This window comes from Leifsonia sp. NPDC058230 (genome assembly GCF_042882245.1).
In the GTDB taxonomy this organism is placed as follows: domain Bacteria; phylum Actinomycetota; class Actinomycetes; order Actinomycetales; family Microbacteriaceae; genus Leifsonia.
This window is the reverse complement of the sequence record NZ_JBHVWM010000001.1, coordinates 413889-468841: the sequence shown is the minus strand read 5'-3', so window position 1 is coordinate 468841 and position 54953 is coordinate 413889. Positions and strand designations below refer to the sequence as shown.

Sequence of the window (54953 nt, the reverse complement as noted above, 5' to 3'; positions counted from 1 at the left end):
CGCTCAGCGCCGCGATCACGCGCTGGGCGACGTCATCGAGATCGGACGCACGCTCCCCCATGTAGCCGCCGAGGCCGGCCAGCATGTCGCGGAACACCGCGAAGCCTTCGAAGACGGCGCGCTCGGCGGTCTTGCCGCCGCCGATCCGGTCGAACACGTCGTCGAGCAGAGACGAGTCCTCTGCCATCATCGATTGCGCTTCGAGCACGTCCGCTGCCGTTCCGGTCACCTTCGCGGCGCGAGCGCGCAGATCGTCGGCGGCCGCGGCGACGGCGACCTTCACCCGCTCGCGCTCCTCCTCGGGGGTGCGGTCGCTGGGAACGTCGGCGGGCTCGGGAAGCGGGTCGGCCATCCGGAGCACGCGGCCGATGGCGACGCCCTGGCCGATGCCGGCGCCTGTGAGGACCTGAGTCGTGGTGTCGGCCATGATCAGGCGTCGTGGTCCGTGGAGAGGATGTCGGCCAGGTCGTCGAGCACCGAATCGGCGTTCTCCGCCTCGGTGACGAGGGTCACGTAGTCGCCGTGGTCGATGCCGAGGGAGATGACGCCGAGGATGCTGCCCGCGTTCACCGCCTTGCCCGAGTTCTTGGCGATCGTGACGGGTGCGCCCGACTCGGCGACCGCCTGCACGAAGAGTTTCGCCGGGCGCGCGTGCAGCCCGTGCGTCGATCCGACTCGGATGGTCCGCTCAGCCATTGTGATCTCCTTCAAGGTGGCGTGAAAAGGCAGTGGGTGCTCTCATAGTGCCGCCGCCCGCGCGTTCAATGCCAGGTCGAGTGCTTCATCCCCCGTGAGAGCGGCCGGCGAGATCGCCGGAAGAACCGCCACTGCAGCCCCGGCAGCACCCGCACGCTCGCGGAGTTCGTCCACCGTGCCCGCCAGGTGGGCGCCGACGAGAACGACGTCGACGGCCGCGAATTGCTCGAGCAGCTCCGCACTCGCCGCTTCCACCGTCACGTCGACTCCGCGCCGGCTCGCCGCCGTGCGCACCTTCAGCGCGACGAACGTGCTGGACGCACCGGCGCCGCACACGACGAGGATCTTCATCGATCAGCCTTTCGGGGTGGAACGGGGTGGAACGGGTGACTCCGGCGAAACGGATGGAACGCTGCCATGCTCGTCCCGCGGTCGGGTCGGCCGCCAGCACCGTTTCTTCCGCACCCCCGGAAGAAACGGCGGAAACCCCGGCCGGGTGCACCGGAAGTGGTTGACTCGTGTGCAACCGTGCGCGAAGCGGACGCGGAAAGGTGTGTGGTCTCGGTGGCGCTCCCGGCGAAGCAGGCGAGGATGCTGGACATCCTGTCGCGTCGCGGCGCCTGGGTCACCGCGAACGAGCTGGCGCACGAACTGGGCGTCACGACCCGCAGCATCCGCACCTACGTCGCCGAGCTGAAGGACGCCGCATCGCCACTCGAGGTCGTCGAGTCGGGTCCGAGCGGCTACCGGCTCGACCGGGAGGCGTACGGCACCTACCTCGCCGCATCCTCCGCCGCCCCGGATGCTGCAGCGCCCGCCGCAGCCGGCTCACCCCAGGCGCGTCTCGCCTACCTGGTGCGCCGTTTGCTCGACGAACCCGACGGCATCGATGTCTACGACACGGCCGAGAGCCTCTTCGTCAGCGACTCGACCGTCGAATCCGACCTCACCCGGATGCGCGGCCTCTTCGCCGGCACCGAGCTCGGCCTCGTGCGCCACGGCGCGACCGTTCAGCTGTCGGGACCGGAGATCGCGCGGCGCAAGCTTCTCAGCCGGCTCTTCCGCGACGAGATGCGACAGGGGATCGTGGATCTGGCGCGCATCCAGGAGGCGTTCGACTCCCGCGGTCTCGCCGACTTCAAGTCCGACCTGGTCGCGATGCTCGACGCCCGCGGCTTCTTCGTCAACGAGTACGGCATCAACGACGTGCTGCTGCACATGGCCGTCGCCCTCGACCGGGTCGCCAAGAACCGCGTGCTGCCCGCGACGGCCGACCCCGACGTGAGCGAGACCATCCGGCGGCTCGCCGACGACCTCGGACGCCTCGTCGCCCAGCACTTCGACGTCGCCCTCGACGGCACGGAGCTGCGGTACCTGGCGATCCTGCTGAGAACGCGGGTGATCGCGCCGGGCGCCGGAGCGAACCCGGTCTCCGAGTACGTGAGCGAGCACGACCTGGCGGTGGTGCGCAGCATCGTGGCGCGCGCATCCGCCGAGTACCTCGTCGACCTGCGCGACGAGGACTTCATCGTGCGGCTCACCCTGCACGTGCAGAACCTGGTGGCCCGCGCCCACGAGAACGAGTACTCGCGCAACCCCCTGACCCGCTCGATCAAGAGCTCGTACCCGATGATCTACGAGCTGGCCGTCTACATCGCGAGCCGCCTGCAGGCTGCCGAGGACATCGTGGTCAACGACGACGAGATCGCCTACATCGCCATGCACGTCGGCGCCTACCTCGAACAGCAGTCGCGGCGACGGGATGCGGTGACCTGCGCCGTCGTCTGCCCCAACTACTACGACATGCACATCCTGCTGCGCGAGCGACTGGAGAGCGCCCTCGGCGACGAGCTCGACGTGACCAGCGTGATCACCTCCACCGACGCCGACTGGGAGGCGATCGAGGCCGACCTCGTGCTCACCACGATCGACCCGCGCGGTCGTCGCGACAACGCTGTGGTCGTGCAGCCGTTCCTGACCGAGACCGACATCGAGCACACACGGCAGGCGATCGCGCGCATCCGCCGGCAGCGTCGCCGCGCCCGCATCAAGAACGACCTGCTCGAGTACTTCGACGAGTCGCTCTTCGTGCGCAACCTCTACGCGCGCGATCCGGACGCCATGATCCGAACCCTCGGCGACCGGATGATCGCAGCAGGTGCCATCGACCAGGAGTACGTCGATCGCTCCATCGAACGCGAGCACATGTCGTCGACCGCTTTCACCGACTCCCTCGCTGTCCCCCACGCGATGACCATGAGCGCCAAGCGCAGCGCCATTGCGATCGTCGTCAACGACGCGGCGATGGACTGGGGGGATGCGCGCGTCAACGTCATCGCGTTCGTCGCGTTCGACGCCGCCGGGCGCGCATCCTTTCAGACCGTGTTCGACCAGTTCGTGGAAGTCTTCTCGGACCGCGAGGCCGTGCTGCAGCTCATCCGCCGTGCCGACACCTTCACGACCTTCATCGACGAGCTCGTGCGCACCATCGACTCGTGACGACCTACTCGAAGACCGGCGAGAGGAAACGGCGCTCGTAACGACGGATGCACCCTGTCTCCTGCGCGAATCGCACGGCTTCGATGCACTCGGGGTCGACGGCAGCTGCAGCGCGGTACTTCTCGTATTCGGCGAACGAGGGGAAGGTGAACAGCGCGAACGCCTCGTCGCTGTCACCCTCGCTCGGCATGAAGTAGCCGTGATGCGCTCCGCCGAACTTGTCGACCAGCCGGATCCACCGCTGCCCGTAGTCGGTGAACTCGGCCAGTTTGGCGGGGTCGATCTCATATCGCAGATGAACGGTGATCACGCCCGAAGCCTACTTTCTCCCGAAGCTCGACACGGACGACGAGATGCCGAGGGGAGGAAGCCGGTCAGCGCTTGTCGAGCGTGCCGATCTGGGTGCCGTCCGTCCGGAAGACGGTGAGGGTGTTGTCCGCGACGGTGGCCGTGGCGGCGAGGTTGAGCCACGGGGTGACGCCCTCGCACGCCACGAGGGTGCTGGCGAACGGACCGAAGACGTACGTGTCGCCGTCGAGCTTGCCCGTTCCGGCTAGCGCGTTGCAGCCGTCCGTGCCATTGAAGTCGCCGTCGGAGGCGATGGTCAGCGACGGCTGACCCGGCTGCACCGTCCCCCAGGAGCCGGCGAAGTCCCCGACCGTACCGGGGGCGGCCGTCGACGGCGATGGGGTGGGGGTCGGCGCCACGCTCGATGCCGGAGCGCTGGATGAGCATCCGGCGAGCGTTGCGGACGCTGCGAGTGCAAGGACGATAGCTGCGATGCGCACGGTCTTCATGGGATCAACCTAGCGGCGGCACACGTCGAAGGAAATGATTGCGAATCGTGTTGACCGACCCGGTGCGCGCATTGCGCTCGCGGCGACCGCGCGTACCGTGACAGCAATGACGGATCAACCCGAAACCGCGTCCGACGACGAACTCAAGACCATCGCTGAACTCATCAAGGCCTCGAAAGTAGCCCTGCTCACGACTCAGACCAGCGACGGCGACCTGCACTCGCGGCCGCTCGCAACCCAGGAGGCCGAGTTCGACGGCGACCTGTGGTTCTTCACCCAGGATCCGAGCCCGAAGATCTCGGACATCCGGGCCCACTCGAACGTCAACGTGTCCTACGACACCGGCAAGGGCTACCTCTCGATCGCCGGCACCGCGGAGGTCGTCCACGACCGCGAGAAGGTGGACGAGCTGTGGTCGCCGACCGTGGAGCCCTGGTTCCCGGCCGGCAAGGACGACCCGAACGTCGCCCTGATCCTCGTCCACGCGGACAGCGCCGAGTACTGGGCGACCTTGGAGCCCGGCATCGTCACGGCGTTCAAGCTCGCCCGCTCGGTCGTCACCCGCCGCCCGCCCGACGTCGGGGAGAACCGTTCGGTCGAGCTCTGACGCCGGGTCGCCTGAGCTTCAGCGCACCACGCTGTTGATCTGCCGGGCGTCGAACAGTTCGTCGAGCACCACGCGGGCGGCGCCGAGGATGCCGGCGCGGTCCTTGGCGACGCTGACCGAGATGTCGAGGGTGTCGGTGATCATCGGGAGGCACTCGAAATAGATCCGTGAGCGCACACCGGCGACGAACGCCTCCGCCTCTCCGAGGATCCCGCCGAGCACGAGTCGCTGCGGGTTGAAGAAGTTCATGATGGTCGCCAGCACGCCGCCGACTCTGGTGCCCGCTTCGCGCAGCATCTGCGTGGCCAGCGGATGCGCATCCCGGGCCAGTGCGAGCACGTCGCCCGTGTCGGCGACCGCGACTCCCGCGTCGCGGAGGGCCTGCACGATGGCCGCTCCCCCGGCGACGGCGTCGAGGCATCCGGTGCGGCCGCAGGAGCAGAGCACCGGCGGCGCACCCGGAACGGTGACGTGGCTGATGTCGCCCGCCATCCCGTGGTGCCCGTGGTAGAGCTCACCGGAGGCGATCACCCCACAGCCGATGCTCGAACCGGCCTTGACGAACACGAAGTGCTGCACCTCGCCGTGCAGGCTGACGTGCTCGCCGAGGGCCATCAGGTTGGCGTCGTTGTCGATGGCGGCGGGGAGGCCGCTGATCCTGGTCATCATGGCGGCGACATCGACCCCGTTCCAGCCGGGCATCCGCGACGGCGAGACCATGAGTCCCGCGGAGTCGACCGGGCCGGGCAGTCCGAGGCCGAAGCCGCGGAGGCGCTGACCCGGCGAAGCGTGCTCGGCAACCATCTCGTCGGCCACTGCCGCGATCCAGGTGAGGATGCGCTGCGGCCCGTCCGCGATCTCCATGTTCTCGTTGCGAACCGCGACCAGCCGGCCGGAGAGGTCGACGAGGCCGAGGGTGGCGTGGTGCGAGCCGAGGTCGACGGCGCAGACCACCCCCGTCGTCGGATCCACCTCGAGGGTGCGGGGGCGGCGGCCGCCCTGGGAGACGCCCTCACCTGCCTCGCGCACGTAGCCCGCGTCGATCAGGGCGTCGATCCGCTGAGCGACGGTCGACGGCGACAGTCCGGTGGAGCGCGCGATCTCGGCGCGGGAGCGGGAGTGCCCCGACCGGATCAGGTCGAGGATGGCGCCGGCCGAGGAGCCGTGGCCCAGCAGGGCATCCGTGGTGCTGTTCATCGCGCCGGGCACTCCACTCTGAAGACGTTTGGGTCGAGAATACTGTATCAACTTTGTGTGAATTTGGATTAAGTAGCTCCAATATTGCGTAATACCGCATTCACTTAGTACGCTTTGCGAAACCCCGACGACGATGACACGAGGAACCCGATGACTTCAACGGATGCGCGCCCCATGGTGAGCCTGCACGCGGTCAACAAGCACTTCGGTGAGCTGCACGTGCTCAAGGACATCGAGCTGCAGGTCGGCGAGAAGGAAGTCGTCGTCGTGGTCGGGCCGTCCGGGTCGGGCAAGTCGACGCTGTGCCGCTCGATCAACCGGCTCGAAACCATCGACGAGGGTGAGATCCGGGTCGACGGCGAGCTGCTCCCCGTCGAAGGAGCCGCCCTCGCCCGCCTCCGGGCCGACGTCGGCATGGTCTTCCAGTCGTTCAATCTGTTCGCCCACCGCACGATCCTCGAGAACGTGACTCTCGCGCCCATCAAGGTGCGCGGCCTCAAGAAGGCCGCCGCCGAGAAGGAGGCGCTGGAGCTGCTCGACCGCGTCGGAATCGCCGACAAGGCGCAGAGCTACCCGGCGCAGCTCTCCGGTGGACAGCAGCAGCGCGCGGCCATCGCGCGGGCGCTCGCAATGCATCCGAAGGTCATGCTGTTCGACGAGCCGACCAGCGCCCTCGACCCCGAGATGGTCGGCGAGGTGCTGGAGGTCATGACCGCCCTCGCCAAGGAGGGCATGACGATGATCGTCGTCACGCACGAGATGGGCTTCGCCCGACGTGCCGCCGACCGTGTGGTCTTCATGGATCACGGTCAGATCGTCGAGGAGGCCGCACCCGCGGACTTCTTCGACAACCCGAGCTCCGAGCGCGCGCGCTCGTTCCTGGCTTCCGTCCTGTCGCACTGAGCGCTGAGCACCAGCGCCCGCTGCGCGGAAGGCACCACCAGCACCACCCTGCACCACACATCCCCTGAGGAAGGACGCAGTACATGACCCGCATCACCCGCAAGGCGACAGCCGCCGGCATCCTGCTGGCCGCCGTGACGCTCGCCATCTCCGCCTGCTCCGGCACCACGAGCCTGCCCGGCAGCGACTCGAGCGCCAGCGCAGGAGCAGACTCGGTCCTCACCGGCGCGCCCGTCGCGTCGGCAGACCTCATCCTGCCGAACTCCACCATGGAGGCCATCAAGAAGCGCGGCAAGCTCGTCGTCGCCGAGGCGCTCGACGCCCCGCTGCTCTCGCAGCAGGACCCGACCAACCCCGACCAGGTCACCGGATTCGACGCCGACCTGGCGAAGCTGCTCGCCATCTACATCCTCGGCAAGCCGAACGTGGAGATCGTGCCGCCCGCATCCGAGACCCGTGAGGCGATGCTGCAGAACGGCACGGTCGACGTGGTGTTCAACACCTACACGATCACCGAGGAGCGCGCCACGCAGGTCGACTTCGCCGGACCGTACTTCGAGTCCGGTCTCGCCGTGGCCGTCAAGAGCGACAACGACACGATCAAGAGCGTCAAGGACCTCGACGGCAAGCACGTCATCGTCGGCGCCAACACGCCCGCCGTCACGGCTGTCCCCGAGGTCGCTCCGACCGCGAAGGTGACCGCGTTCGCCACCGACCCGGCCGCTGTGCAGGCGCTCATCCAGGGACGCGGCGACGCCTACGTGCAGGACTACACCCTGCTCGCCAGCGACGCGGCCAGCGAGAAGCAGATCAAGGTCGTCGGCGCGCCGTTCACCAAGGAGCCGTACGGCATCGGCCTCAAGCACGGCGACTCCGACTTCAAGTCGTTCATCAACGAATGGCTGAAGACGATCCAGAAGGGCGGCCAGTGGGGCCAGGCGTGGAAGACCACGCTCGGCACCGTGACCGACTCCGCCATTCCCACGCCGCCGGAGATCGGTTCGGTCCCCGGTTCCTGACCGGCCGGGATGCGCGCGGAGTGTCCACACATCCTCCGCGCGCATCCCGACCTCACACCCTCCTTCTGACTTCGCTTGTGAGTGACGAATGAACCCCCTGATCGACAACCTCGGGCTGATCGCCCAGGCACTCGGCACGACCCTGATGATGGCCGTCATCGCCGGGGTCGGCTCGATCGTGCTCGGCGTGCTCGTCACGGTGGCGCGGGTCAGCCCCATCCCGATCCTGCGCGGCGCCGCGTTCCTCTACGTGCAGTTCTTCATCAACGTCCCGCTGCTCGCGCTGCTGCTCCTGGCCGTGTTCGCGTTGCCGGATGCGGGCATCCTGCTGCCCCTCACCCCCACGGCGATCATCGTGCTGATGGTCTACGAGGCCGCCTACGTGGCCGAGGCCGTGCGGAGCGGTGTCAACACCGTCTCGGTCGGGCAGGTCGAGGCCTCCCGCGCGCTCGGCCTCACGCTCGCGCAGTCGCTGCGGTTCGTGGTCATCCCCCAGGCGCTGCGCGCCGTCGTGCAGCCGATCGGCAACGTGATGATCGCGCTGGCGATGAACACCGCCCTCGCCGCGGCCGTCGGCGTCGTAGAACTCACCGCGACCGTCAACAAGATCAACCTGGTCGCCGCGCAGCCGATCATCATCTTCTCCGGCGCGGGCATCCTCTACATGGCCATCGCCCTCGCCATCGGCCTCGCCGCCGGATGGGTCGAACGAAAGGTGGCGATCGTCCGATGACCGCCCAGCTCATCCCCGACCGTCCCGCTCCGGCACGCCCTCGCAGGTCGAAGCGCCAGTACGGTGCCTCCTTCATCTACGACCAGCCCGGCCCCCGCGGAAAGCGCAACATCCTCCTCGGCTCCGTGATCAGCTGCGCCGTCTTCGCCGTGGTCATCGGACTCGGTCTGTGGCAGTTCGCTTCGCATGGCCAGCTCGACCCCGAGCGCTGGGCGCCGTTCACCGACTGGGCGATCTGGAACTACCTGCTCGTCGGACTGCTCGGCACCCTCGAGGCCGCGGCCATCGTCGCTGTGCTCGGTGGCGCGCTCGGCGTGCTGCTCGCCCTCGGCCGGATGAGCCACCAACGCTGGCTGCGCTGGCTCAGCTCCATCTACATCGAGATCGCCCGCACGGTTCCGGTGCTGCTGCTGATTTACCTCATGCTGTTCGGCCTGCCGCAGATCGGCATCAATCTGCCGACCCTGTGGAAGCTGGTCGTCCCGCTCACTATCGCCAACTCGGCCGTCTTCGCGGAGATCGTACGCGCGGGCGTCGCCAGTCTTCCGCGCGGGCAGCGCGAAGCGGCACTCAGCCTCGGGATGCGCTCCGCCCAGGCGATGCGCTTCGTCGTGTTCCCCCAGGCCGTCCGCAACGTCGCCCCGTCGCTCGTGACGCAGCTCGTCAGCCTGCTGAAGGACACGTCGCTCGGCTACATCGTCGCCTTCACCGAACTGCTCTACCGCGGCCAGGTGCTCGCCTCGTACCTGCACCTGCTGATCCCGACCTATATCGCCGTCACAGCGATCTACCTCGTGGTCAACGGCAGCCTCTCCTTCCTGGCGTCACGTCTGCAGCGCGGCTCACGCCGGCGCCCGATCAAGCAGCCTCCCCTGCCGGGACTCCCGGCCATCGATCACACGAAAGTCTCGAATGCCTGAGTCGCCCATCACATCCGTTCCCGCCCCTGCCGTCGCGTCGCTGGCCGAGCTGGCCGCCGTCACGAGGTCGGGTCTCGTCGAGAGCCGCCACTTCGGCTCGCTCGTCGCGGTCGACCCGTCGGGTGCGACGCTGCTCGAACTCGGCGCTCCGGATGCGGTGGTGCTGCCGCGCTCGACGGTGAAGCCGCTGCAGGCACTCGCCTGCCTCACGGCGGGAGCACCGCTCGCCGGCCCGGAACTGGCGATCGCCGCGGGAAGCCACACCGGTGAGGACGAGCACGTGCGCATCGTGCGCTCGATCCTCGACCGCGCGGGCCTCGACGAGAGCGCTCTCGGCTGCCCCGTCGACCGGCCCGAGGACGAGGACACGTTCGAACGGCTGGTGCGCGCGGGCGACCCGCGGTCGCGCATCCGGATGAACTGCTCCGGCAAGCACGCCGCCATGCTGCTCGCCTGCTCGGTCAACGGATGGTCGACGCACGACTACCTCGACACGAACCACCCGCTGCAGCAGCACGTACGCGCCACGATGGCGGAGGTCACGGGCGTTCCGGTCTCCCACGACGCGATCGACGGATGCGGCGCCCCCCTCTTCGGGACCACCGTCCGCGGCATCGCGCAGGCGTTCCGCGCGCTCGTGCAGGCGGACCCGGCCACGCCGGCGGGCCTGGTCGCGGCTGCAATGCGCGAGCATCCCTTCTACGTCGGCGGCTCCGGCCACCAGAACTCGACGCTCATGGAGACGGTGCCGGGCGCCCTCGCCAAGGGCGGAGCGGAGGGCGTCATCGGCGTCGCCGCAGCCGACGGCACCGCGGTGTCCATGAAGATCGTCGACGGCAGCCCGCGGGCGACGACGGTTCTCGCGCTCCGGGTTCTCGAGACGTTCGGCGTCGATGTCTCCGGTGCACGCGCGCTGACCTCGGTCGCGATCCTCGGCGGCGGTGTTCCCGTCGGCGAGATCCGGGTCGGCAGCGACCTCGCCGCCACGCTCGGGGCGGCCGCGTGACCGCGGTCGAGGTCTGCCTCGACGACCTGGACGGGATCTCGATCGCGGAGCGGGCCGGCGCGGACCGCGTCGAGCTCTGCGCCTCCCTCTCCGACGGCGGAGTCACCCCGAGTACGGGCACGGTGGCCGTGGCGCTGCGCACGGCCACGCGGATCGGCGTGTACGTGCTCATCCGGCAGCGGCCGGGCGACTTCGTCTTCAGTCGCGCCGAAGTCGACGCGATGGTCGAGGACATCCGCGCCATCCGTGCGCTGCCGAATCCCTCCGCCGTTCCGCTCGGCTTCGTGCTCGGAGCGCTGCACCCCGACGGAACGATCGACGTCGAGGCGACCCGCCGGATGGTCGACGCGTGCGAGGACTCGCCCGTCACCTTCCACAAGGCTTTCGACCAGACCCCCGACCTTCCCGCCGCCCTGGACGAGCTGATCGAGGTGGGCGTCGCCCGCATCCTGACCTCCGGCGGGGAAGCCACTGCACAAGAGGACGCGGCGAAGCTCGCCGAGCTGGTCGTGCGCGCCCGGGGGCGCGTGAGCATTCTCGCCGGCGGCGGGGTGCGGCCCGCGAACGTGGCGGCGCTCGTCGGCACCACGGGAGTGTCCGAGGTGCATCTGCGTGCCGGCGTGGCCGTGCCGAGTGCAGCGCGCGAAGCCGGCGCTGCTCCCACCGTCTACGACTCGGGGTTCCGGATGGTCACCTCCGAGACCGTCGTGCGGAACGTGCTCGCCGAGCTGGGCCGCCAGGGCCGGGTCGCCGCGTGAGCGCCGCTGTTCTCGCGGTCGATCTCGGCGGCACGGCGATGAAGGGGGCCGTGGTCACCGAACGCGGGGAGACTGTCGCGGAGCTCACTCGCGCGACGCCGCCGACCGAGGTGGTCGCCGCACTGATCGCGCTGTTCCACGACTTGCGCTCGCTCGCATCCGACCTCGGGATCGCCGTCGTCGGCGCCGGCGTCGCGACACCCGGCATGGTCGACGAGGAGCGCGGCGTGGTGCTCTACGCCTCCAACCTGGACTGGCGAGACGTGCCGTTGCTCGACGCTCTGCGCGACGCTCTCGACGTTCCCGTCGCCCTCGGCCACGATGTGCGCGCCGCCGGGCTCGCCGAACGACTCATCGGCGCCGCGCGCGGAACCGACGACTTCGTGCTCGTCCCGATCGGCACCGGGATCGCCGCGGCGCTCGTGACGGCGGGCGATACGGTGACCGGCGCGACCGGAGCGGCGGGCGAGTTCGGCCACATCCCGATCGTCATGGACGGCGAACTGTGCACCTGCGGCCAGCGCGGCTGCCTCGAGGTCTACGTCTCGGGCGCGGGCCTCGCCCGGCGCTATGCGGCGGCCGGCGGCGCTGGCTTGAGCTCCCGTGAGATCGTCGGCCGCCTCGGCGCCGACCCGATCGCCGACGGCGTGTGGACGGAGGCCGTCGACGCGCTGGCACAGGGCTTGAACATCCTCACGCTGCTGCTCGACCCCACCGTGATCGTTCTCGGCGGCGGCTTCTCCCGGGCCGGGGATGCGCTCTTCACCCCCCTCCGCGCACGCATGTCGGCCGGTCTGGCGTGGCGTTCGAGCCCGCAGGTCGTGCGCAGCGAGCTCGGCGGCGCAGCGGGCAGGATCGGCGCGGCCATTCTCGCCTTCCGTGCCGCCGGACGCGAGCACGTCGTTCAGGAGTGGACGGCCGTCGGCGTGGCGTGACGACGTGCCGCCGGGCGGTCTGCCCGGCGGCACGTACGTCGTCGTGACTACTTCAGGTGGTGGGTGCGGCGTAGCCGCTTCGCGGCGGTCCGGTTGCGCGTGCCGAACATCAGCACGACACCGATTAGCGCAAGCAGAGCTGCGATCGCGCCGACGCTGAGGTCGTCCGACCCCGTCTGCGCGAGTGTTGTCGCAGCGTCCGCTCCGAGGATCGTCGCCGCACCGCTAGCGGCTGTCATGGTCCCCGTCGCGAGTGCGACCGGAACCGTAGGCGTGCCACCACCCGGGGCGCCCGCGTCGCCGTCCGTCGTGGACCCAGCGGAAGTCGACGAACCCGCAGCGCTCGAGTCGCCGACGAGACTGATCGCGTTACCACCCGCCACTACCGGAACAGCAGCACTGATCGGCGCCTGAGTACCGGACGCAAGCCCATCCGAACCCGAGGTCGTCGAACCCGACGTGCTCGGGCGGGAGGCGGAGACCGGAGCCGACGACGTCGACCCCGACGACTCCGAGTCACCGAGCACGCTGATCGCATTACCCCCGACCGTCACCGGAACAGCAGCATCGACCGGCGCCTGAGTACCGGATGCGATACCGTCGCTCCCCGAGGTCGTCGGCGCGGACGCCTGCCCGGACGGGGCGGGAGCCGCGGCCGTCGTCGCGTCACTGCTCGAGGAGTCACCGAGAGCACTGACCGCGTTGCCGGACAGGGTGACCGGAACGCTCACGCCCGCGACCGCCTGGCTGCCCGAGAGCACCCCGTCGAGTCCCGAGGTCGTTACGGCCGGCGCCGAAGCGGGAGCCGCGGCGGGGACGGACGCGGTATCCGCCCCGCTGCTCGACGAGTCGCCGAGCACGCTGATCCCGTTGCCGCCCAGCGTGACCGGAGCGGTGAGGTCGACGACAGCTTGCTCGCCGGAGGCGGTACCGTCTGCGCCGCTGGTTTCGGCGGCGTTGGCCACACCGACTCCGGCAAGCGAGAGACCGCCGAGGAAGAGGGTGAACCACAGTCCCCTCGACACGTATTTATTCATGATGAATAGCCCTTCGATTGAGTGTTCTTCGCTCCCGGGAACGGGAGACGTGGTCGCGTTCCGCCATACGGGCGGAGCGGACCCACTCAGTCGGGGCTGGTGTCGTGGTCGGTGACAGCGGAGACCGGAAGTCGGTCGTCCGCAGGTGTGCCCGCCAAGCCGCGCGCCGCGGCGGGCAGGGCGGGGAGGTCGCTTGGCAGAGCGGCAGTGGGGCCGGCAGCGCCGGACCCCGATGAGGATGAGCCGCTCCCCGAGATCGCCGGCTCGCCGAGGGGTGTTGCATCACCAGGACCGGTCGGAGCCGCCGGCGCCGAGCCTGGCGAGGCGACGCCCGGATGCGCACCCAGCGCCCCGATCACCGCCGGGTGCGGCCCGGATGGTCGCGCCTCGACAGCGGGGACGGGGCTCGCCGCGACGACGAAGCCGGGTGCCACCGCGACGATCGCGTCGTCATCCGAAGCGGGTGCGGCGGACGGATCGACCGCATCCGTCGCCATAACCACGAGCGATCCGACGATGCCGTCGACCGCTTCTGCGACCGGCGCGGTGATCGTGACGGCGACATGCCGAACCGGGGTCGGCACGACGGTAGAGACCGGCCGCGCCGCTGCGACGGCCGTCTCACCGGTCTGGACGACCGGGTCCGACAGGGCGCCGCCGACCCCTGAGACGAGGGAGCCGACCGATCCGAGAACCGAGTGCGTCGACGGATCGGACGGCGCAGGCTCGGCGGCGGAAGCGGACGCTCCGCCGAAGAAGAATCCGAGGAGGGCGATGCCCGCGCCGCCGATCAGCGAACCGATCAGAAGCCGCGCAGGGCTGAGGGAGCGCCGCTCGTCGGCCTGCTCACCTGACATGCACGATCACCCCCTGATCACTCGTCAAGCCAGAACGTACTCCGCTGTCTACCCCACCGGAAGTGGCTGGTCAGAATGCTGCTCGACGGCACGGACGCGGCGCCGGCGGGCGGTGACGGCTGCGAACGCCATCACGACGACCGCGCCGACGGTGATCAGCGAGCCGGCCCAGAGGGGCGAGGTGTAGCCGAGACCGGCGGTGATCGTGAGTCCGCCGATCCACGCGCCCAGCGCGTTGCCGAGGTTGAAGGCGGCGATGTTCGCGCCGGAGGCGAGGGTCGGAGCGTGATCGGCATACATCATCACGCGCGTCTGCAGCCCGGCGACCGTGGCGAATCCGAAGAACCCCATCAGGAGGAGGGCGGCGATCGTCGCGATCGGGCTCGCGGCTACGAGGGCGAACGCGGCCAGCACGACGGCGAGGCCGGCGAGAATGATCACCAGGCTCTTGTCGAGGGCTCGGTCGGCGAACCGTCCGCCGAGGGCGTTGCCCACGAACATCCCGACACCGAAGACGATCAGGAGCCAGGGCACGGCCGCGGATGCGAATCCTGAGACATCCGTGAGGGTGTACGCGATGTAGGTGAATGCACCGAACATCCCGCCGAACCCGAGCACGGTGACCGCGATCGAGAGCCACACCTGGCCGGAGCGGAAGGCGGTCAGCTCGTGGCGGAGACCATTGCTCGTCGCTCCCTGCGTCGTGCGCGGAACGAGAACCGCCACGCCGATCAGCGCGATGACCCCGATCACAGTGATGGCCCAGAAGGTCGACCGCCAGCCGAGGGCCTGGCCGAGAAGCGTGCCGAACGGCACACCGAGCACGTTGGCCGCGGTGAGCCCGGTGAACATGATCGCGATGGCGCGCGCCTGCTTGTCGGGGGCGACCATGCCGGCCGCGACGACCGACCCGATTCCGAAGAAGGCTCCGTGGCAGAGGGCGGCGAGGATGCGCCCCGACAGCATGACCTCGTAGGTGGGCGCGAGCGCCGAGAGCGCGTTGCCCCCGATGAAGAGCACCATCAGGCCGAGGAGCACCGGTTTGCGGGGCAGCCGGGTGACAGCAGCTGTGAGGCCGAGCGCCCCCACGACGACCGCGAGCGCGTAGCCGGAGATGAGCCAGCCGGCGGCCGCCTCGTTCACATGGAAGTCTGCGGCGACCTCGGGCAGAAGCCCCGCAATGACGAACTCGGTGAGGCCGATGCCGAAGCCGCCGAGGGCCAGGGCGATGAGACCGATGGGCATGGAACTCCCTGAATGCATTTCGGATTGGTGGATGCGGCGCGTACTCTAATAGTTGCAGGCGCGTCATAAATAGTTGCACATGCAACTACTTGACGCAACCCCGCATCGACGTGAACGGAAAGGCCGCGAATGGGAATCGCCGACGACGCCCTCGAGGTGCGCGCGCATGGCTGGCGAACACTCGCCGCCCTCCACAACTTCATCGAGAACGAACTCGAACGCTCGCTCAGCAAAGAGGTCAACCTGTCGGTCGTCGAGTACACCGTGCTCGACGCCCTGAGCCGCCAGGACGGCTGGCACATGCGCATGCAGCAGCTCGCACGTGCGAGCGCGCTCAGTCCTAGCGCGACCACCCGGCTGGTCAACCGGCTCGAGGAGCGTGCCCTGCTCACGAGGGTGCTCTGCGACGACGATCGGCGCGGCATCTACACCGAGCTGACCGCTGCCGGCCACGACCTGCTCGACCGGGCCAGGCCCATCCACGACGCCGCCCTCGATCGGGCGCTCTCGGAGGCCAACGACGTGCCCGAGCTCGCCGGGCTCATCTCGGCTCTCCCCCAGCTCGCCCTCACCCACTGACCGCCGAAAGCAACACATGCTCAGAACCATGTTCAAGTCGAAGATCCACCGCGCGACGGTGACGCACTCCGACCTCCACTACGTCGGCTCCCTCACCGTCGACCAGGATCTGCTCGACGCCGCCGACCTGCTGCCCGGCGAGCAGGTGAGCGTCGTCGACATCGCGAACGGCAGCCGCTTCGAGACCTACCTCATCGCGGGCGAACGCGGCAGCGGCGTCATCGGCGTGAACGGTGCGGCCGCTCACCTGACCGAGGTCGGCCACCTGATCATCGTCATCTCCTACGCCCAGCTGACGGATGCGGAAGCCCGCGTCTTCGAGCCGACCGTCGTGCACGTCGACGCCGGCAACCGAATCGTCGCCGTGGGGACCGACCCCGCCGCGGCACTCACGCCCGGCGTCTCCGCCCCGCCGCTCGCCGTCCGCTAACGCCCCGTCTCCCGCGGCGTCGCGGGCGGTCAACGCAGGATCTCGACGAGCGCGACCCAGGAGAAGATGACCGCTCCGATGAGGGCGACGATCGTTGCCACCGCGACGACGACCAGGCCGGCAGGCAGGCCGAAGACGAGCAGCACACCGCCGACCGCGAAGATCACCAGGGGTCCCACGAACGACGCGATGTGCCCCGCGTCGTACTTGTGCAGGGTGCCCGGTGTCTGATCCTGCACGATGGCCCGCGCCGCGAGCACCGCGATCGCGCCGCATCCCGCCGTGCCGACCAGCACTTCGACACCGAACGCCCACAGCGGCTGACCGGGGATGAGCGCCAGGCATGCCAGCACCACGCCCAGGATGAGCGCGGCGACGGCAGCGCCCGCTCGCGCCGCGAGACCCCGCGACTCCGCGATCTGCTTGATGTTCACCGACAGGGCCACGATGAGCAGGCCGCCGAGAGCCGCGCCCGCCCCCGCGATGGCCACATTGAAGTCGGTCCACGACTCGAGGGCAACATCCATGCCTCACAGAGTAGTGAATCGGGATGCGGGCAATAGTGGTACGACTTCAGTACCCGATGGAAGACATCCCGTTCTATTTCCTGAGCCGATTGTCAATGAAGCCACCTAGCCCACCGGCAAGGGCGACGATCACGGCAACCCAGATGAACGGCATCCCGGCATCGACGCTCGAAGAGGTGAGCGGAGCAACCGTGACAATGCCAACTACCAAGAGAACGAGGGCAACAGCAGTCGCTGTCCCACTGATCCAGTTGATGCGCCAGGGATGCTTGGACATCACGAAACTCCATGTGGATCAGGGGCAGTGCTGACGTCGTTCCCACTCGGTGGACAGAACCGTACATACCCAGAGCGACGCACTCGCAGACCAACGTAGCAGCTTTTCCTGGCACTGACATGCCATATATCTCGACCCAGCACAGAAGATCGCTCGACGTCCGAGAATTGGCCACGCCCTGGTGCCCGCCCGGACGGATGGCGTATAACGGTGCCATGAGCGACGCGATCACGAACTGGATCGACCTCTACCGCCGTGCCTGGGAGAGCAACGACCCCGACGACATCCGCGCACTCTTCACGGAGGACGCTTCGTACCGCACCGAACCGTTCGCCGAGCCCTGGGACGGCCACCTCGAGATCGTCGAGGGCTGGCTCGACGCCCAGGACGACCCGGGCGCTGCCGTCTTCGAATGGCGGCTCGCCGGCCGCGACGACGCCGTCTACTTCGTCGAGGGCCTCACCGAATACCGGGAGGGCCCTACGTACAGCAATCTGTGGGTGGTCCGCCTCGCTCCCGACGGCCGCGCCGAGGAGTTCACCGAGTGGTGGATGGAACAGGGCGACAGCTCGGACTGAGCAGCGTCAGAGCGAGCCGAGCCACAGCCCGAGCCCGGCCGCGGCGAGCGCGAGCACGAGCATCCCGAAGCCGTTGACGAGCGCCGCACGGTAGCGCCGCTGCTGGGCGAGTCGCACGGTCTCGTAGCTCGCCGTGCTGAACGTCGTGTAGCCGCCGAGGAACCCCGTGCCCAGGATGGCGCGCCACTCGGCGGGCAGTCCGTGTGCGAGCGCCAAACCGGTCACGAGGCCGAGCAGAAACGATCCGGTGACGTTGATGACCGTCGTGCCGAGCGGGAAGTTCACCGCGAACCGGCTGCGCAGAAACGTGTCGAAGACCAGCCGGGCGACCGCTCCCAGCCCGCCGGCCACGGCCACCGCGAGCACGAGCAGCGGCGTCACCGTCGCGCCCCCGCCCGGCCGACCCGTGCTGCGAGCGCGATCCCCGCGACGGAGGCGAGCGCCCCGATCAGGATGGTCGCGAGGGCGTACAGGATGCTGCCGCCGATGTTCTGCGCGACGATCAGCCCGTCCGCGTCCACCGCGAACGCGCTGTAGGTCGTGAAGCCGCCGAGGATGCCCGTGCCGATGAAGAGGCGGAGGTCGCGGCGCATCCCCTCGTCGGGCCCGCGCAACGCGAGCGCCTCGAGGAGGATGCCGAGCAGGAACGCACCGACGACGTTGATGCCGAAGGTCGCGATCGGGAGGCCGGCCACGGACGGCACGACCGCCGACACGAGATACCGCACGGTCGTGCCGAGCGCGCCACCGACGAAGACGAGGGCGATGTAGCGCCAGCGGAGATGCACCGGCTCACTATACCGGCGGATCCTCCCACGGGAGCTTGCCGTCACCGGTGACGGGCGCGAGCGGAACCACGATCACGGGCCGGTGCTGCCGGTGCGCGAGGTGCGCAGCGATCGAGCCGTTGAAGAATTCCCGGATGCTCCCCCGCAGCCCCGCCTCCCGTGTGCCGACCACGATGTACCGGGCGTCCACCTCGTCGGCCAGCCGGGCGAGCGCCCAGGACGGATCCCCCGCGAGCTGTTCGAGGCTGTACCGCACGCCGAGCCTGTCGAGCACGCCGCTGATGTGCGCTTCCAGGTCGGGGTCGAACTGCTCCTTCTCGGTCTCGGGCAGGTCGGGGTCATAGGGAAGTGCGACCACCGTTCCGTCCACATAGTTCGAGACCAGGTACCGGTTGGGGTCGACGTTGGCGCACACGAGTGAGATGTCGAGGTCGTCGGCCAAGCGCGCCGCCTGCTCGAGCACCTTCACCGGCTGGCCGGCGACCACCGCGACCAGGACCCCTCCGGGCTGCGTCTTGTCGGTTCCGCTCATGCCTCAAGTGTGATGCGCTTGAGGCCGATCGTCCACTGCCCGCTCCGGGGGGCACCCTTGGCCTGGCGCGGATGCTGGGGTACCGTCACGACAAGACACCCTCGAAGGGAGCCCGATGAGTTTCGAGAAGCCGCCCCTGCCGCGCGAGCGGCGGCGGACGACGCGCGGCCTGCGGCCGCTCCCCGAGCTGACGAAAGACCTGGTCGCCCAGTTGCGCCGTCTGCTCGCCGGCGAGCTCGCGCTGTTCAAGGCGGAGATGACGAAGAAGGCCAAGGCGGCCGGGATCGGTGTCGGCCTGCTGGTCGGGGCACTGGCGTTCCTCTTCTTCTCGCTCTGCGCCTTCGTGACGACGGCCGTTCTCGCGTTCGCGCTCATCATGCCCGCCTGGCTCGCAGCGCTCGTGGTCGCCGCGATCCTCCTGGTGATCGCCGGGATCGTGGCGCTGATCGGCCGAGGAGCCCTCAAGCGCGGGATGCCGCCGGTGCCCGACGATCTCAAACAGGAGCTCAGCGACGACGTGAAGGCGCTGAAGGGGGAGCGACCGTGACGACCACAAGACCGGAGCGCGCCCCGCTTCCGAAGGATGCGGGCATCAACGTGCTCAAGCTCGACCTCGAAAAGACGAGGGACGAACTGGCGGACACCCTCGACGACATCTTCGCGACGTTCAACCTCGGGGTGCAGATCCGTTCGCATCCGGTGTTCTTCGCCGGACTCTTCCTCGCCGCGGTGGGTGCGGCGGCCGGTGCCGTCGCACTGCTGACGCGGGGACGTTCACGTGGCGGACGCTGACCGCTCGAGCGTCGGGTCCGCCCGGGCGAAGGCTGTCGGCCGCATCGAGGGGATGAGGCACGTCTCGTGGTTCGGGCTGCCGTGGGGGTTCATCCTCAAGCGCACCCTGCGGAGCTTCACCGTCGATGCCTGCACCGACCTGGCGGCGGGACTCACGTATTTCGCTGTGCTGTCGCTGTTCCCGGCGATGATCGCGCTGGTGAGCATCCTGGGGCTGGTCGGCCAGAGCGAGGCGGGGATCAACGCGCTGTTCGACATCGTGGAGCAGGTCGCGCCGGGGTCGCTGGATGCGGTGAAAGAGCCGATCGTCAACCTGGCCTCCTCGCCGGCGAGCGGCTGGGGCCTCGTGATCGGGATCGTCGGCGCGATCTGGTCGGCGTCCGGCTACGTCGGCGGATTCGGGCGCGCCCTCAACCGCGTCTACGGCGTTCCGGAGGGGCGGGCCGCGCTCCCGCTCCGCCTCACCCAGCTCGGTGTCACGATCGCCACGCTCGTCCTGATCGCCGTCGTGGCCGTCATGCTCGTGATCTCCGGCCCGGTCGCGACGGCGATCGGCGACGTCCTCGGCGTGGGTGAGACCGCGCAGATCGTCTGGTCGGTCGTCAAGTGGCCCGTGCTCGTCGTGGCACTCGTGCTGCTCGTAGCGCTGCTGTACTACGCCACGCCGAACGTGCGGCAGACCCGGTTCCGGTGGTTGACGACCGGCTCGTTCACGGCGATCGTGCTGCTCGGGATCGCCTCGGCCCTGTTCGCCCTGTACGTCGCCAACTTCGGCAACTACGACAGGACGTACGGCTCGCTCGCCGGAATCATCATCTTCCTCCTGTGGCTCTGGATCGCGAACGTGGTGCTGCTGCTCGGCGGCGAACTCGACTCGGAGATCGAGCGGGCGCGCGAGCTGGTGAGCGGGATCGAGGCCGACGCCGGCATCAAGCTCCCCCTCAAATCGACCAAAGCCGTCGCCAAAGCGCAGGACGCGGCCGCCGGCGACATCCTCGCCGCGCGCGCCGTGCGCCGTCGATTCCGCAACGGCTGAGCCTGCCCGCCCCGCTGGCGTGCGAACACGCACGGGGTGTCGTACGAGACCGCGCTAGCCCTAGCCCTTCAAACCGACGGACGAGATTCCGCCGACGAGCTTGTCCTGGGCGAAGAAGTACAAAATGATCGGCGGAAGCATCATGATCAGGTTCGCCGCCATCAGGATGTTCAACTGCGGGTTGAGGCGTGTGACCATGTTCGCCATGCCGAGAGCCACAGTGAAGTCGTCGTTGCGAAGCAGGTAGATGAGCGGACCGAGCAAGTCGTTCCAGGAATTGAGGAAGACGAACACGACGCACACCGCGAGTACCGGCCGGATAAGCGGCAAGACGATGTACCAGAAGACCTGGAACTGATTGCATCCGTCCATCGACGCGGCGAGTTCGAGTTCCCGCGGTATCGAACGGATGTACTGCCTGATCAAGAAGATGAAGAAGGCGTTTCCGAAGAATGATGGAATCACCAGCGGAAGGATTGACCCGTACCAGCCGAGCTGGAAGAACAGGAAGAACTGCGGGATGAGTAGGACCTGCCATGGGATGAGCAGGGTGACGATCAAGACCCCGAAGAGGAACTCGCGTCCACGAAAGCGCAGCCTGGCGAACGCGTATCCGACCAACGAGCAGGAGATGACGGTTCCGATCACATTGAGTATGACGATCACCATTGTGTTGATCGTGTATCTCAGGAATGGCCGAGCCGGATCGAACAGAGCGCGAGCGAAGTTTCCCCACTCCCAATGAGTAGTCGGGAACCACTCGGTGGGGCGTGTGAAGACCGGCGCGAGGTCGGGCTTGAGCGCCACCGTGAGCATCCAGCCCAAGGGCAGGAGGATCGTAAAACTCAGGGAAATGAGCAGCAGGTATGCGAACGAGCCCCATACCAGGCGCCGAGCGTTCTTTGTTCGACGCCGAGGTTGGGTGAGCGTGGCGGACATTTTAGGAATTCTCCGATTCGTCGTAAACCCATCGATTCGAGGTGGTGAAGATCAGGACGATCAGTCCGGCACAGACGATGACAAACACCCACGCCAGTGCTGATGCGTATCCGAATCGCGCGTTACGGAATGCCTCGTTCCACATGTAGAGCAGATAGAAGGACAGAGAGCCGCCGCTGCCGCCCCGGCTGCCGCCTAGGACGTAGGCGATGTCGAAGATCTGGAAGGCACCGATGATCCCGTTGAGCAGAGTGAAAAGCAATGTCGGAGTTATCAAGGGCAACGTAACGCTGAAGAACGACCGGATCGGCCCGGCACCGTCGAGGCGCGCCACTTCATAGAGTTGCGCCGGGACATTCTGCAGTCCGGCCAGGTAGATGATCGCACCGCTGCCGATTCCCCACAGCCCGATGAGGACCATCGCCGGCACGGCCCATTCCGGGCTCGTCAGCCATCCGGGGGGATGCGCGATTCCGAGCGCCTGCAGGAACTGGTTGATGGGTCCTGACGGATTGAGCAACTGGCCCCACAGCACGGCGACGGCCACGCCGCTCAGGACCGCTGGGAGAAACAGGATGGTCCTGAAGAGGTACATACCCGGGAGCCTCAGGTTCAGGAGCAGCGCCAGGGCCAGCCCGGCAACCTGGAAGAGCGGCACCCCAAGGAGCACGTATGTGAGCGTGACGACCACTGAGTTCTGGAAGTCCGGGTTCTGAAACATCTCGGTGTAGTTCCCGAAGCCGATGAACTCCGGCGGATTCGAGAGGTTCCATTGTGTGAAACTCAGGACGATCGAAGCGATGATCGGCCCACCGGTGAAGACCACCAGCCCGATGAGCCAGGGGCTGGCGAACAACCACCCGGCACGCGCTTCTCGGCGCCTCATTTCGGAGCGCCTCGGGCGTTTCACGCGCGTACCAGACTGGGAGGATGGAAGGGCCGCCTGCCGGCCGGAGACGATCCTCCGGCCGGCGCGGACACTTACTACTTGATCTTGTTCCACGTGTCCCATTCCCTGTTGAGGCGCACTTGCAACTCGGGCGCGAGTTTCTTCATGCCCGACTTGGCCTGTGCATCGCCGCTCGCCAGCTGGCCGTAGAAGTCGTCCAACGGGGCGGTGACCTCCCAAAAGCTCGGAATGAACAACTCCGGCTCGCTCTTGATTGCCAGCACTTGGCTGAGCTCCTTACGACCGGGGTCGTCACCCGCCCACTTCGGGAGCAATTTCGTGTTCAGCGGAGGCTTGTCGGAGACGTCGATCCGAAGCTGATTGCCCTCTGTCGCCAAAAACGAGACGAGCGCCTCGGCGGTTGCACGGTTCTGGGAATCCTTGAACACGCCGTACTTGTCCGTTCCGACGAACACAAACGGCTTGTCGCCCGCCTTCTCTACCGGCGGAGGCGCAACGCCCCATTTGAAGCCTGCCTTCGCGAGGCTGGCCGCGGCGTATTCAGTGTCGGTTATCGACATCGCCACATCGCCCGCCGCCAGCATGTCGGCCGGGAGAGTGAGCTGAAGATCTCCAGGCGTCGGGGAGACCCCGTCCCTCACCAAACCCGCTAGGACGTCGTACATGTGCACGGTCGACGGGTCATCGACTGCCACCTTCTTGCCGTCTGCGCTGAACGTGGTGCGACGGTCCGTCCATGAGAACGGTGCACCCGCCGACGCTCCCCAGGTCTTGCCCAGACCCTTTTTGAGCTTGCGCGCCATGTCCGCGTACTCGTCGATCGTCATGGGAACATCGGTGCTGGGATAGGCGACACCCGCCTTGTCGAACAGCGTCTTGTTGTAGATGAGCGTGACGGAACCGGTGAGCGTACCGATGCAATAGATCTTGTTCTCGTACTTGCATTCGGACATCGCCACCGGGTTGTAGTCCGAGACGTCGATGCTGTCCTTCTTGAGCAGGTCGTCGAGCGGCAAGACCTGTCCTGCCTTCATCCACCGCGGCTCGTAGATGAACGAGACATCCGGTGGCTGGTGGGCGAGGAGCGCCGTATCGATCTTCGTCACGAATCCGTCTTCGGGGAGCTCTGTGAGCTCTACGGTCGTCCCCGGGTACTTGGCCTCGAACTGCTTCTTCACCGCAGGCATGAAGGCGGAATCGGGGTCTTCGAGATACCACAGCTTGACGGTCCCGCCGATTTTGCCGGACGCGGCTGTGTTTGGAGCAGAACTGGAACAGGCAGCGAGCATGGCTGTAACTGCTACAGCCACCGCTGCCAACCGAATGTATTTCATGGTCGCCTCCTCTTTGATGCAAAACCATTTGCATGCTCATACTCGTCTAGCGCTCGCAGCCCTGTCAAGTCGACTGCGACATAGTCACTGCGAGTTCTCGGAGGGTCGCGCCGCTATCTGAGAGAACCGACAGCTCGCCATGAGACTCCGCAGGCTCCACGCGAAACGTTATGGAAGCGCCAGAACCCGAGAAGACCTCCACTACGGACGCGTCGAAGTAGATGAAGAGAGAGGTCGACGGAGCGGCGGCCGTCTCCCAGACAGCCTGATCATTTCGGTCCGGCGCGTAAAGGCCCGCGTAGAGGACCGCCTCCTCGTTTGTCCGGCGGATGCCGGCGCGCAATTCTCTGCCGTGGACATCGACGCCCCACGCGACCTCGCAGCTCCCGGCGTCCCAATCCAGTTCGATCCGCCCAGTCGTGCAATCGATCGTTCCCAGGACCGTTCGTACTCCCGGAAGCAACTCGACAGTTGGAGAGCGGAGGACGTCGTCAGAGTGTGCCCGGACGATCGCATCGGCCACGCCTGTGACGAGGCGCCCTTGTACAACCGACAATTCGCGGGGCAGACTCAACGTTCCAGCCCACTCCCTGGGATTCGCCCGGGCCGTCGGAGATTCCTGAAGCCACGCCCACATCAGCGGCGGACCGACGACGTCAGAAGCGATGGAAGGCGCGTAGTAGACCTCGCCACCGTCCACCAATCCCATTTGCTCGGGACGGAAGACGCGGCCATCGAATTCCCCAACGAACCACACCGCGTATGGACATACCGGCCCGGGCATCTGGACGGAGACGATCAGCACCCACTGACCGTCGATTTCGATCAACTGGGGACATTCCCAAACGGGTCCCGTGTCCAGGCCGGGGCCGCCGCTCGGCCTCGAGTACAGCACACCCTCGTAGGTCCACTCCTTGAGATCCGGCGATGTCCAGAGCACGACAGCGCCGCCTTCACCGGACAGTTCAGTGCCCAGCAGCATCAGCCACATATCGTTGTGCCGCAGGAGGAACGGATCACGCTGGTGACCTGTGCCGACGTCGCTCCCGACGTGAGGCAGGACCGCAACGGTCGGCTCCTGCTGGAAGGACGCGAGGTCGTGAGACGCCGTTGCCCTGAGGACCGTCTGGCGATGGCTCGTCTCCCCTCCCGATGCACCTGTGTAGTACGCGACGGGCTTCCCGTCGAGAATACGAATGCAGCCGGACCAGCATCCGTCGGCATTGAACGAAGCAGGAGTGGGGCTCATCGCGATCCCGAGATCTGTCCAGTGGATCAGGTCGCGTGAGACGAGATGCCCCCAGCGCATCAAACCCCATTCGGTCGAGTCGGAATTGTGCTGGTAGAAGACGTGATACTCGCCCTGCCAGTAGACGGGGCCGTTGGGATCGCTCATCCACCCCTGCGGCGGGGTGGGGTGCAACTGTGGTCGGCGTGAACGGGATTGGGAAGTTCTCGGGCTTGACATAGCTACATGATGACGGGACAGTAAGACCGTTGCAAATGGTTTTGTATCAAAAGATGGAGTAACGAATGCACGATCCCCTGAACTCGTATGACCTGGTTCACGATGAACTGGATCAGCGCGCCGAAACCGGACATGACGTGGAGGACCTTCGCATCGCGTTCGACTCTGCAGACCCGGATGACACGGAGGCCCTTGAGGAGCTCTACCTCCGAGTCGTGAACGCTCCACGCGATGCCGCGTGGACGTACGAAGAACCCGAAGGGCTGGAGGACATCCTTTCCGTTCTGCCTGCGGATGCGACTGAGTCCGGCCCGAAAGGGTCGGAACTCGAGAACAAGATCCTGGGCGGATGGCTTGGCCGAATCGCCGGCTGCAATCTCGGAAAACCTGTCGAGATGGGCACGCATTGGACCTCCGACCACATCAAGGACTACCTCCAACGCGCTGACGCCTGGCCGCTCGGAGACTATTTTCCGCTGCTCGACCCGATGCCGAAGGAGTTCGAACTTCGCGAGAACTGGCCGCAGACAACACGCGGTCGAGTTGACGGATCCGCCCGCGACGATGATATCGACTACGCGATCCTGGGATTGCACCTCTTGGAACTTCACGGAGCCGACCTCTCGCCGACACGCGTAGCCGACGCCTGGTTGACGCTGATGCCGTATCTCCAGGTCTATACCGCGGAACGGGCTGCTTACCGAAACCTGCTGGCGAAGGTGCCGATTACCGACGTCGCCCAGGTGCGCAACCCGTACCGGGAATGGATCGGGGCGTTGATTCGTGGTGACGCGTTCGGGTGGACGCAACCGGGCAATCCGCGGAGAGCGATCGAGCTCGCGTTCGGGGATGCCTCGTTGTCACACGTCGCCAATGGTGTCTACGGAGAGATGTGGTCAGCTGCAATCGTCGCCAGCGCCTTTACGGCCTCGACGATCCGCGAAGCGTATGACCGCTCACTGCTGTCCATCCCGGCGAAGTCACGGCTGAGTGAGGTCCTGCGCGCAGTGCGCGATACCTATGACACGGGGGCCACGTGGGATGAAGCTCTGCAGTCGATTCAGCAGCGCTGGGGCCACTACAGCTGGGTTCACACCATCAACAACGCTGGACTCATCGCCGCCGGACTGCTCTGGGGCGAAGGCGACTACACGAGAACTGTGGGATTAACCGTCCAGGGCGGATGGGACACCGATTCGAATGGAGCCACCGCAGGCTCCGTCGTCGGAGTCATGCTGGGCGCCGACCGACTGCCGGGCAACTTCATCGAGCCGCTTGCCGATCGGACGCGTTCTGCGTTGTTCGGCTATGACAACTCACGCGTCTCGGAGCTCGCCCGCCGGACGTTGCACTTGGCGGAAGCCCGCATCTGACGGGATGACCCGGCCGGCGCATCACGCCGATTCGCGTACGACGAACTCGTGTGCGATCGTGATGTGCCGGCCGGGTCCGTCTATTGCACCCGTCATCCGATCCAGCAAAAGGCCGCCGGCTACAGCGCCCAGTTTCCGTGCATCCGTTCGCACCGTGCTGAGGCGGGGCGTGACGATAGTGGCTGCATCGATGTCGTCGTAACCGACCACGGCAATGTCCTCCGGTATCCGCAGGCTGCGCTCGCGTGCAACGTCCATGACCCCCAATGCGATGAGGTCGTTGGCGCAGACCACCGCACGAGGTCGCTCTCCGCGGTCGAGAAGGAGCTCCATACCGCGAACTCCGCCGGCGCGCGTGAACGCCGTTCCCACAATCGCTGCCGCGCTCGGTGATATGCCGTGATTCCGAAGCGCCAACTCGAATCCATCGCGTCGCTCGCGGCCGACTGGCGCGCTTTCGTCACCGTAGATCAACGCGACGGACGGCCCATATCGGTCGAGAACGAATTCTGTTGCCTCGGCCTCGGCGGCTCGATCGTCGAAGCGGACGCTATCGATCGCCTTGCCTTCTACTGAGCGCCCGATGTTCACGATGGCGATGCCCGCTTCTTCGAGAGGCACCAGAGCCGTCGGCGGGACGCGAAAGCCCGTGAAGACGACTCCGTCGAGTCGTCGCGAGATCGCTTCGTCGAGGAACGCAAGCTCCTCATCCTCCCTGGCGTCCGTATTGCACAACAGGCTGTGGTAGCCGCTTCCGCCTACGGCGTCCTGTACGGCTCGCGCATACTCCGGGTAGAAGCTGTTGGTGATGTCGGGGACAACGATCATGATCGTGTGTGTGCGGCTCGATCGGAGACTCTGCGCTACGGCGCTCGGCCGGTAGCCGAGCCTGACCGCCACCTCTCGGACGTGGCGCTGGGTCTCGACGTTGACTGGGCGATGACCGCTATAGACGTGCGAGACGGTTGTGACGCTGACTCCGGCCTCGGCTGCGACTTCTTCAATTGTGATCTTGCCCATGCGCTGATTATCCCCCTTCGGCATCGGTCAGAGCTTGACATGCCATCGCTGACTCCCCCGGATGAACGGCGTCGTCCTCCCCGAGACTAATGGCCTCGCGGAGGACGACGGTTGATCACTCTGAGCGACCGGCGATCAGAGGCGGCGCTCCCTACGTCGACGGAAGATCACTGTTCCGAAAGTTGCGAGTCCGGCCAGCAGCACCCCGGCACCAGCAAGAAGGAGCGGAATCTGATCCGACCCCGTGACCGCCAACGCGGCCCGTGGGTCATTCACCTCGGCGGCGAGCACCAGCGCATGCGTGCCGCCGGGGAAGCTCGTCGGCACCCTGACAAGGATGGAGATCGTTCCGAACGCATCGGCGGTCGCGCGCCCCAAGGTGATCGGTTCCGAATGAAGCTCCACTCTGACGACCTCCCGAGCCTGATAGCCGTCCGCTTGAACCAGGAGTGCCGATCCGGGGTCGACCGTCAACAGATGAGGCCCGGCCGCGGTACTGAGGAGGACTGGATCGCTCCGATTCCCCGCCGTGTCCATTGCCTGCGCCCATACCCTCGACGACGACCCGGTACGCTCACGAAAAGCGCTGAGCCCTTCGAACCAATGGTCGCCGTCCGTCGAGTAGTCCATTCGGCGGATCCCCGACTCGGCATCGGTTCCTACCGCGACGACCTGACCCGTCTCCGACACCCATCCTTGGATGGATGGCGAGGTTGCGTCGACCTTCGCAGTGATCGAACCCTCGGCGCTCGTATTGCCCGCAGTATCCGTCGCCCGATAATGCACGACGTGGGCTCCTTCAGGAAGGTCCACCACCGAGTCGTAGGGCGTCCATGTCCCATCGTCGAGACGATAGTCGATGTCTTGGATTCCCGAGTCGTCCGTTGCCGAGAGGGTGAGCTGCGCCCCCGCGAGATGCCAACCGTTCGCACCTTCGTGATCGATGCTCGCGCTGACGACCGGCGGGCCCGAATCGACACTCACAGTGAATGTTCTGGACTTCGTCGCCTCGACGTTTCCGGCGACATCTGTGGCGCGGTACTCGAGTTCATGGGAGCCGGGCGACGTAACCGCGACCGGCGATTCGTACTCGGTCCACTGACCGCCATCCAACCGGTACTCGATTCGTGCAACTCCGGATGACTCGTCGTGGGATTCGAGAGAGATCTTCGGGTTGACGTAGCCTCCCCCGACTCCTTCAGGTGACAACGTCGCAGTCGTCTGCGGAGGTGTCGCGTCATCGGCACAGCGGTCGCCTCCGGTCACCGCCGTCGGTGCGACGTAGGTCTGGTCCGATGTCAGCATGTAGTCGATCCCGGTCCCGCCGGCATTGCCGGCAGCGCCATTGATCTGCTCGAGGCGGATCGTGTGAGATCCAGCGCCCAGACCACTCAAAGAGACAAGCTTCTGACCGTAGAACGCGTTCCCCCCTGACCCAGGAATCGGAGCGCTCCTTCGCTGAGTGTGGTCCCCGACCGATTGACCGTCCACGAAGACGCGCACCTGAGTCCCTCCGTCGGTCGCCATGCGACCCCAGAGCTGCACGCTGTCGCCTTCGAAGGTGCGCTCCGCGAAGCCGCCGGGAGCATTTCCTCCGATGCGGCTGCCACCGAAGGCAGACGGGTCGTCGATGACGTTCCAACCACCCCCGACGTTCCAACCGCTCGCTGAACTGTCGACCGTGTTCCAGTCGAAACCGTGACCGGCATCGACGTCGAGGAACGCGTACCCGTAAGCCGGTAGGCGGAAGGTGGTCTCATCCGTTCGCAACCACGGCCCAGGCTCACCATCGGCGAGGTCGGTCGTCCTTTGTGGAACGGTGATGCCGCTGCCTCCGAGGTTGACAGTGACGCACTGCTCCTGATCGTGGAAGTTGAAGAGCGCCAGCGCCGACTTCGACTTGTCGGTGCTCTGACGCAGCACGGCCCACAGCTTGGAGTCGTCTTGCGTTGGGATGCGTACTCGCGATGCGCCTGGGGCGAGCGCGGATGACCGGTCGATCGTGCGGAAGACGTCGTAGAACTTTCGTTCATCGTCTGCGCTGAGGTTGGCGTTCAACGTCTGCTGATGATTGAAGATCAAAAGCCCGGCGCCGCCTGCCTGGACTGCGGCATCGAGCGCCCGCAGATCCCCCGGCATGGTCTGTTCGTCGAAGTCGAACACACTTGTGCCCCAGCCGCCGCGTCCGTTCTGCCGTCGCGAGTCCACCCACGTCGAGTAGAAGTCGTCGAGCTGATCAACGCTGACCGTCTGCGGGGTGCGCGCAACTTGAGTCGCAGCGGAGTTGAAGTCGTCGCCGCTATCCCCGTACAGGACGCTGTACCCGACTCGATCCGTATAGGCCATGTTCGTGTAGGTGCCGGCGCCTTCCGCATCGAGCCACTGCGGACGCGTTTTTCCATCGGGATAGACGTACGTCTTCGCAAAGTCGAGAAGCTCGGATTGCTTGGCTTCGTCGGACCCTTGCATCCCCAGGTAGGTCTGCGGAGCGTCGAACGTGAAGCCCTGGACGCCGAGGTTCATCCAGAACCCCATGACCTGCTTCGCGTACTGCATCGCTTCGGGCTTCTCGAAGTCGAACGCGGGATATCCCTTCGGGAGGGTCCCCCCGAGCTCTCCCCAGGCCTGCACGTAGCACCGCCCGTTCGCGATCGATGGATCCCTCGTCCACGTTACTTCGCCCGGCAGGCCTTCATCCGAGGGGCACTCTGCTTGAGGCTGCGGTCGATCGTCCCAGCGAAACATACGGCTCTCGAACGAGTCCACGTCGTCGGCGCGGTCCTGGGCCGCTTTGACGAAGACCGGGTTGTCGGGGTGAATGTAGATCAGTTCGATATACATCACGACGGTGAGGCCGTGCGCGTTCGCCGATTGGACCATGTCACGAAAGTCGTCGATCGTGCCCGTCCCCGTCTGCGCATCGAAGTAGTCAAGCGGGGGCAGACCCAAGAACTCCGGGGTGGACTTCCACGCGCCGTAGATCCCGATGTGGTGGATTCCGCGCTGGGTGTACCAGCCATCGTCGATCTTGTTGGTTATGGACTGGTATGTGGTGGCGGGGTACTCGAATCCGTCGAAACCCTCCGGGTCCCGCACGTACTCCCACATGAGTCCGTTGTGCTCGATGAAGGGGTTCCCTGCATCTGCCGGATTCGGTCCCGAGGGTGGCGACGGTGCGGCGGGCGCGGCACTAGCTGGAGCAAGGGGCATGGTCGCTAAGAGTAGCGCCGCACCCACGGCGACCAGAGACCTGGTGAGCTTGACGGTACGAAGCATTGGTCCTCCTCATCGAGAACGAGTCGCAAAAGGATTTGTGCAATACGATTTGTGTAATCATGACGTTGCCTCAGGGAAACGTCAAGTGCACGGTCGCGCAACGCTCTCGTGGGTTACGTCGCCGCCTCGAGCGCCTCGAGAGCGAGCTCGACGAAACGGTGACTGCGGAATTCCTCGTGTGCCGTCACCGTGACCACGGCGTCTTGATCCTGATTGATGATCACGAACTGGCCGTAGCGCCCGACGAGTCGCCAGCACGAGCCGGGCCCCCGCCATGCCGCAATGCCGTAGTGCTCGTCCGGAGCGTCCGAGCCCGTGGCAAGCCAGTCCCTGTGCATTCCGTCGACCCACTCGGCCGAGACCAGGCGCGCATCTCCCCACACGCCCCGGTCACGGAGCAACCGTCCGATGCGGGCGAGCTCCTCGGTTCGAAGTTCGAGACCGCTTCCGGCCATGATCCAGCCGAGCGGGCAGGTGTGCCATTGCGGGTTATGGATGCCCAATGGGCCGAACAACCGGGGTACCAACCACCCGCGCACATCACCGATGACAGCGCCGAGCATCCGCATTGCCACGTAGGTGCTGGCATCCGAATACTGGAACATCCTGCCTGGCCCGCGCGTCGGTCGGCGGAGCATCTCCTGCGCAAGGTCGGGCCACGGCACCGCCTCATCAGCGAACCATGGGAAGTCGATGCCGCTGGTCATGGTGAGCAGGTGCCGCAATGTCACTCCCTCGACACCGTCGCCGAGAGTCACTCCAGGCAGAGTGTCCGGAACGGTCGCGTCGAGTGCGATCACTCCCTCATCGATCGCGATACCGGCGGCGATGGCGCACACACCCTTGGACACCGAATACAGATTCTCTCGGTCGTCGCTGCGCCAGCGGTGCTCCGACTTCATTCTGCCGACGAGGACGTGCACGCCATACGCGCCAAGGCCTTCCGCGTCGACGCCGTCGACGAAGCGAGCGAGAACGGTGGCGGATGCGTCGATCGTCACCCGGACGCCCCGCTCACTTCGTGCGCACGAGGTATGGACGTGGAGGCACCGTGCCGCGTAACCGAGATCCCTGCGGCCCTGCTGGCGATTGCCAACGCTTCGCCCAGTTCTCGCCCAGAAGCAAGCATGGCGACGAAGTAGCCCGCGAAGGTGTCGCCGGCACCAGTTGTGTCGATTGCCTTGACGGGCTCGCCGGACAACTCATGGATGATCTGCCCATCCTGCGCGGCAATCACCCCCAATGGCCCACGGGTCATGATGACCAAGCCGACCTGCTGGCTCAACTGACGAGCGGCCCGATGCTCATCCTCCTCCCCAGCCAGGTCACGCGCTTCGTGTGCATTCAGGAGAAGAATGTCGACGAATTGCAGAAGCTCGTGCTTCATGGAGTGAGCGGGCGCAGGCGTCAGAGCCGTGACGGTCCCGACCTCGTGCGCCAGCCTCATGGCGCCCAAGACAAGTGGATAGGGTCGTTCGAGCTGGCTCATCAGATAGCCCGCGTTCTGGATGTGCACGAGGAGCTGATCCGCACGCGGCTCGATGAGCGCGTTTGCCCCTGCAACGACCACGATGGAATTCTCGCCGTCGTCGGTTACGGACACCTGCGCAACGCCGGTGGGTGTCGCGACTTCGATGAGGCCGTCAGTACCAACGCCTTCGTCAGCCAGACAGGCACGCAGCTCTGATCCGAAGGCATCCGACCCGACCGCCCCGAGGAATTCAACGTGTGCCCCGGCCCGCACGGCCGCAATCGCCTGATTGAGGCCCTTGCCTCCCGGGACGACCGAGAATCCTTTCCCAGCGATGGTTTCACCGGGCCGTGGCAGCCAGGGTTGTTGCACGATCAAGTCCATGTTGGCGCTGCCGAGCACGCAGATCGAGGGACTGACAGGAAAATGGTTACGCATAGACATGACCGTAATACAAACCGATTTGCTATGCTCCCCTCATGTCACGAGTCGACCCCCTAATTACTGTTCTCGAGCACAGCAGCTTTCTCGGTTCTCGCTACGAGGGAAATGTGAAGCGCCTGCTCGATGTCGATCTGGAGCCACTACTCGACGGGTTCCGCTCGAAACCGGGCATCCATCCATGGATCGGCGAACACATCGGAAAGTGGCTGGACGCCGCGAGTCTGGTTGTGGCGACCACCGGCAACGAGCTTCTCGATGCAAAGCTGAGATTCGCCGCGCATGAGCTCATGGACGCTCAGGAAGACGACGGCTACCTCGGCACGTACCCGACGGACAAGAGATTTGGCATGTACGAAGGCGCCGATTGGGATGTCTGGGCCAACAAGTATTCGATGATCGGCCTGCTCGCCTACTATCGGGCCACCGGCGATGAGGCGGCCTTGCGGTCGGCGTCCCGGGTTGGCGACCTGCTCATGCGGACCTTCCACGATCCAGGCGATAAGGACATCCTGAAGGCCGGTACGCACATGGGAATGGCCGCGACAAGCGTTCTTCAACCGATCGTGGAGCTTTACTCCCTGACCGCGGAAAGCAGATTCCTGGCCTTTGCCCGCGGTATCATCCACAGCTGGGACAGGCCGGCGGGACCCAAGGTGATGAGCACGCTCCTGCGCTCCGGGCGTGTCAACGAGGTCGGGAACGGGAAAGCATACGAAATGCTCTCCAATCTTGTCGGCCTTGCCGACTACGCCGCAGCGACAAACGAGACCGACCCCCTGCTTGCGGTTACTCGCGCCTGGGACGACATCGTGCAGAATCATCTGTACCTGACCGGCAGCATGAGCTACGGCGAGCACTTCCACGAGCCCGGCAAGTATCCCGATTCGACCTCCGTCAACATGGGCGAGACGTGTGTGACGGTGACCTGGATCCAGCTGACCGCCCGCCTCTTCACGATGACGGGAGAGGCACGATTCGCGGCGGAGCTCGAACGCACATACTTCAATCACCTGGCCGCCGCTCAATCCCCCGACGGATCCGCGTGGTGCTACTACACCCCCCTTGCCGGAGCGCACGACTACGGGTCGGGAATCAGTTGCTGCATCTCAAGCGGCCCTCGCGGAGTCGCGCTGCTGCCGCAGACGGTCTTCGCCCTCGATGGCAACGAACTCGTGGTTGCCCAGTACGTACCCGGCGCTACCGATTTCGAGATCGCCGGCCGCCGGATGACCGCTTCGCTTCAGACGGGGATGCCGTTCGAAGGAGGCGCCACGCTGTCGATCACGGCGGAGGACGGCAATCCCGTTGAGCTGGCAGTTCGTTGGAGAGTCCCGGCCTGGGCCACCGACTTCACGGGACCGGACATCTCGGACGTCGCGCACGGCTGGGCCGCGACCGGACCTCGCGTGTTCGATCCGGGTGCCGAAACAAGCGCCGAATTCCAGGTCGGACTTCGAACCGTCGACGGCGATGGGTCCAACCTCGGGCGCGTGGCCTACCTCTGGGGCCCCCTGGTCCTCTCGTATCCCAGCGATGCAAGCGCGCCATCCGTCTTCGACGTTTCGATCGACGCACCCGAAGGTACCCTCAGCATCGATCGGCCCATCGTGGAGTGGCGTATCGCGAACCGATTCTCACCCGAAGGCTCGCGCTCGACGGAGATCGGACCGTTCGGTCTCATGACCTCGCTGGCAGGCGAGTCGAGGGTCTGGATTGCAACAGCTGAGCCGTTCGTGCCGGTCTCCGCGTTTCAGGGCGCCAACGAGACGAGAAGCTCTGGGGATCTCAGCCGAGGGTCGGTGACTGACTACGACTTCACGTCCTTCGCCGAAACAGCAGACACCCCGGTCGAATCTGATGTCTGGTTCGCGCTCGAACAGGCCAATCCGGTCGCGTTCGATCGCGTTCTCATCGCCCACGGCCGCTCACTCGTCCATGGCGGCTGGTTCGATACCACGAAAACGAAGCCCCGGATCGAGATCAAAGAAACACCCGAGAGCCCGTGGGTCCACCTCGCCGAAATCGCCGGCTACCCCGCCGCGGATGCTGTCTGGGACGCTGGCCTCCTGCCCGGGCAGCTGTTCGAGCTGGTGCTGAGCAAGCGCGTGAACGCCGCAGGCATTCGCGTGATCGGCCGAGGATCGTACGGCGAATATCCGCGCTCGACGCGGTTCGCGACATGCGCAAGGCTCGCCGCCTTCGTTGATTGATACGGCTCGGCCGGCCCCGAAGACGGTCATCGTCCTCGGGGCCGCTCGCCCGCCCGCTGGATAGGCTCGGCTCATGAGTACCGACCACCCCGGCGCCGAGGTTCCGGATGCACGCGGACGTACCGGCCTGCACCTGACGGGCCGCGACCTCGACCGGAACGCCGATGTGCGCATCCGGGACGTCGAGGTCACGAGCGACGGCTGGCACGTGCTGCGCCGCACGACCTACGACTTCCACGGCCGCGACGGCTCCTGGACCACTCAGCAGCGCGAGACCTACGACCGCGGCGACGGAGCGACCATCCTGCTCTACGACCCGGATGCGCGCACCCTGCTGCTCTCGCGCCAGTTCCGGTTTCCGGCCTACGTCAACGACCACCCCGACGGACTGCTGATCGAGACAGCGGGCGGCCTCCTCGACGACGACTCCTCCGACGACGCGATCCGGCGCGAAGCCGCGGAGGAGCTCGGCGTGGCCGTCGGCGACCTCCGCCACCTCTTCGACCTCTACATGAGCCCTGGCTCCGTGACGGAACGCGTCCACTTCTTCGCGGCACCGTATTCGCAGGCCGACGTCACCGGCGCCGGCGGCGGGGTCGAGGAGGAGGGCGAGGAGATCGAAGCCGTCACCGTGGGCTACGAGGACGCCCTCGCGATGATCGCTGACGGCCGGATCGTCGACGGCAAGACGGTGATCCTGCTGCAGTGGGCGGCACTCAACCTGTTCTAGCCCCTGCAGGGACGGCGTGCGCGTGATCGGCGGTGGCGGGGGCGCTTTCTGCGCGTTCGGGTCACGCAGAAAGCCGCCCCGCTCCCATCGCCGGCCACATTCGGTCGGCTAACGGGCCGCGCACGAGAATACCCACCCTGAGTGGGGCGACTGCTGCCGGGTACGGTCCACACGACACCGAGGAGGACCGGGGTCGCCGGCGACCCGCTGTCAGGGGATCGAGACAGCCAGTTCGACAGCGCCGGCGCGCTCGGTGAGCAGCACGTCCGCCGCCCGGGCGAGGTCGCGCAGCCCGATGCCCGGACCGGCCGAGGCGACCTTTCCACCCGACGTCACCACGACGCGCACGCCGACGCCTTCCGGCGAGATGGTGAGCGTCACGGGCGACCCGTCGCCGTGGCGTACAGCGTTCGCGAGGCCCTCGGAGATCGTGTCGATCACGGCTTCGGAGCGGGCGTCGTCCGCGAGGCTGTCCCAGACCGCGTCGTCGATCCTGGCCTCCACAGCCATGGCCGACCGCCACGTGTCGACGACTCGCTCGAGACGCGCCCGCGGGTCCGGCCCGCTCGTGGTGTCCGCCAGCTGTGACCGGATGCGGTCGACGGCTTCGCGAACGGCGGCGGACGCATCACCCGACCCATCACTGCGCAGAGCCAGCGCCTGGGCGATCAGCTCCGCCTGAACGGTCGAATGCAGCAGGTGCGCGAGACGGATGCGTTCGCTGTCGTAGGCGGCGCGCATCCGGGCGGCCTCATCCACGCTGGCACGCATCGAGGCCTCGAGCTCACGCTGGTCGGCCCGCAACCGACCCATCAGCGACGAGACGAAAGCGCCCGCGACGGCGATCAGCGGGTAGAGGCACGCTTGGAACCAGACGAACTCCCGGCTGAGCCCGAGCAGCTGCAGCAGGGCGCTGCTCTCAGCCACCAGCACCCCGCCGACGACGACGTAGCCGACGACGATCGCGCCGACTCTCACGGCGCGCGAGGATGCACGGCCGGCGAGCACCCCCACGACCGCGTTGCCGCCCCACGCCAGGAGAAAGCCGAGAACAGCCTGCACGCCCGCGACCGCGATGCCGTAGTTGCCGATCGCATACGGCGCGACGAGCAGGGTGAACAGCAACGCGGTGAAGAGCGCGGGCGCCGCGCGCATCCCGTCGAGCACCGAACCGAACCATTCCCGGCCGCGTGATGGGACGCCCGCAGCCGGCGCCACCTCGCCGGGGGTTCCCTGCTCGGCGTCGAACAGCTCGTGGCTGAGCGGACGCACCACGTCGTTCGCGATGGAGCGGAGGAGCGCCGACGCCGCGGCCGCGTCGATCCCGGGATGCGAGGCCTTGGCGACCTCCGCCTCGATCGCCTCGAGCACCACCGCCGTGCTCGAGTCGCGCAGGTCCTGGGTGCGGCGCCGAACCGCATCCCCGTCGGCCTGCGCAGCCCGCTGCACGGCCCGCAGCCGCTGGAATACCCCGCGGTGGTCGCGGATGAGGCCGACGCTGAGGGCCACGAGGGAGAAGACGGTGACGCACACGACGATATTGATCGCCACCCGCGCAGGGAACGTAGCGGCCTCGACATGCACGCCCAGCAGGGCTCCCACCTCGAGGAAGACGAAGGGTCGCAGGAATCCGATCACCGCGAAGAGCGCGACCGCGACCACGGCTCGCCACCGCTGCGGGGTCACCTGGAGCACACCCCAGGCGAGCAGGAGCAGGACGCCGACTCCGAGGTGCACGACGCAGGAGACCGCGAGCCACGCCCAGGCGGGCTGCCCCGGGAGCACGTACTGCAGGCCGGACATGAAGGTCACCGAGAACGGCGCCGTGACCGCCCACGACCATCCGGAGACCGCGTTCCCCTCGCCGAGTCGCGCGAACAGGCCCGAGGCGTTCATGCGCCCAACCCACTCGCGGGGTCGCCGAACGTCGTGATGTACAGGGAGGCAGCGGCCACGCGCGGCGTCACGGCTTCGCTGCTGCTCAGGCCGAGGGCGGCGAAGATGCGCTCGACGCTCTTCTCCACGGCCCGCACGGAGACTCCGCGGCGGCGCGCGATCTCAGCGTTCGAGGCGCCTGCTGCCAGGTGCCGAACGGTGTCGAGCTGGGTGGCACTGAGCGCGAGCATCGCCAGGCGGGCATCCCCCGGGGGCAGCTCATGCTTGACCGGGCGGCTGTCGAGGGACGCTTCGACCGCGTCCACGAGCTGGTCGATGCTCTCGATGGCCCCTTTGTTGACGAAGGATGCGCTGGCCACCACCTCCCGCCCCTGACCGAGGGCGGCGGCACGCGACAGGTTGGAGAGGAAGACGACGGCGACGTGCGGAGCTCGCGAGCGCACGATGGTCGCGAGGTCGACGCCGTTCGGACGCTCACCGAGGTCGATGTCGGTGACCAGACCATCGGGATCGAAGGCATCGAGCACGCTGAGAGCGCCGGCAGCGTTCTCCCGGGCTTCCACCTCGAACCCGCGTCCGCGGAGGGCGTCGGCGATCAGCGAACGCATGAGGGCGTGGTCCTCGACCACGAGGACCCGCCGAACCCACTCACCTGACACGAACGTCAGGATAACTCGGTGTTCAGCCGCCGCCTGACGCAAAACCTACCCCAGTTCGGGTTTGCGGTTCGGCGCCTACTCCTTGAGGGTCGCGCCCGTGGCATTGCCGAAGTCGACGTGCAGGTGGTTGCAGGTGTCGGGGAAGGGAGCGAAGTTCTGCAGAGCCATCGACGCGCGACAGCCGACCTGACCGAGTCCGGCCCCGCTCGGCACGATCGGGTCGAGGGCACGGATGAGCTTCACGGACTGTGCGTCGCCGCCGGTCAGGGCGCGGCCGTCGAGCAGGTAGAAGTCCACCGCGTGGCCGCCACCGTCGGCGTAGTGCGACGAGGCCGCGCCCGCCCCGAGGATCTGCCCGGTGCAGCGACGGTTGATGTCGCTGACGCCGACGGACCCGAAAGTGTTCAGCGCGACATCGATGGTCTGCAGCACGCGATAGTCGATGCCGCAGTTCGGCACGACCCTGCCCTCGGCGAGGTACTGGATCTCCGGGATGTGGTTGGGCGTGTAGCCGACCAGGCGCCCGGCGGCGACAGCGCCCATGAGCTTTGCGGCCAGCGCTTTGACCGTGGTCGAGACGTAGCCGCTCTGGGTCGAGTCGAGCGCGACACTGCTCTGGACCACGCTGTAGTCCTCACGCGCCGCCGACGGCACCGTCGCGGTCGCGGAACCGCTCGTGAGCGTCTGTACCGCGAGCGCGACACCGACGTCGCCATTCTCGGGGGTGGCGTCGGACGATGCGTACGCCGGAAGAGCGGCCGTTCCGACCAGCCCGGTCACGATGACCATCAGCATCGCCTGGAACCAGGGCCGTCGGGAATCCTTGCGCGGAGCGCGGCCCGGAACGGCCGAGACCCTGTGCCGACTCACCGCGGCGCGATGCTCTCGCACCTCCCGGAGCGCGCGGCGTCCCGACCGCTGCCTCGTCGGCGTTTCCTGGGTCTCCGCATCGAGGGCGGGGAGGAACGTGCGACGGGCACGCTGAGGCGTACGGGAGTTAAGCAAAGAGTCGGGACCTTCTGGGGGGTGGCTTCTCGCCGCAAACAGAGGTTCTGGCCGCCTGCGACGTTATGTGTTCGTAACCTATCCTGCCTTAACTGCTCTGGGAGTTCCATCCGGATTCATGGAAATCGTTCCATGCGTCACCCGCGGGCGAACCTCAGAGTGACGAGCTGGAAGGGCCGCAGGCCGATCTCGACGGCCGCTCCGGCCGCCCGGATCACCGCATTCGCGGGCTGTTCGCGCTCGAGCAGATCCGTCTCGACAACGCCGCGGTGGTCGAATCCGGCCGCGATCGCGCCGGTGGCGCGGGAGCCGTGCGCCTCGTAGAGCCGCACGATCACATCCCCGGAACCGTCTTCGGCGAGTTTGATGGTCTCGACCACGATCGAGGGCGTCGAGGATGCGACGAGCGGCTCCACGGCCGCCGCGGCGGCAGCGCGCACCGGCAGGTTGAGCCGGTAGCCCTGCTCGATGGCGTCGTCGACCCCGCCCACGACGATCGCACTGCGCAGCACGTGCCGGCCCTGATCGGCCTCGGGGTCGGGGAAGAGCGGCGCCCGCAGGAGCGTCTGCCGCACGAGCGAATATGTTCCTCCGCCGGTGCGGGGGTGCCGTGTGATGTCGTGTCCGTAGGTCGAGTCGTTGGCGAGCCCCACGCCGAAACCGGCGTCGGACACGTGCACCCAGCGGTGAGCCGAGGTCTCGAAGCGGGCGGTGTCCCAGCTGGTGTTCGTGTGGGTCGCCCGCTCGATGTGCCCGAACTGGATCTCCGAGAGGGCGGATGCGGTGTGCACGTCCACGGGAACGGCCAGCTTGAGCATCCGCTGGCGCTCGTGCCAGTCGACCTCGGTCTCGATGTCGAGGGTCGCGGCGCCTGCGCGCAGCGTGAGCGTCTGCACGACCGACGAATCGCCGAAGCTGCGCGCCACGCGCACGGCCACCTCCTGAGGCCCGTCGGCGATGACGTCGAGGCTGTCGAGCGCAGTCAGGTCTTCGCCCGAGCGGCGGTACTCGACATCGACGTCCCAGGCGTCCCACTGGGATGGGGTGTCCCGGAAGACCTGGAGCACGTTGGCGCGGGTGCCGGGCGGGAGCACTTCGCGCCCGCTCGCCACCTCGACGATCGACGCGACGAGACCCGAGCCGTCGACCCGGATGCGCAGGGCCGCGTTCTCGAGAACGTACGCGCCGGCGTCGGCCGCGATCCGCGCATCCGCACTCACCGCCGCCTGGCCCGCGCCGAACGCGGGCACGCCGTCGACCGCGTACGGGGACGCGTTGAACACGACCTCGGTGAGCTCGTCGCCGGTGCCCCCGAGCGCGGCGATCGACGCAGCGATCACGCTCTCGAGCGCCTCGGCGACCACGGCGTAGTTCTCCTCGGCCTGGTCGTGCACCCAGCCGATCGACGAACCGGGAAGGATGTCGTGGAACTGCTGGAGAAGAACCGTCTGCCATGCCTCGCGCAACGCTGCCACCGGATACTCGGCCCCGGCACGCACCGCGGCCGTCGTCGCCCACAGCTCGGCCTCGTGCAGCAGATGCTCGCTGCGCCGGTTGCCCTGCTTGGTGCGAGCCTGTGAGGTGTACGTGCCGCGGTGGAACTCCAGGTAGAGCTCGCCCGCCCACACGGGAGCTGGGTCGAACTCGGCCGAGGCCGCAGCGAAGAACTCGGAGGGCGCCGCGACCCGCACGGTCGGCGATCCTTCGAGGGATGCCGTTCGGCGCGCGGCGGCGAGCATCTCGCGGGTGGGGCCGCCCCCGCCGTCGCCGTAGCCGAACGGAACGAGCGAGGTGTTCGCGCGGCCCTTGTCGGCGAAGTTGCGCTCGGCGTGCGCGAGCTCGGCTCCCGACAGTCGCGAGTTATAGGTGTCGACCGGCGGGAAGTGCGTGAAGATGCGCGTGCCGTCGATGCCCTCCCACTCGAAGCTGTGGTGCGGAAAGGTGTTGACCTCGTTCCACGAGATCTTCTGCGTCAGAAAGTACTCGGCGCCCGCTGCCCGAGCGATCTGAGGCAGCGCGCCGCTGTAGCCGAACGAGTCGGGCAGCCACACCTCGCGCGGCTCGTAGCCGAACTCCTCCAGGAAGAAGCCCTTGCCCGCCACGAACTGGCGGGCCAACGCCTCGGAACCGGGCATGTTCGTGTCCGACTCCACCCACATCCCGCCGACCGGCACGAACCGGCCCTCGGCCACCCGAACCCGGATGCGGTCGAACAGCTCCGGATAGAACTGCTTCATCCAGGCGAACTGCTGGGCAGACGAGCAGGCGAACACGAACTCCGGATCCTGGTCCATGAGGTCGAGCACATTCGAGAAGGTGCGCGCGCACTTGCGGATCGTCTCGCGCACCGGCCACAGCCAGGCCGAGTCGATGTGGGCGTGACCGACGGCGAAGACACGATGGGCCGACGCCGCAGCCGGCGACGAGAGCACGCCGGCCAGAGCGGCGCGGCCGGCCGGTGCGGTGGCGTTGACGGCACCCGGGTCGACCGCATCCACCGCATCCTCGAGGGCGGCGAAGAGGGATGCGCGCCGCGGCGACTCGAGCGGGAGCACCGCGGCGAGCCCGCGCACGGTCCACACGTCCTGGATGAGCTCCCAGACTTCGCGGTCGCGGTGCACCACCTCGATGCGGCGGAGCGAGTAGATCGGCTGGTCGGAGACCGTGGATTTGCGGCCGACCGGGGTGGGCCGGAACGACCAGTCGCTGCCCACATCCGGGTTCGATGCCGCCTCCACGAACACTTCGAAACTCTCGCCCGGTGTGGCCTGCAGGCGGACGTAACCGTTGAACGGCTCGAGCGCTTTCAGGATGCTGCCATCGGTGGCGTAGACCAGCCCCTCGGCCTGGAACCCCGCCTGCCCGGACAGGAACCCGAGGTCGACCACCAGCTCGACGTCGCGCGGGTCCGCGTCCCACTCCGCCGGGACGGCACCGGTGACCCGGAACCACACGGTCCCCCAGGCGCGCCCCCACGGCTGCCCGACCGCGAACGGCTCGAACGTGTTCGCGACGGCCTGTGCGAACGGAACCGGCTCATCCGGCACCGCCCACGCCTCGATCGTCGCCGGGGCGGCAGCGCGCTCCACGGCGGGCGCTAGACGTTCGCGCAGGAAACGGTCGACACGCAACTCCACGAGCTGGTTCTGTTGATACAACGGGTCTGCTCCTTTGCTTCGATGTCCGGGCGGCTCCCGCCTGGATTCCGGACCCTGCGTAATTTATAAAACAGTTTGAGTTAATCCGCAACGCTTGTCATGACATTTCCACAGATCCGGAACGGCGTCGCCCGATCAGGTCAGGTTCGAACGCGGCGAGAACGCCCGGTCGAGCACGAGACAAGCGGCACCGATGGCCGCCACATCATCTCCGACCGCACTCGAAGCGATCGTCAGCGGGTGGGTCATGATGCCCATGTCGTCCTCCGCGAGCTGAAGTGGCAGCCGCTCGAGGTACCGCGCCTCGACCCTCCCCCAGTACGGTCCGCCGAAGACGACACGATCGATGTCGAGCAGCGCACTGAGATTCGTCAGATAGAGCGACGTGTTCGCGATCGAGTGGTCGAGGATGCGCCCGGCGGCGAATCCTCCGTCGTCGGCCGCGGCGGTCAGCGCCGTGAAGAGCTCGTCGACGGTCTCGACGTCGAGGTCGTCACCGGCTCCCTCCGGGCGGCTGAGCACGCCGTCGCGGATGCCCTGCTGCACCAGTTGGCGCGGGCGCACCGACTCGCCGTAGCAGCCGCGCCTCCCGCACGAGCAGAGCGCACCGCCGGGATCGACGATCGAATGACCGACATCACCGGCGTTGTGGGATGCTCCCGTGTACACCTGGTTCGCCAGCACCAGTCCGACACCGACTCCTGTGCCGTAGTAGACGAAGGCGAAGTCACCGCTGGCTCCCGCCGGATCACGCCAGTGCTCGGCCACGGCGGCGGCCGTCACATCCTTCGCCACGAGGGCCGGCAACCCGGTCGCCGCCGCGAGTTCGTCGCGGAGGCGCAGACCCGACCAGCCGGGGATGAGCGGCGGGCTCACCACGACGCCCGTGCCGGCATCGATCGGACCGGGCGCTGCGACGCCGATCCCCCTCACTCGGCCGCGCTCGACGCCGGATCGCTCCAAGATCTCGCCCACCGCGTCCGCCGCGAGCAAGACGGTCTCGGCCGCATCCCCCGACACCGGGGCGTGCCGCCTGGTGTGTTCGACCACGGCGCTCTCGAGATCGAGCAGCACGCACGTGATCACCGTCGGGTCGAGATGGACGCCGACCGCATACGACCCCGTCGGTTCCAGTTGCAGAATCGTGCGCGGCTTCCCCGGACCGTCGACGGGCCGGCTGCCGGCCTCGCGGATGAGCCCCTGCGTCAGCAGGCGCCTGCTCACGTTCGTCACGGTCTGCGCCGACAGCCCGGTCGCGCCGACCAGTTCAACCCGGCTCAGCCCGCTGCCGGACCGGCGGATGGCGTCGAGCAGCACCGTCTCGTTGAAGGCTGCGATCACGGGCAGATTCGCCCCTCGCGGCATGCGACCTCCTTGGTGGCTCCGCCAGAACACCGCTGGGTTGCGGTCCTCGTAGGATACGGTCTGCCTCGCGCAGAACCGCATCCCATCCGCCTCCTAGACTGGTTACGAACTCCGGGAGACGACAACGGAACCACTGCGGGTTCGACGGAGGGAACGACATGGGATCGAGGTGGGCTCGCGTCACGCGCGGGCTGCTCGCATCGGCCGTCGCGATCTTCGTGGCGGCGCTGTTCCACGTCGCAGGCGGCGGAGCCGCACCCGGCCCGATCGCGCTCGCGCTGAGCTTCGCGTTCGCAACGCTGGCCTCGCTCCTTCTCACCGCCCGACGGCTCTCGGCCTGGCGCCTGACCGTCTCGGTCGTGCTCAGCCAGCTGCTGTTCCACCTGCTCTTCGGCATCGGCGGCGGCACGGCCGCATTCAGCGTGTCCGGCGGCGCTGCCGGCATGGCGCACCTGCACGCGGGGTCGCACCTGGTGATGTCGGCGGCGGGCGGCGCATCCGTGCACGCCGACATGGGCGCGCTTCCGACGACGCCGGCCATGTGGCTCAGCCACGCGATGGCCGTGCTGATCACCGTCATCGCGCTGCGTTTCGGCGAGCGCGCATTCTGGGGTCTGTTCGAGACCGCCCGGATGGGCGTCGCCCGCATCGTCTCGCACCTCGCGTCGACAGCCCCGGCCGTTCTCGCACCCGCGGCGTCCCCGGCGGCGGCCGTCGAGTCGGAGCCCTCGCTGCTCCGCGATCTCGGCCTCCCGCTCGCCCGTCTGCGGCACCGCGGGCCACCGGCGGCCATCACCGCGTTCTGACGTCGCTCCCCCACGGATGCCGTGGGCCGCGTGCGTCTGCGCGCCCCATCGCATCCCGCATCCCGGATCCCGTGGATCCAGACGACTTCGAACTAGGACGATCTCCCGTGAAGAAAATCACCTTCGCCGCCTCTGTCGCGGCCGGCTCAACCGCCCTCCTCCTGCTCGCCGCCCCCCTCGCGGCCACTGCGCACGTGCGCGTCGACCCCGGCCAGGCGGCCGCGGGCAGCTACGCCACGCTCACCTTCAAGGTGCCGACCGAGTCGGCCACCGCCGGAACGGTGAAGCTCGTGGTCGACCTCCCGACGGCGACGCCGTTCACCTCGGTCTCCTACCAGCCGCTGGCCGGCTGGACCACGACCGTCGACACCGAGAAGCTCGCCAAGCCGGTCAAGACCGACGACGGCACCATCACCGAGGCGCCGGTCCGCGTCACCTGGACCGCCGACAGCGGGGTCGAGGTCGCGCCCGGCCAGTTCCAGCAGTTCGTGATCTCGGCGGGAGCCGTCCCGGACACGGGCGAGGTGCTGCTCCCGGCGCACCAGACGTACTCCGACGGGTCGGTCGTCGACTGGGCCGACAAAACCCCGGCGTCGGGTGAGGAGCCCGAGCATCCGGCACCCGTGCTCTACATCGACGACGCCGCGCCTGCTGCCGACGGCAGTGACCCGCTCGTCGCCACGACCACCCCGGCTCCGACCTCCACGGTCTCGAACAGCTCGGCGGATGTAGTGGCGATCGGCCTCGGGATCGGCGGTCTCGCCCTGGGCGCGATCGCGCTCGTCGTCGCGGTCTTCGCCGTGACCCGTCGCCGTGGGAGTGTGGACGCATGAACCGCGTTCGCGCTCTGACGGCGGCCTCCGCCGTGCTGGCCGCCGTCGCGCTCGCTCTGCTCCCGGCGGCGGGAGCATCGGCCCATGACTATCTCGTGAGCAGCGACCCCGCGTCCGGCGCGACCGTGACGGCACCACTGGAGCAGGTCGCGCTCACCTTCAACGACCGCGTGCTCGACCTCACCGGCGACGGCAAGAGCTCCATCGTCGAGGTGACCGATGCGGCCGGTCGCTACTTCGAGACCGGATGCGCGACGACCGCCGACACCGTCGTCACCGCCCCCGTCGCTCTCGGCCCCGCCGGTTCGTACACGATCACGTACCAGATCGTCTCGGCCGATGGACACACGGTCTCGAATTCGCTCCCCTTCACCTACCAGCCGGCGGCCGGAGCGGTGGCGGCCGAGGGCAGCGCACGTCCCACCTGCGGGCAGGCCGTCGAGCCGACGCCGAGCCCGACCGAGGCGGTCTCCACGCCGGGCCCGACAGAGGCGGTCACCACGCCCGCTCCGATCCAGGCCGCCGACGACTCCGGCAATCTCGGCCTGGTCATCGGAATCGGCGTCGGGATCGTCGTGCTCGCGCTCGCCGGGGTGCTGATCGTGGTGCTCACCAGCCGGCGGAAGCCTCCTGCGCCGGATGCGGAACACCCCGCGGACGACGACGGGCCGGTCGTCTGACCGCTGAGCCGACCGGGTGAGCGCGCCTGCGTGCGAACACCGAGCGTAACGATGCTTGGCACAGGCGCGCTCGGGGCGTACGGTACGCGCATGGACAAAGACGCCCAGAACCAGCCCGTCGCGGTTGCGCCCGACCAGTCGCGAGGGCGTCACCTCGCTCCGGTGCCGCTGCCCGACCCAGAAGCGGTCGACGACAGCGACGAGGAGGACGGGCGTCTCTAAGAGGCCCGCGGCTCGCCCGGCTCAGTCGGGCGAGCCTCCCGAAGCCGTGTCCTCCTCCGTCTCGGCGTTGTGGTGCTGCTGCTGCGACGGCTCCGCCTGCTGTCCGTGTTCCGGATCGGCGGCCGTGAAATCGGCGCTGGTCATCTCCCGCTCGCCGTCGTCGAGGTCGGGGCGGTTCTGCGGGTCGGGGTTGCTCATGCGGGTTTCCTTTCGTCGTGAGGTTCGCACGGTAGCCCTCGCGCCCGCGTCGGATAAGGGGGTTGCGAAACACACGGGAGGTTGAGGCTGTCCCCAGACTCGTGAGGCATGGTGGCCTTGTGGAGACCGTCGTCGACGTCGTGCTGGTGGTGCTCGCCGTCGCGGCCATCGTGTTCGGCTGGAGCCGTGGCGCCATCCGTTCCGCGGGAGCCCTCGTGGGGCTGGGTGTGGGACTCGCGGCGGGCCTCGCCCTCGCTCCGCTCGTCGTCGGCTGGATGGCCTCGGCCGGCTGGGGCAGCATCCTCCAGCGCTCCGTCGTCGCCGCCATCGTCGTGCTGGCCTGCGCTGCCGTCGCCTACGCGCTCGCGTCCGCCCTCGCCTCGATGATCGGCAAGGTGGTGCGGCATGGACCGATCCGCTGGGTCGACTCCTTGATCGGCAGTGCCCTCGGACTGCTCACCTGGGGAGTCGTGGTCTGGCTGCTCGCGGGCTTCGCGCTCGCCACCAACCTCGGCACCGTCGTGCAGGCGGCGAGTTCGTCGCGCGTCGTCGCAACCCTGAACTCGATCGCGCCTATTCCGTCGTCCACCGTACTCGGAGCCGTCGACGACGCCCTCGCGGGCGCAGGACTTCCCGAGGTCTTCGCGGGCGGCGAGCTGATCAAGACGATCCAGCCGCCCGACCCGAACATCCCCGCAGCGGTGAACGCAGCGCAGACGTCGGTGGTCACCGTTCTCGCAGCCAAGCCCGAGTGCGGAGTCGACTCCGAGGGCAGCGGGTGGGTGGTCTCGCGCGGGCGCGTCGTCACGAACGCCCACGTGGTGGCGGGGGCCTCGTCGATCGTGGTGCGCCCATCCGGCTCGCCCACGCCCATCCGGGCCACCCTCATCGCCTTCGATCCCGGGCGCGATCTGGCGGTGCTTGACGTGACGGATCTGTCGGCGCCGGCGCTCGACATCGGCGACGATCTGACCTCCGGAGAGCAGGCCTACGCCGCCGGCTACCCGGGAAACGGGCCGTACACGGTGAGCCCGGAGCGCGTGCGCGACCGGGTCATCGCCAGGGGAACGGACATCTACCAGAGCGGAACGGTCGACCGCGACATCTATTCGCTGCGGGGAACCGTTCGCCCCGGCAACTCCGGCGGGCCGCTGCTCGACACGGAGGGGAAGGTCGTCGGTGTGGTGTTCGCGCGCTCGACCACCGATCCGGACACGGGATACGCGCTCACCCTCGCCGAGCTGCGGCCCGTACTCAACTCGGTCGGCGCCGCGCCCATCGGGTCGGGCGGCTGCGCGACGGGGTGAACCAGCGCACACGGTCCGCCGAACCGGAACACATCCCCCGCGGGCGTGGTTGGCTGGTGACATGAAGGCAGTCACCTATTCGTCAACCGGTCCCTCCGACGTCCTCACGCTCGGCGAACGAGAGGAACCGCACGCCGGTCCCGGCGAGGTGCGCGTCCGCATCCACGTCTCCGGTGTGAATCCCACCGACTGGAAGGCGCGGCTCGGCAGCGGCCGCACCGAGCTGCCGGTGCCGCACGTTCCCAACCAAGACGGCGCCGGGGTCGTCGACGAGGTGGGCGACGGGGTCGACGGCGTGACCGTCGGCGACCGGGTCTGGGTGTGGGATGCGGCATACAAGCGTCCCGACGGAACAGCGCAGGAGCTGGTCGTGCTACCCGCCCGTCAGGCCGTCGCGCTTCCCGACGGCGTGAGCTTCGATGTGGGAGCCTCCCTCGGCATCCCGGCCCTCACCGCGCACCGGGCCCTCACGTCATACGACTATGCGCCGCGCGAGCTCGCTCCCGGGTCGCTCTCGGGCCGCACCGTGCTCGTCGCGGGTGGTGCCGGGGCGGTCGGTCACGCCGCCATCCAGCTCGCCGTCTGGGCAGGCGCCACTGTCATCTCCACGGTGAGCGGCCCCGCCAAGGCAGAACTCGCCCGGGCCGCCGGCGCCCACCACGTCGTCAACTACCGCGATGAGGACGCCGCGACTGCGATCGGGGCCCTCGCCCCCCGCGGCGTCGACATCATCGTCGAGGTGAGCCCGAGCGCCAACGCCGACCTGAACATCCGGGTCTCGGCCGTCGACGCCACCATCTCGATCTACGCGGATGCCCTCCCCCAGGTTGAGATCCCGGTGCGCCCCAGCATGGCGAAGAACCTCCGCTACCAGTTCGTGCTCACCTACACGACCCCGACCGACGTGAAGGACGCGGCCGTGCGTGCCGTGACCCGGGCCGGCGGCGACGGCGCACTGGGCGTCGGCACCGACAACGGGCTGACCATCACGCGCTTCGCGCTGGCGGAGACCGCCGCCGCCCACGACGCCGTCGAGAACGGCTTGGTGGGCAAGGCACTCATCGATGTGACGGAGTCGGGCTGGCGCCCGACGGACGCCTCCTGAGCATCAGCTGGGCGGCGATCCCGAGAACGGCGGCGACCGCGATCGCCCCCGAGTACCAGATCACCGTAGGGACCAGACCGACGACACCGATGAGCTCGCCGGCGGCGAGCGCGGGGACCCCGTAGGCCAGGTAGTTCACCAGGTAGACGCCCGCGAAGAGCTCGGCCCGCTGGTGGGTCGGCGCGAGCGGGGCGAGGATGCGCATCACCGCCGAGAAGGCCGCGCCGAATCCGCCGCCTCCCACCGCCGAGGCGAGGAACAGCAGCCAGAGCGAATCGGCCGTGACCGCGACGACGGTGAGCGCGACGCCGGCGATGATGGCGACGCTCCCCCAGATCGTGGATCCGCGCGCGGAGAATCGGCTGAGCACGAGACCGGCTGTCGCTCCCACCGCAGGGGCGAGGGCGACGACCGCACCGTTGATCAGACCGCTCTCGAGGTGGAAGACGCCGCGCACGATCGACGGTGCCAGTCCGATGAAGAGACCCGAGAGCATCCACGCCGCCACGAGCAGGGGCAGCGCACCGGTGAACTCGCGTCGGGCGGGGCGAGGGATGAGCAGCCGGGGGATGAGTGACCGCACCGCGCCGGGGCGCCGGCTGACGGTCTCGCGCGAACCCACCACCACGAGCAATGCGGCGACGAACGTCAGTGCGAGGGCAGAGAAGATCCACACCGTCGGCTGGGCCGCGAACTGCACGATGAGGCCGGTGATGAAGGCGCCGAGGGCGATGCCGCCGACGGGTGCGGTGCTGCCGATGACCGCGCCGAGCTTCTTGTGCCGCTCCGGTGCGAGTTCGACCAGGTAGGCCGTGAAGGTGGCCATCGCGGCGCCGGTGCCCACACCCTGCACGGCGCGGGCGGCGATGATCCAGCCGATGTCCTGCGCGACGAGGAAGAGGATCATCGACACGATGAGGAGGGCGAGCCCGCCGAGCAGCACCGGCCGGCGTCCGACGTGGTCGGAGAGCGAACCGGCGACGAGGAGGGTGACCAGGAGGGTGATCGCGTAGATCGCGAACGCGACCGTGAGCATCCAGTCAGCGAAGCCCCACTCCTGCTGGTAGAGCACGAAGAGCGGGCTCGGAGCGCCGACCGAGAAGGCGACTGCGAGGAAGGCGAGCGCCGATCCCACGAAGGCGGCGACCGGGCGAAGCGTGCGGCGGCTCGAGCGACGGGGGGCGAGAACAGGGGGAACGGATCCGGTATCGGGGAGTGCTTCTTCGAGTATGGCCATCGTGTCTCCTAAAGCAAAAATGATTGCTTTAGTGATAGTAGACCGAGAAAACTACAAACGCAACAGTTTTTGCTTTAACATGGTGGACATGGAATCAACGACCACACCGTCGAAGAGGACGGGCGGACGAAGCGCCGCGGTCATCCACAACGTGCGCACCGCTGTCGAAGAGCTCGTGAAAGAGCGAGGCAGCGAACGCGTCACCGTTCCGATGATCGCCGAACGAGCGGGCGTCAACCCGACCAGCATCTACCGCCGCTGGGGCGACCTGCCCACACTCATCAACGACATCGCCACGTACCGGCTCGAGCCCGACCGACCCCTGCCGGCGAGCGGAACCCTGCAGGGCGACCTCACTGACTGGGCCCGCGAGATCGTCACCCACTACCGCAAGCCCGTCAACGCGGCCCTGCTGCGCGGCGGTGCGGCGAACGCCGGCGAGCGCACCTCCGACTGCCTGCGCAACCGCCGGGCGGAAGCCGCCATGTTCGTCCAGCGATCGGATGCCACCGGCATCACCCCCGACGACATCGTCGACCACGTGGTCGCGCCGATCATCTACCGCGTCATCTTCCAGCCGTGGACGCTCGACGACGACACCGCCGAGCACCTCGTCGCGCGGCTCTTCGCCTGACGGGTTGCGTGACGGCCGGCGGGCCCCGGAGGATGGTCGGATGACCCGAACCCCCGAGGAGCGCGCAGCTGCACGCTCGGGGTGGGCGGTCGGGATCGCGACGGCCGCATACGGTGTGTCGTTCGGGGCGCTGGCCACAGCATCCGGACTCGATGTGTGGCAGGCCTGCGTGCTGAGCCTCGTCATGTTCAGCGGCGGTTCGCAATTCGCCCTGATCGGCGTGCTCGCGTCGGGCGGCGCCGCTGCCGGGGGCTCGGCGATCGCGGGCGCAGCCCTGCTCGGCGTGCGCAACTCCTTCTACGCCCTGCGGCTCTCCCGCGTCATCGGTCCGGGCTTCTGGCGCCGCGCGGCCGCCGCCCAGCTCACCATCGATGAGTCGACCGCCGTCGCCACAGCCCAGCAGGAGCCCCGGGCGCAACGCATCGGCTTCTGGACGACGGGCCTCGTCGTCTACATCGGCTGGAACCTCACCACCCTCGCCGGCGCACTGCTCGGCAACCTCATCGGCGACGTCAAGGCCTACGGACTGGATGCGGCTGCCGCGGCCGCGTTCCTCGGCCTCCTCTGGCCCCGGCTCAAGACCCGCCAGACGCAGGCGGTCGCGGTGGCTGCCGGGTTCGTGGCCACGCTGCTCACGCCGTTCCTCACGCCCGGGCTTCCCGTGCTCGCCGCGGCGGCCGTCGCCATCCTGATCGGGGTGCTCAACCTGTTCGGGCGGCGCACGGATCCACCGCATCCGGAAGCCATCCCTATGGAGCGGGAGGTGGAACCGTGACGACCTGGAACATCATCCTGCTCGGCTCGATCATCGTGCTCGGCCTCAAGGTCGCTGGGTGGCTCGTGCCGCCGAAGGCGCTCGACCATCCGACCGTCGCCCGCGTGAGCGACCTGCTCACCGCAGCCCTGCTCGCCGCGCTCATCTGTGTGCAGACCTTCGGCGCCGGCCAGGCACTCGACGTGGATGCGCGGCTCCCGGCCGTCGCGATCGCGGCGGGCCTCTACGCGCTCCGCGTCCCGTTCATCGTGGTCGTTCCGGTGGCGGCTCTCGTCGCCGCCCTCATCCGACTCTTCACGTAGCGGGCCGCCGCCTCGGTGTCGGAGGCGGTTCGTACTCTGTGAAATGCAGCGGGCCGGGCTGCCGATCGAGTCGAGGAGAGCAGTGGCCCCGTGGCACCCCGTCGTCAATGCGCAACCGTCCGAGTGGGTGCTTCGCCAAGGAGCCGCGGGCGAGCCGTACGCCGTGGTGCGCAGGTTCGCGTTCGGCGACCCGAATCATCCGGAGATCTGGTTCCGGGTCGTCACCTGGGCGCGGCGGTCGGAGGGCAGGGAGCTGATCGGCTGGTGCCGAACCCTCGAGTCCGCTGCCGCTGCCGGGTGGGATCACCGGTGCGCCTACGAATCGTGGCGCCACCACCTGGCTGCCAAGCGCACGGATGCGGGGACGATGGCCCGCGAGCGCCCGCCTGCCGCCGAGATGGTGCGGTTCTACCGTGCAGCAGTTCGCCGCCGCGCCGCGGAGCCTCAGCCCGGGGTCAGTTAGTTTCGTGCATCGCGCTCGACGAGTGCGCTGATCTCCTCGAACAGGTCGAGCATGATGACGACGGCGTCGTCACCTCGCGCACCCAGAGCCCCGGCGATCTTCGCCACACGCTCGTTCGTGACGATGCGCGCGGAATGCTCGCTCACGTAGAGATACCGCAGCACGCGCAGCTGCACCGACTCGATCGTCTCGGCGAGCACACGGTTCTCGATCGAGCCGAGCAGCAGGCCGAGCACGCGCCGCAGCATCTCGACCGGGTGCAGCAGCGGGTCCCGGTCGAGCCGGGCGGCGAGCAGGTCGTACTCGATCTCGAGGTCACCGGACAGCCGGGCGATCGCCGAGGCGACCGCATCCGGGTAGAGCACGCGCAGGATGCCGAGCGCGTCGGCGATGTCACCGGGGGCGAGCGGCGCGACCAGCGTGTACCGGTTGGGCGCCGACGTCACGAGGCCGACCACGGCGAGCCTGCTGAGCGCCTCGCGCACCGGAGTGCGGGAGACCAGCAGCCAGTCGGTCAGCTGCGCATCCTTGAGGCGCTCGCCCGGAGAGAACCCCCCGGTGAGGATGCGCTCGAGCAGCAGCTCATAGACGTCGTTGCGCAGCAGCCGACGATCGACTCCCCGCATCGTTGTCCGTGCGTGCAGAGTCGAGGTCTCGTCGATTGTCATGGATCTTCCTTGATGGAGCGAAACGGGTGCGATCGGTCGATCGCCGGCGAGCGGAGGCGTGCCCGTCGCGCTCGAACCGGATACCCGAAGGATGGCTGGAATGAACACACTTGTGTGTAATATATATTAGTTTAGCAGCGGACCGGAGCTGCTGACAACCCGACCCAGCCGAAGGACTCCCATGCCGATGCCGACCGATCATGTCGCCCGTGTCTCCCTCTCCGACGAGGCGTACGTCCGAATCGAGGCAGCCATTCTCGACGGAACACTCCAGCCGGGCGAGCGCCTGCGAGACACCGAACTGGTCGATTGGCTCGGGATCTCACGCACGCCCATCCGGCACGCGCTCGACCGTCTGATGGGGCAAGGTCTCGTCGAGATGGAGCGCAACCGCTACACGCGCGTGGCCCCGTTCGACATCGTCGGCGTGCGAGGAGCGGTCGAAGTCGCGGGCGATCTGTGGTCGGGTGCCGTGCGCCGGCGCCTCGCCTACTGGGACGACGACGACGCGGACCTCGTCGTCGAGATCGCCGACAGCCTGATCGACGCCGCCCGCAGCGCAGACGTCGTCCGAGTCGTGCAGGTCTTCGAGCACCTCGTCACCACCTGCGTGCTTCTCGACGGCAATCCCGCACGCCATCGTGCCCTCGTCAACGTTCTCCCGCAGGTGCACCGGCTCGCGCGCAAGCTCGTCGGCGGCCACATGGACCTCGGCCGCCTCCGCGACTTCCTCACGCAGCTCGTCGTGGCGGTGAAGGCCGAAGACGGCATCGCCGCCGCCGCTCACATCGACACGTATGTGACCAGGCTCGTGGCGTCCCTGCCCGCGCCGAGTTGACGTGGGGGCGCATCGGCCGGCGACGAAAGATCCGTGCCAGCCCGGATGCTCGGGGTTCGGCGGCGCGGATACCGTGGGACCAGATCTTCGCACGGGGGAAACGGGGGATCTGGGGGGCCAGAAAGAAAGGGCCGGACCTCATCAGAGGGCCGGCCCTTTCGGGTGCTGCTTTGTGCTGGGTGTGACTACTTGGTCAGCGGCTCAAGGGTCGGGTCGTTGGCGTACGCCTCGGCCGCGTTCTCCTTGGTGACGATGACCGGCTTGAGCAGGAAGGCCGGAACGACCTTCACGCCGTTGTCGTACGACTTGTCGTCGTTCGTCTCAGGCTTCTTGCCCTGCTGCAGGTCGGTGACCATGGCGATGGCCTGCTTGACCAGGTTGCGGGTGTCCTTGTTGATGGTCGAGTACTGCACACCGGCCATGATCGACTTGACCGACTCCGGCTCCGAGTCCTGACCGGTGACGATCGGGACCGGCTTGCCAGCGCCCTGGACCGAGGTGATGATCGCGCGAGCGAGGGTGTCGTTCGGCGACAGCACACCGTTCAGCTCGGTCGAACCGTAGTTCGATGCGAGCAGGGTGTCCATGCGGGTCTGCGCGTTTGCCGGCAGCCAGCCCTGGGTTGCGGTCTGCTTGATGTCGGTCTGACCGGAGACGACCTTGAGGGTGCCGTCGTCGATCTTCGGCTGCAGGATCTTCATGGCGCCGTCGAAGAAGACCTTCGAGTTCGCGTCGTCGGGCGAACCCGAGAACAGCTCGATGTTGTAGGTCTTGGCGTCCGGGTACTTGGCCTTCATGCCGTCGAGCAGGGCCTGGCCCTGCAGTTCGCCGACCTTCTCGTTGTCGTACGCGACGTAGTAGTCGACGTTCGGCGAGTTG

59 protein-coding genes (2 of these 59 cut by a window edge) are annotated in these 54953 nt (G+C 67.6%); 29 read left to right on the top strand and 30 right to left on the bottom strand.

What is annotated here, in order from left to right; genetic code table 11:
• The 3 genes in view from ptsP to ACFVV0_RS02425 are tightly spaced (at most 42 nt apart) and all read right to left on the bottom strand, a layout consistent with a single transcriptional unit that may run on beyond the window.
• Positions 1-427: the 5' end (the start) of a phosphoenolpyruvate--protein phosphotransferase gene (gene ptsP / locus ACFVV0_RS02435; protein ID WP_387057715.1), read on the bottom strand. 1277 nt of this gene lie to the left of the window's left edge; 427 of the gene's 1704 nt are visible here — the first part of the coding sequence; it begins with the start codon at positions 425-427; its stop codon lies off the left edge, out of view.
• A 2-nt stretch (positions 428-429) separates the two neighbouring features.
• The gene (locus ACFVV0_RS02430) at positions 430-696 is read right to left on the bottom strand and encodes an HPr family phosphocarrier protein (protein WP_387057713.1); all 267 of its coding nucleotides are present in this window, start codon (positions 694-696) and stop codon (positions 430-432) included.
• Between the two features lie 42 nt (positions 697-738).
• Positions 739-1047, bottom strand: a complete 309-nt coding sequence (locus ACFVV0_RS02425) for a PTS sugar transporter subunit IIB (protein ID WP_387057709.1) — start codon at positions 1045-1047, stop codon at positions 739-741.
• A 213-nt stretch (positions 1048-1260) separates the two neighbouring features.
• On the opposite strand from ACFVV0_RS02425, the gene ACFVV0_RS02420 reads away from it, so the two are divergent.
• The gene (locus tag ACFVV0_RS02420; protein WP_387059440.1) at positions 1261-3195 is read left to right on the top strand and encodes a BglG family transcription antiterminator; all 1935 of its coding nucleotides are present in this window, start codon (positions 1261-1263) and stop codon (positions 3193-3195) included.
• A 4-nt stretch (positions 3196-3199) separates the two neighbouring features.
• On the opposite strand, the gene ACFVV0_RS02415 is transcribed toward ACFVV0_RS02420, so the two are convergent.
• The gene (locus ACFVV0_RS02415; RefSeq protein WP_387057706.1) at positions 3200-3505 is read right to left on the bottom strand and encodes an NIPSNAP family protein; all 306 of its coding nucleotides are present in this window, start codon (positions 3503-3505) and stop codon (positions 3200-3202) included.
• Positions 3506-3569: 64 nt separating this feature from the next.
• Entirely contained in the window at positions 3570-3992 is a 423-nt protein-coding gene (locus ACFVV0_RS02410) for an META domain-containing protein (RefSeq protein WP_387057703.1), read from the bottom strand.
• 106 nt (positions 3993-4098) lie between these two features.
• Between ACFVV0_RS02410 and ACFVV0_RS02405 the strand changes: the two genes are divergently transcribed.
• A complete protein-coding gene (locus tag ACFVV0_RS02405; protein ID WP_387057700.1) occupies positions 4099-4599 on the top strand; it encodes a pyridoxamine 5'-phosphate oxidase family protein in 501 nt (166 codons plus the stop codon).
• Between the two features lie 18 nt (positions 4600-4617).
• Here the strand turns inward: ACFVV0_RS02405 and ACFVV0_RS02400 are convergent, their stop codons facing one another.
• On the bottom strand, positions 4618-5796 hold the full coding sequence (locus ACFVV0_RS02400; RefSeq protein ID WP_387057698.1) for an ROK family protein: 1179 nt from the start codon (positions 5794-5796) through the stop codon (positions 4618-4620).
• Between the two features lie 150 nt (positions 5797-5946).
• Between ACFVV0_RS02400 and ACFVV0_RS02395 the strand changes: the two genes are divergently transcribed.
• The 7 genes from ACFVV0_RS02395 (at position 5947) to ACFVV0_RS02365 (ending at position 12070) form a co-directional block, all read left to right on the top strand.
• Complete coding sequence (locus ACFVV0_RS02395; RefSeq protein WP_387057695.1) at positions 5947-6699, top strand: amino acid ABC transporter ATP-binding protein; 753 nt, start codon at positions 5947-5949, stop codon at positions 6697-6699.
• 83 nt (positions 6700-6782) lie between these two features.
• Positions 6783-7718, top strand: coding sequence for a glutamate ABC transporter substrate-binding protein (locus tag ACFVV0_RS02390; RefSeq protein ID WP_387057692.1), 936 nt, complete (start codon positions 6783-6785; stop codon positions 7716-7718).
• 88 nt (positions 7719-7806) lie between these two features.
• A complete protein-coding gene (locus ACFVV0_RS02385; protein WP_387057689.1) occupies positions 7807-8451 on the top strand; it encodes an amino acid ABC transporter permease in 645 nt (214 codons plus the stop codon).
• Positions 8448-9371 carry an amino acid ABC transporter permease gene (locus ACFVV0_RS02380; protein WP_387057686.1) on the top strand — a complete coding sequence of 308 codons (924 nt, stop codon included), beginning with the start codon at positions 8448-8450 and terminating at the stop codon, positions 9369-9371. The genes ACFVV0_RS02385 and ACFVV0_RS02380 overlap by 4 nt, the downstream gene beginning before the upstream one ends.
• On the top strand, positions 9364-10377 hold the full coding sequence (locus ACFVV0_RS02375) for an asparaginase (protein WP_387057683.1): 1014 nt from the start codon (positions 9364-9366) through the stop codon (positions 10375-10377). The genes ACFVV0_RS02380 and ACFVV0_RS02375 overlap by 8 nt, the downstream gene beginning before the upstream one ends.
• Positions 10374-11135: a copper homeostasis protein CutC gene (locus ACFVV0_RS02370; RefSeq protein ID WP_387057680.1), complete on the top strand. Its 762-nt coding sequence runs from the start codon at positions 10374-10376 to the stop codon at positions 11133-11135. Before ACFVV0_RS02375 ends, ACFVV0_RS02370 begins: the two co-directional genes overlap by 4 nt.
• Entirely contained in the window at positions 11132-12070 is a 939-nt protein-coding gene (locus ACFVV0_RS02365) for an ROK family protein (protein WP_387057677.1), read from the top strand. Before ACFVV0_RS02370 ends, ACFVV0_RS02365 begins: the two co-directional genes overlap by 4 nt.
• Before the next feature lie 47 nt (positions 12071-12117).
• On the opposite strand, the gene ACFVV0_RS02360 is transcribed toward ACFVV0_RS02365, so the two are convergent.
• The 3 genes from ACFVV0_RS02360 to ACFVV0_RS02350 form a co-directional block, all read right to left on the bottom strand.
• Entirely contained in the window at positions 12118-13107 is a 990-nt protein-coding gene (locus ACFVV0_RS02360; protein WP_387057674.1) for a hypothetical protein, read from the bottom strand.
• 86 nt (positions 13108-13193) lie between these two features.
• Positions 13194-13964: a hypothetical protein gene (locus tag ACFVV0_RS02355; RefSeq protein WP_387057672.1), complete on the bottom strand. Its 771-nt coding sequence runs from the start codon at positions 13962-13964 to the stop codon at positions 13194-13196.
• Positions 13965-14012: 48 nt separating this feature from the next.
• Positions 14013-15209 carry an MFS transporter gene (locus ACFVV0_RS02350; RefSeq protein ID WP_387057670.1) on the bottom strand — a complete coding sequence of 399 codons (1197 nt, stop codon included), beginning with the start codon at positions 15207-15209 and terminating at the stop codon, positions 14013-14015.
• Between the two features lie 129 nt (positions 15210-15338).
• Here ACFVV0_RS02350 and ACFVV0_RS02345 point away from each other — a divergent pair, with 129 nt between their 5' ends.
• On the top strand, positions 15339-15788 hold the full coding sequence (locus ACFVV0_RS02345; RefSeq protein WP_387057668.1) for a MarR family winged helix-turn-helix transcriptional regulator: 450 nt from the start codon (positions 15339-15341) through the stop codon (positions 15786-15788).
• 16 nt (positions 15789-15804) lie between these two features.
• The gene (gene panD / locus ACFVV0_RS02340) at positions 15805-16218 is read left to right on the top strand and encodes an aspartate 1-decarboxylase (protein ID WP_387057666.1); all 414 of its coding nucleotides are present in this window, start codon (positions 15805-15807) and stop codon (positions 16216-16218) included.
• A gap of 29 nt (positions 16219-16247) precedes the next feature.
• On the opposite strand, the gene ACFVV0_RS02335 is transcribed toward panD, so the two are convergent.
• Positions 16248-16745, bottom strand: a complete 498-nt coding sequence (locus tag ACFVV0_RS02335) for a hypothetical protein (protein WP_387057664.1) — start codon at positions 16743-16745, stop codon at positions 16248-16250.
• A 492-nt stretch (positions 16746-17237) separates the two neighbouring features.
• Between ACFVV0_RS02335 and ACFVV0_RS02330 the strand changes: the two genes are divergently transcribed.
• Positions 17238-17600, top strand: a complete 363-nt coding sequence (locus tag ACFVV0_RS02330; protein ID WP_387057662.1) for a nuclear transport factor 2 family protein — start codon at positions 17238-17240, stop codon at positions 17598-17600.
• A gap of 6 nt (positions 17601-17606) precedes the next feature.
• On the opposite strand, the gene crcB (ACFVV0_RS02325) is transcribed toward ACFVV0_RS02330, so the two are convergent.
• From crcB (ACFVV0_RS02325) to ACFVV0_RS02315, 3 genes are read right to left on the bottom strand one after another with little or no spacing between them, the layout of a single operon-like run.
• Positions 17607-17981 (bottom strand): fluoride efflux transporter CrcB, encoded by a 375-nt coding sequence (gene crcB / locus ACFVV0_RS02325; protein WP_387057660.1) that lies wholly within the window; start codon positions 17979-17981, stop codon positions 17607-17609.
• Entirely contained in the window at positions 17978-18388 is a 411-nt protein-coding gene (crcB, locus tag ACFVV0_RS02320) for a fluoride efflux transporter CrcB (RefSeq protein WP_387057658.1), read from the bottom strand. The genes crcB (ACFVV0_RS02325) and crcB (ACFVV0_RS02320) overlap by 4 nt, the downstream gene beginning before the upstream one ends.
• A gap of 7 nt (positions 18389-18395) precedes the next feature.
• Positions 18396-18920 carry a universal stress protein gene (locus tag ACFVV0_RS02315; RefSeq protein WP_387057656.1) on the bottom strand — a complete coding sequence of 175 codons (525 nt, stop codon included), beginning with the start codon at positions 18918-18920 and terminating at the stop codon, positions 18396-18398.
• Between the two features lie 115 nt (positions 18921-19035).
• On the opposite strand from ACFVV0_RS02315, the gene ACFVV0_RS02310 reads away from it, so the two are divergent.
• From ACFVV0_RS02310 to ACFVV0_RS02300, 3 genes are read left to right on the top strand one after another with little or no spacing between them, the layout of a single operon-like run.
• The gene (locus tag ACFVV0_RS02310; RefSeq protein WP_387057654.1) at positions 19036-19467 is read left to right on the top strand and encodes a phage holin family protein; all 432 of its coding nucleotides are present in this window, start codon (positions 19036-19038) and stop codon (positions 19465-19467) included.
• On the top strand, positions 19464-19712 hold the full coding sequence (locus tag ACFVV0_RS02305; RefSeq protein WP_387057652.1) for a hypothetical protein: 249 nt from the start codon (positions 19464-19466) through the stop codon (positions 19710-19712). Before ACFVV0_RS02310 ends, ACFVV0_RS02305 begins: the two co-directional genes overlap by 4 nt.
• On the top strand, positions 19699-20748 hold the full coding sequence (locus tag ACFVV0_RS02300; protein ID WP_387057650.1) for a YihY/virulence factor BrkB family protein: 1050 nt from the start codon (positions 19699-19701) through the stop codon (positions 20746-20748). Before ACFVV0_RS02305 ends, ACFVV0_RS02300 begins: the two co-directional genes overlap by 14 nt.
• Before the next feature lie 60 nt (positions 20749-20808).
• Here ACFVV0_RS02300 and ACFVV0_RS02295 read toward each other — a convergent pair whose 3' ends face one another.
• The 4 genes from ACFVV0_RS02295 to ACFVV0_RS02280 all read right to left on the bottom strand — a co-directional run bounded on the left by ACFVV0_RS02295 (position 20809) and on the right by ACFVV0_RS02280 (position 25399).
• On the bottom strand, positions 20809-21417 hold the full coding sequence (locus tag ACFVV0_RS02295; protein ID WP_387057648.1) for a carbohydrate ABC transporter permease: 609 nt from the start codon (positions 21415-21417) through the stop codon (positions 20809-20811).
• 271 nt (positions 21418-21688) lie between these two features.
• The gene (locus ACFVV0_RS02290) at positions 21689-22543 is read right to left on the bottom strand and encodes a carbohydrate ABC transporter permease (protein ID WP_387057646.1); all 855 of its coding nucleotides are present in this window, start codon (positions 22541-22543) and stop codon (positions 21689-21691) included.
• A gap of 128 nt (positions 22544-22671) precedes the next feature.
• Positions 22672-23931 (bottom strand): ABC transporter substrate-binding protein, encoded by a 1260-nt coding sequence (locus ACFVV0_RS02285; protein WP_387057644.1) that lies wholly within the window; start codon positions 23929-23931, stop codon positions 22672-22674.
• 64 nt (positions 23932-23995) lie between these two features.
• Positions 23996-25399 (bottom strand): glycoside hydrolase family 32 protein, encoded by a 1404-nt coding sequence (locus tag ACFVV0_RS02280; RefSeq protein ID WP_387057642.1) that lies wholly within the window; start codon positions 25397-25399, stop codon positions 23996-23998.
• Between the two features lie 65 nt (positions 25400-25464).
• Here ACFVV0_RS02280 and ACFVV0_RS02275 point away from each other — a divergent pair, with 65 nt between their 5' ends.
• Entirely contained in the window at positions 25465-26772 is a 1308-nt protein-coding gene (locus ACFVV0_RS02275) for an ADP-ribosylglycohydrolase family protein (protein ID WP_387057640.1), read from the top strand.
• Between the two features lie 21 nt (positions 26773-26793).
• On the opposite strand, the gene ACFVV0_RS02270 is transcribed toward ACFVV0_RS02275, so the two are convergent.
• From ACFVV0_RS02270 to ACFVV0_RS02255, 4 genes are all read right to left on the bottom strand, one after another.
• Positions 26794-27792: a LacI family DNA-binding transcriptional regulator gene (locus ACFVV0_RS02270; RefSeq protein WP_387057638.1), complete on the bottom strand. Its 999-nt coding sequence runs from the start codon at positions 27790-27792 to the stop codon at positions 26794-26796.
• A 135-nt stretch (positions 27793-27927) separates the two neighbouring features.
• On the bottom strand, positions 27928-31068 hold the full coding sequence (locus ACFVV0_RS02265) for an OmpL47-type beta-barrel domain-containing protein (RefSeq protein WP_387057636.1): 3141 nt from the start codon (positions 31066-31068) through the stop codon (positions 27928-27930).
• Between the two features lie 113 nt (positions 31069-31181).
• Entirely contained in the window at positions 31182-32063 is an 882-nt protein-coding gene (locus tag ACFVV0_RS02260; protein WP_387059437.1) for a serine hydrolase domain-containing protein, read from the bottom strand.
• A 2-nt stretch (positions 32064-32065) separates the two neighbouring features.
• Entirely contained in the window at positions 32066-32983 is a 918-nt protein-coding gene (locus ACFVV0_RS02255) for a ribokinase (protein WP_387057634.1), read from the bottom strand.
• A gap of 35 nt (positions 32984-33018) precedes the next feature.
• Here ACFVV0_RS02255 and ACFVV0_RS02250 point away from each other — a divergent pair, with 35 nt between their 5' ends.
• Both ACFVV0_RS02250 and ACFVV0_RS02245 read left to right on the top strand, forming a co-directional pair.
• Entirely contained in the window at positions 33019-35193 is a 2175-nt protein-coding gene (locus ACFVV0_RS02250) for a beta-L-arabinofuranosidase domain-containing protein (RefSeq protein ID WP_387057632.1), read from the top strand.
• A 73-nt stretch (positions 35194-35266) separates the two neighbouring features.
• On the top strand, positions 35267-35923 hold the full coding sequence (locus ACFVV0_RS02245; protein WP_387057630.1) for an NUDIX domain-containing protein: 657 nt from the start codon (positions 35267-35269) through the stop codon (positions 35921-35923).
• A gap of 210 nt (positions 35924-36133) precedes the next feature.
• On the opposite strand, the gene ACFVV0_RS02240 is transcribed toward ACFVV0_RS02245, so the two are convergent.
• From ACFVV0_RS02240 to ACFVV0_RS02220, 5 genes are all read right to left on the bottom strand, one after another.
• On the bottom strand, positions 36134-37819 hold the full coding sequence (locus ACFVV0_RS02240) for a hypothetical protein (protein WP_387057628.1): 1686 nt from the start codon (positions 37817-37819) through the stop codon (positions 36134-36136).
• Positions 37816-38478, bottom strand: coding sequence for a response regulator (locus ACFVV0_RS02235; RefSeq protein WP_387057626.1), 663 nt, complete (start codon positions 38476-38478; stop codon positions 37816-37818). The genes ACFVV0_RS02240 and ACFVV0_RS02235 overlap by 4 nt, the downstream gene beginning before the upstream one ends.
• A 75-nt stretch (positions 38479-38553) precedes the next feature.
• Positions 38554-39348 carry a hypothetical protein gene (locus ACFVV0_RS02230; protein ID WP_387057624.1) on the bottom strand — a complete coding sequence of 265 codons (795 nt, stop codon included), beginning with the start codon at positions 39346-39348 and terminating at the stop codon, positions 38554-38556.
• 272 nt (positions 39349-39620) lie between these two features.
• The gene (locus tag ACFVV0_RS02225; protein ID WP_387057623.1) at positions 39621-42641 is read right to left on the bottom strand and encodes an alpha-mannosidase; all 3021 of its coding nucleotides are present in this window, start codon (positions 42639-42641) and stop codon (positions 39621-39623) included.
• 135 nt (positions 42642-42776) lie between these two features.
• Entirely contained in the window at positions 42777-44006 is a 1230-nt protein-coding gene (locus ACFVV0_RS02220) for an ROK family protein (protein ID WP_387057621.1), read from the bottom strand.
• A gap of 158 nt (positions 44007-44164) precedes the next feature.
• Between ACFVV0_RS02220 and ACFVV0_RS02215 the strand changes: the two genes are divergently transcribed.
• The 4 genes from ACFVV0_RS02215 to ACFVV0_RS02200 all read left to right on the top strand — a co-directional run bounded on the left by ACFVV0_RS02215 (position 44165) and on the right by ACFVV0_RS02200 (position 46547).
• Complete coding sequence (locus ACFVV0_RS02215; protein ID WP_387057619.1) at positions 44165-44812, top strand: hypothetical protein; 648 nt, start codon at positions 44165-44167, stop codon at positions 44810-44812.
• Positions 44813-44919: 107 nt separating this feature from the next.
• Positions 44920-45645, top strand: a complete 726-nt coding sequence (locus tag ACFVV0_RS02210) for a YcnI family protein (RefSeq protein ID WP_387057617.1) — start codon at positions 44920-44922, stop codon at positions 45643-45645.
• Positions 45642-46325: a copper resistance protein CopC gene (locus tag ACFVV0_RS02205; RefSeq protein WP_387057615.1), complete on the top strand. Its 684-nt coding sequence runs from the start codon at positions 45642-45644 to the stop codon at positions 46323-46325. Before ACFVV0_RS02210 ends, ACFVV0_RS02205 begins: the two co-directional genes overlap by 4 nt.
• 90 nt (positions 46326-46415) lie before the next feature.
• The gene (locus tag ACFVV0_RS02200; RefSeq protein ID WP_387057613.1) at positions 46416-46547 is read left to right on the top strand and encodes a hypothetical protein; all 132 of its coding nucleotides are present in this window, start codon (positions 46416-46418) and stop codon (positions 46545-46547) included.
• Positions 46548-46568: 21 nt separating this feature from the next.
• Here the strand turns inward: ACFVV0_RS02200 and ACFVV0_RS02195 are convergent, their stop codons facing one another.
• On the bottom strand, positions 46569-46745 hold the full coding sequence (locus ACFVV0_RS02195) for a hypothetical protein (protein ID WP_387057611.1): 177 nt from the start codon (positions 46743-46745) through the stop codon (positions 46569-46571).
• Positions 46746-46864: 119 nt separating this feature from the next.
• On the opposite strand from ACFVV0_RS02195, the gene ACFVV0_RS02190 reads away from it, so the two are divergent.
• Positions 46865-48052 (top strand): MarP family serine protease, encoded by a 1188-nt coding sequence (locus tag ACFVV0_RS02190; RefSeq protein ID WP_387057609.1) that lies wholly within the window; start codon positions 46865-46867, stop codon positions 48050-48052.
• Between the two features lie 61 nt (positions 48053-48113).
• Positions 48114-49157, top strand: a complete 1044-nt coding sequence (locus ACFVV0_RS02185) for an NADPH:quinone reductase (protein WP_387057607.1) — start codon at positions 48114-48116, stop codon at positions 49155-49157.
• Here ACFVV0_RS02185 and ACFVV0_RS02180 read toward each other — a convergent pair.
• Positions 49111-50394 carry an MFS transporter gene (locus ACFVV0_RS02180; protein ID WP_387057605.1) on the bottom strand — a complete coding sequence of 428 codons (1284 nt, stop codon included), beginning with the start codon at positions 50392-50394 and terminating at the stop codon, positions 49111-49113. The two genes, ACFVV0_RS02185 and ACFVV0_RS02180, sit on opposite strands and share 47 nt — an antisense overlap.
• Positions 50395-50482: 88 nt before the next feature.
• Here ACFVV0_RS02180 and ACFVV0_RS02175 point away from each other — a divergent pair, with 88 nt between their 5' ends.
• From ACFVV0_RS02175 to ACFVV0_RS02160, 4 genes are all read left to right on the top strand, one after another.
• On the top strand, positions 50483-51028 hold the full coding sequence (locus ACFVV0_RS02175) for a TetR/AcrR family transcriptional regulator (RefSeq protein WP_387057603.1): 546 nt from the start codon (positions 50483-50485) through the stop codon (positions 51026-51028).
• Between the two features lie 40 nt (positions 51029-51068).
• A complete protein-coding gene (locus ACFVV0_RS02170; RefSeq protein WP_387057601.1) occupies positions 51069-51803 on the top strand; it encodes an AzlC family ABC transporter permease in 735 nt (244 codons plus the stop codon).
• A complete protein-coding gene (locus ACFVV0_RS02165) occupies positions 51800-52105 on the top strand; it encodes an AzlD domain-containing protein (RefSeq protein ID WP_387057599.1) in 306 nt (101 codons plus the stop codon). The genes ACFVV0_RS02170 and ACFVV0_RS02165 overlap by 4 nt, the downstream gene beginning before the upstream one ends.
• Positions 52106-52187: 82 nt before the next feature.
• The gene (locus tag ACFVV0_RS02160) at positions 52188-52568 is read left to right on the top strand and encodes a hypothetical protein (RefSeq protein WP_387057597.1); all 381 of its coding nucleotides are present in this window, start codon (positions 52188-52190) and stop codon (positions 52566-52568) included.
• On the opposite strand, the gene ACFVV0_RS02155 is transcribed toward ACFVV0_RS02160, so the two are convergent.
• Positions 52565-53236, bottom strand: coding sequence for a GntR family transcriptional regulator (locus ACFVV0_RS02155; RefSeq protein WP_387057595.1), 672 nt, complete (start codon positions 53234-53236; stop codon positions 52565-52567). The genes ACFVV0_RS02160 and ACFVV0_RS02155 overlap by 4 nt on opposite strands.
• Before the next feature lie 181 nt (positions 53237-53417).
• On the opposite strand from ACFVV0_RS02155, the gene ACFVV0_RS02150 reads away from it, so the two are divergent.
• Positions 53418-54074, top strand: coding sequence for a GntR family transcriptional regulator (locus ACFVV0_RS02150; protein WP_387057592.1), 657 nt, complete (start codon positions 53418-53420; stop codon positions 54072-54074).
• Between the two features lie 185 nt (positions 54075-54259).
• Here the strand turns inward: ACFVV0_RS02150 and ACFVV0_RS02145 are convergent, their stop codons facing one another.
• Positions 54260-54953 carry the 3' portion of a substrate-binding domain-containing protein gene (locus tag ACFVV0_RS02145; protein ID WP_387057590.1) on the bottom strand. The gene runs 401 nt beyond the window's last position, so only the last 694 of its 1095 coding nucleotides appear in the window; the start codon falls outside the window, past its right edge — the gene reads right to left on this strand; its stop codon occupies positions 54260-54262.

What these genes read in the sequence shown, in the direction of transcription:
- ACFVV0_RS02310 (WP_387057654.1), top strand. Translation starts at nt 19,036, where the DNA reads ATGAGTTTCGAGAAGCCGCCCCTGCCGCGCGAGCGGCGGCGGACGACG.
- ACFVV0_RS02205 (WP_387057615.1), top strand. Translation starts at nt 45,642, where the DNA reads ATGAACCGCGTTCGCGCTCTGACGGCGGCCTCCGCCGTGCTGGCCGCC.
- ACFVV0_RS02185 (WP_387057607.1), top strand. Translation starts at nt 48,114, where the DNA reads ATGAAGGCAGTCACCTATTCGTCAACCGGTCCCTCCGACGTCCTCACG.
- ACFVV0_RS02175 (WP_387057603.1), top strand. Translation starts at nt 50,483, where the DNA reads ATGGAATCAACGACCACACCGTCGAAGAGGACGGGCGGACGAAGCGCC.
- ACFVV0_RS02385 (WP_387057689.1), top strand. Translation starts at nt 7,807, where the DNA reads ATGAACCCCCTGATCGACAACCTCGGGCTGATCGCCCAGGCACTCGGC.
- ACFVV0_RS02215 (WP_387057619.1), top strand. Translation starts at nt 44,165, where the DNA reads ATGGGATCGAGGTGGGCTCGCGTCACGCGCGGGCTGCTCGCATCGGCC.
- ACFVV0_RS02330 (WP_387057662.1), top strand. Translation starts at nt 17,238, where the DNA reads ATGAGCGACGCGATCACGAACTGGATCGACCTCTACCGCCGTGCCTGG.
- ACFVV0_RS02390 (WP_387057692.1), top strand. Translation starts at nt 6,783, where the DNA reads ATGACCCGCATCACCCGCAAGGCGACAGCCGCCGGCATCCTGCTGGCC.
- ACFVV0_RS02245 (WP_387057630.1), top strand. Translation starts at nt 35,267, where the DNA reads ATGAGTACCGACCACCCCGGCGCCGAGGTTCCGGATGCACGCGGACGT.
- ACFVV0_RS02315 (WP_387057656.1), bottom strand. Translation starts at nt 18,920, where the DNA reads ATGAGCGGAACCGACAAGACGCAGCCCGGAGGGGTCCTGGTCGCGGTG.
- ACFVV0_RS02295 (WP_387057648.1), bottom strand. Translation starts at nt 21,417, where the DNA reads ATGGTGATCGTCATACTCAATGTGATCGGAACCGTCATCTCCTGCTCG.
- ACFVV0_RS02400 (WP_387057698.1), bottom strand. Translation starts at nt 5,796, where the DNA reads ATGAACAGCACCACGGATGCCCTGCTGGGCCACGGCTCCTCGGCCGGC.
- ACFVV0_RS02250 (WP_387057632.1), top strand. Translation starts at nt 33,019, where the DNA reads ATGTCACGAGTCGACCCCCTAATTACTGTTCTCGAGCACAGCAGCTTT.
- ACFVV0_RS02195 (WP_387057611.1), bottom strand. Translation starts at nt 46,745, where the DNA reads ATGAGCAACCCCGACCCGCAGAACCGCCCCGACCTCGACGACGGCGAG.
- ACFVV0_RS02395 (WP_387057695.1), top strand. Translation starts at nt 5,947, where the DNA reads ATGACTTCAACGGATGCGCGCCCCATGGTGAGCCTGCACGCGGTCAAC.
- ACFVV0_RS02335 (WP_387057664.1), bottom strand. Translation starts at nt 16,745, where the DNA reads ATGGATGTTGCCCTCGAGTCGTGGACCGACTTCAATGTGGCCATCGCG.
- ACFVV0_RS02275 (WP_387057640.1), top strand. Translation starts at nt 25,465, where the DNA reads ATGCACGATCCCCTGAACTCGTATGACCTGGTTCACGATGAACTGGAT.
- ACFVV0_RS02220 (WP_387057621.1), bottom strand. Translation starts at nt 44,006, where the DNA reads ATGCCGCGAGGGGCGAATCTGCCCGTGATCGCAGCCTTCAACGAGACG.
- ACFVV0_RS02350 (WP_387057670.1), bottom strand. Translation starts at nt 15,209, where the DNA reads ATGCCCATCGGTCTCATCGCCCTGGCCCTCGGCGGCTTCGGCATCGGC.
- ACFVV0_RS02405 (WP_387057700.1), top strand. Translation starts at nt 4,099, where the DNA reads ATGACGGATCAACCCGAAACCGCGTCCGACGACGAACTCAAGACCATC.
- ACFVV0_RS02270 (WP_387057638.1), bottom strand. Translation starts at nt 27,792, where the DNA reads ATGGGCAAGATCACAATTGAAGAAGTCGCAGCCGAGGCCGGAGTCAGC.
- ACFVV0_RS02430 (WP_387057713.1), bottom strand. Translation starts at nt 696, where the DNA reads ATGGCTGAGCGGACCATCCGAGTCGGATCGACGCACGGGCTGCACGCG.
- ACFVV0_RS02200 (WP_387057613.1), top strand. Translation starts at nt 46,416, where the DNA reads ATGGACAAAGACGCCCAGAACCAGCCCGTCGCGGTTGCGCCCGACCAG.
- ACFVV0_RS02150 (WP_387057592.1), top strand. Translation starts at nt 53,418, where the DNA reads ATGCCGATGCCGACCGATCATGTCGCCCGTGTCTCCCTCTCCGACGAG.
- ACFVV0_RS02410 (WP_387057703.1), bottom strand. Translation starts at nt 3,992, where the DNA reads ATGAAGACCGTGCGCATCGCAGCTATCGTCCTTGCACTCGCAGCGTCC.
- ACFVV0_RS02285 (WP_387057644.1), bottom strand. Translation starts at nt 23,931, where the DNA reads ATGAAATACATTCGGTTGGCAGCGGTGGCTGTAGCAGTTACAGCCATG.
- ACFVV0_RS02380 (WP_387057686.1), top strand. Translation starts at nt 8,448, where the DNA reads ATGACCGCCCAGCTCATCCCCGACCGTCCCGCTCCGGCACGCCCTCGC.
- ACFVV0_RS02355 (WP_387057672.1), bottom strand. Translation starts at nt 13,964, where the DNA reads ATGTCAGGTGAGCAGGCCGACGAGCGGCGCTCCCTCAGCCCTGCGCGG.
- ACFVV0_RS02280 (WP_387057642.1), bottom strand. Translation starts at nt 25,399, where the DNA reads ATGTCAAGCCCGAGAACTTCCCAATCCCGTTCACGCCGACCACAGTTG.
- ACFVV0_RS02180 (WP_387057605.1), bottom strand. Translation starts at nt 50,394, where the DNA reads ATGGCCATACTCGAAGAAGCACTCCCCGATACCGGATCCGTTCCCCCT.
- ACFVV0_RS02170 (WP_387057601.1), top strand. Translation starts at nt 51,069, where the DNA reads ATGACCCGAACCCCCGAGGAGCGCGCAGCTGCACGCTCGGGGTGGGCG.
- ACFVV0_RS02265 (WP_387057636.1), bottom strand. Translation starts at nt 31,068, where the DNA reads ATGCTTCGTACCGTCAAGCTCACCAGGTCTCTGGTCGCCGTGGGTGCG.
- ACFVV0_RS02155 (WP_387057595.1), bottom strand. Translation starts at nt 53,236, where the DNA reads ATGACAATCGACGAGACCTCGACTCTGCACGCACGGACAACGATGCGG.
- ACFVV0_RS02345 (WP_387057668.1), top strand. Translation starts at nt 15,339, where the DNA reads ATGGGAATCGCCGACGACGCCCTCGAGGTGCGCGCGCATGGCTGGCGA.
- ACFVV0_RS02375 (WP_387057683.1), top strand. Translation starts at nt 9,364, where the DNA reads ATGCCTGAGTCGCCCATCACATCCGTTCCCGCCCCTGCCGTCGCGTCG.
- ACFVV0_RS02240 (WP_387057628.1), bottom strand. Translation starts at nt 37,819, where the DNA reads ATGAACGCCTCGGGCCTGTTCGCGCGACTCGGCGAGGGGAACGCGGTC.
- ACFVV0_RS02255 (WP_387057634.1), bottom strand. Translation starts at nt 32,983, where the DNA reads ATGTCTATGCGTAACCATTTTCCTGTCAGTCCCTCGATCTGCGTGCTC.
- panD (WP_387057666.1), top strand. Translation starts at nt 15,805, where the DNA reads ATGCTCAGAACCATGTTCAAGTCGAAGATCCACCGCGCGACGGTGACG.
- ACFVV0_RS02360 (WP_387057674.1), bottom strand. Translation starts at nt 13,107, where the DNA reads ATGAATAAATACGTGTCGAGGGGACTGTGGTTCACCCTCTTCCTCGGC.
- ACFVV0_RS02425 (WP_387057709.1), bottom strand. Translation starts at nt 1,047, where the DNA reads ATGAAGATCCTCGTCGTGTGCGGCGCCGGTGCGTCCAGCACGTTCGTC.